The following is a 57671-nucleotide window of genomic DNA, read 5'->3' as shown; positions in this document are numbered from 1 at the left end:
ACTAAAAACCAAATCCGGACAAACTCACCACGGCCAGGACTTTCCATCCATGTCGCGCATCACTAATTTGTCCTCATCGACAGTGTCATCGAGAATGTAGGAGACAATACGCTCGGCGACATACTCCGGATCGAGGTCGGCGGCGTCGTTTTTGCTTCCTCCCATATAGGTGCGCATCCAACCCGGATGACAGAGCCGAAAGCGGAATCCTCGTGGACGAAGGTGGTTGAAGAGATTTTTGACAGCCATGTTAAGGGCGGCTTTTGACATCCCATAGCCAAACCATGAAGTCCGTTCGCTACGGCCAATGGATCCGGCTTCAGAGGATATGAAACAGAGTCGTTTACCCTTGCCCTTCCGCAGAAGAGGGAGGAGTCCCTCGACTACGCGAAGCGGCCCGAGGCTGTTGATATTGTACACTTCCATCATCTCGTCGTAGGCAAGGCCTTCCTCAATAGGCGTAAAATTGTCACGCTGGCCAATGCCCGCATTGTTAATCAGGAGGTCGAGCTCACGCGTGAGCGTTCCAACATGATGTGATGCACGACTAACGGAATCATCCGAGGCGACATCAAGCGGAACGATGAAAAGTTGCTGAGGAAAGCGTGATTGAAGCGCTTTCAATTCCGGCCAATCCTCCATGTACTGGCCGGCAAAGACGGTCCAGCCCTGTTGAAGGAGGTTTGCTGAAAGAGCCAGCCCCAATCCGCGGTCGGCTCCGGTAATGAAAGCCGAGGGACTCATCGTGAACCTCCCAGACGATCGATACACAGGGTCAACAACTGCTTAAAATGCGGTTGTCGCCAGACTGCGGGAAAGTGGCCTGGAGTGAGGACTCCCACCAATCCACTGCCTTCTTTGCGAAACCATCCGGCTGGCTGGCAACCATGATTAGACCGGCCTTCAAGGAATATCTCAAGCGACTCTTTTTCAACGGCCAGATCAATAAAGTAGTGCTCATCGTGGACTTCCATATCATCAATTCCAGCCCCTGTCAGGAAATCCCCGACAGTCGAGTACACAATTGGACAAGCCTCCGGGTGATGGCTGAATGACCCTCCAACCAATGAACGAAAGGCACGATTTTTCTCTTCTATGACAACACCGGAGTGAACCACGAGAAGCTTGCCGCCTGACCTGACAAACTCAACAAACCACTTTTCAAGCTCAGCGTCCATCCAGAGCCCTTCACCACATTCATTCCCTTCAATCTGCCCCTTGCAGAGAATAATGAGGTCTGCCATTGCCTTGCTCAAGGTGCCAGTCGAGGCAGCGGTGGCAAACTCAAGGACATGGCCGGCCCCTCGCAGGAATTGCAGCCCATCGGTTACAACGTTCCCAGGGTGGTATCGGTCGTCACAGAGAACACAAATCTTCATTATCTTATCATTCTTGGATCCACTTCAGAGCTGGTAGAATCAACCACGGTAAATGACCTTTCAACAACCTTTTTCCATCTTTGCCCCCCGCTGCAAGGATACAGGGCAGCTACGGGTGTACCGCCCAATTCCCGATCTGACCGTTTATCCAAAAATTCAACATCTTGGGAAAATTCCTCCGCCATCATCAGGCAAACTCGAGTACTTTCTCGTTTCACAAATAACAATAACCTTCATGGGGAATCACAATATGAAAAAACTACTCACACTCGCTGCAACCGGGCTAATCGGCTTTACATCCGTCAACGCTGAAGAGGGGGAACTTCTAAGCATTGCTGAAGTCGCTGCTTACACACCTGAATCATTCAGCACGCTCACCGCTGCTTTGGTCACCACAGATCTGGCCAAGACACTTAACAGCGAAGGCGCTTTCACAATATTCGCCCCGACAAACGCCGCCTTTGACACTGCCGCAAAAGCATTACTTGGCGATGAATCAGCCACAGGTCTTGACCTCCTCCTGGCACTCGACAAGGAGACGCTGGCAGAAATTCTCACGTACCACGTCCTGCCGGGAGCGCTCCTGTCAGATGATGTGCTTGCTTCAGACACCTTCACAACAGTCAACGGTGCTGACGTCAACCGCGTGGACACGACGATTGTGGGTGGACAGGGAAGCTCCGGCAATCTCGTTCTGGAATTGATCAACCTCGAAGCGGCCAATGGAATTATCCATGTCATCGACGGCGTCCTCCTGCCACCAATTGTCGAAGAGCCCGTTTCCATTCTCGAAACTGCCCTCAACACTCCTGCACTCAGCTCCCTCGTGGCAGCAGTGCAGAAAGCTAATCTCGGCTGGATCCTGGGTAGCGAGCGCTTCAACCTGACTGTATTTGCCCCCACCAACGATGCTTTCGATGCGGCCGCCCGCGCTGCCCTCGGAGATGAAAACGCTACGGGTGCTGATCTGGTCGAGGCGCTTCCAGCATGGAAGCTGCGCCGCATCCTCCTCAACCACATCCTCTTCGGTGACTTGGACTCTGGGGATGTATTGAGCAAGGACAGGTACTACACGCTCATCTGGAGCAAGCTGACCCGCGAAGACCTGACTCTTTTCTCCCGCAATGGACAAGGAACGTTGATTCCCGAGCTGATCGACATTGAGGCCACCAACGGCATCGTGCATGTCATCGACGGCGTCCTCCTGCCATAACGCGATAACATTATTTCTACCTTAACAAGCCAGCCTGAGCAAATGCTCGGGCTGGCTTTTTTTATATCAATCCATCTCCACCACGACCTTGATGCCCTGCTGTTGCAGATTTACATCAAAGGCGGTCTGTATTTGATCCAGAGGAAAGCGATGCGTAATCAAATCTGTTACGGGCAGGCCGATTCCTTCTGCTCGTCTAAGAAAGTGATAAGCATAGGGATACTCAAAACTGTTGTAGACCCAACTGCCCGTTACGGTTATCTCCTTGCGCGTGATATCCTGATGCGGATTCATCGTGCAATTTCCCCCATCAACGAAGTGCCCTACCTCGACAATTCCTCCCCCGCGACGGATGCATTTAAACAAACCTGCAAATGCTTCTGGAAAACCCGTTGCCTGGAAACCAAAATGAGCGCCTATTCCCTTGGTAAGCGAATACACCTTGGAGGCCAAATCATCAATTCCATTAAAATCCTTGAAGTTCAGCTGAACATCGGCCCCAAGGGAAGCGGCCATTGAAAGGCGTGAATTGTTCCCATCAATCGCAATGATATTGTTAATACCATGGGTTCGCAGGACGGCTATCATAAGCAATCCGATCGGACCACATCCTTGGACCACTACTCTCGAACGGAAATTCAAATTCACCCCACACGTCTTCGCCCTCTCAAGGGCATGACAAACGACGGCAGCCGGTTCAATCAACACCCGCAGGTCCGTGCTCATATCGTTCACCACAAAAAAAGAGGATCCCGGACGAATGATAAGGTACTCTCCAAAATATCCATTAAAGTGGTATTCTGGTTCGTCTGGAAGAAGCCCATACACCCTCAAATCATCACACAGGTTTGCCTTGTGCGGATTGTATTTTGCAATGAGGCAATTCTCACTGGTCTCAAAGATGCTTGTCACGATGCGATCACCGGGAAGAACCGGTTTACCAACACCATCCATCTTAACATCCCTGCCCACTTCAAGCACGATGCCTGTCCCCTCATGACCCAGCACGACCGGGGCGAGCGCAAATGGATCACTCTTGTAACAATGAATGTCTGTTCCACAAATCCCGCACGCTTCCACCTTGACCAGAATTTCGTCCGACCGGATTCCTCTTAATGGAAATTCCTGCAATTTGAGCTTTTCGGGGGCAACAAGAACCGCCGCTCGTCCGGACTCCGCAAATGGCTTTGCCTCAGCGGAAAGGGATCGCGATACGACTTCGTGGACAATTTTCTCTATCTTATTACTACTGAGAGGCATCAGCTGAATATCCTGGCTTCGATAAGTCTTGGCAGTTGTGCGCGGATTTCCTCCACCGAGTCGATGGCATCCATTGCCTTTAGCTGGTAAGCGGCATTGCCAATAATGGCCGCCTCTGTCGGATAAGCATGAACCGCCCGCCCCGAGCGCTCGGAAATGGCCTTGCACAGGATTGCATTCTTTGCCCCGCCACCGATAACAAGGATTTTTCCAAAAGTCCTTCCAAGAGAGCTTTCAAAGTCATCCATTGAGTCGGCTATACTCTGGGCGATGGACTCAGCAGCCAGCTTTAGATAGCCCGGTAGTGTTTGTGGTTTATCATGACCATAGGCATTCAATTGCGAGTCGATCGCCTCTTTCATATCCTTTGGATTGAAAAGTGCCTCGTCCGCTGTATCGATGACATAATCCTGTCGCGGAATTTTCGATACAGCTTCATCCAGTTGCATCCATTCCTCAGCGCTGGATGGTTTTGCCTGGAAACTTTCGAGAAGTTTCTCCACCAGCCACAGGCCAAGGAGGATTTTGGTCGGCCTGAAGTTGCCGTTTCCGCAACGCTCATGCGAAATTCCTTGTGCCAATCCCTTTTCAATCGGAAACGGTGTGTCCGAGAAACACCCCGCAAGGCACCATGTCCCCGTACTGACAATGAAATCATCTTCGGTCGCACCCGGAGCACCTTCAAACGCACAGGATGTATCATGTCCCGGGACAAGGGATACCGTCAGCCCGGATAGGCCGCGTTCACCGACCACATTTCCAAGGCGTTTACCAGCTTTCACAGGGCCGAAGAACCAGGAATCCGGAATGCCCAACTCCTGCATGAGGTCGGTATCGAAACGCCCTGAATCCAGGGACAGAAGCTGGGAAGTACTGGCTATGGAGACTTCATTGAGCATGGATCCACTCAGCAGGTAATTGAAATAATCCGGCAGAAAAAGGCATCGTTTCACGGAGTCCTTTAATGACGGCATCGCTTGCAAGGTTTCCATTAATTGGAATGAGCTATTGTAGAGGACAATTGGAATGCCGGTCTTCTCGTACAATCTTCGGGCCTGCTCGGAATCCGATTTTGGCAAAAGCGGCCGTGTCCGTTCATCCCGGTATGAGTAAACAGGGTGTGCAAGGCGCCCATCCTCGAGCAGAAGGGCATGATCCACCCCCCAGAAATCGACACCACAGGAGGCAAGTGTGGATGCCTCGCGTCGTGCAGCCTGTATCCCCTTGACGATCTCCCGGAATAGCACCCCGGGTTGCCAGTAATAATTTTGCCCGAGCTTTTCAAAGCCGTGGGTAAAACGATGGCTCTCGGTCAGGTCGATACGGCTTCCATCCCAGCGAACACGAAATACGCGCCCACTGGTGGCGCCCATGTCGACAGCGGCAACAGTGATCGGGCTGGTTGTCATGGCGCTTTAAATTGAAAGACCTAATTGTCCAAAGGCAACGCTTCGTTCCTCGACCAATTCTGCGTTGGAGGCGGCAATCTTCTCCCTTGCATAATCATTCAGCTTGATTCCCTCGACAACACGCCAGTTGCCAACGGCATCCACGCGAATGGGCATCGAGGTGATGATCCCTTCGGGAACTCCGTATTCGCCACTGGAGATGACGCAAACACTGTGATAGCCACCACGGGTCGGCTTGATCAGGTCGCTGACCGTATCAACAACTGCGTTGGCGGCCGAGGCAGCGGAAGATGCTCCACGCGCCTTGATGATGGCGGCCCCGCGGGTTCCCACGGTTGGCACGAAAGTTTCCTTCAGCCAGCTTTCATCCGCAATCACCTTGGCGGCGCTTTGCCGGTTGATCTTGGCGTTATAGAAATCCGGGAACATCGACGGGCTGTGATTACCCCAGACGCATAGCTCGGTCACATCCTTGACCTTCACGCCAGCTTTCAGGGCCAATTGTGTCTTGGCGCGGTTCTCATCAAGTCGGGTCATCGCAAAAAACTGTTTGTCCGGAATATCGGGGGCACTCCGCATCGCAATCAGGCAATTGGTATTGCAGGGATTGCCAACGACCAACACGCGGCAGCTCCGCTTGGCGTGGTCATTGATCGCCTTCCCCTGGCCGACAAAAATCTTGCCGTTAATGCCGAGCAAGTCTGCCCGTTCCATTCCCGCCTTGCGGGGCACGGAACCCACCAGCAAGGCCCAGTCGCAATCCTTGAAGCCAACATTGAGGTCGGAGGTCTGGACGATCTCCTCAAGGAGGGGGAAGGCACAGTCATCAAGCTCCATGGCAACACCGGCAAGGGCTGCCATCGCCGGCTCGATTTCAATCAGGTTAAGGGCTACCGGTTGATCCGGGCCAAACATCTGGCCGGAGGCAATCCGGAACAAGAGGGCATATCCGATGTTACCGGCTGCTCCAGTAACGGCTACACGTATCGGGTCTTTCTTCATTGGAATGGATGTTGGAGATTACTTGCTGAGTTCTTTGACGATCATGTCGGTGATCTGCTTTACCAGTGCTTCATCGATATCACCGGTATTGGCATCCGGCAATTGGCAACCACAGGAGGTCGGCTGTGGTGACGTATGGATAGTGTAAGCATCCGCGTCACAAAGCTCACACTCCTTGAGCTCTTCCAGGCGATGATCGGGCATGCCAAGGTTCTTCCGGATGTTGATCAATTCCTTGAGCTTGTCCGTTCCGTACTGCTTGGGTCCGCCAATCTGCATGGACACCGTGACCGTCTGGCAAAAGGCATCCGTGTTTTCCATCTTCCAGTAGGCATCCTCGACATCCTTGCCCCAGCAAATGACACCGTGGTTCTGCATCAGGATGGACTGATGCTTCTTGGCCAACTGGCCGACCTCTTGTGCATTTTCGGGAGTCCCGGGAGTCTGGTAGCTCGCCAGTCCGATTTCCCCGAGAAATACCTCAGGTTCCGGAATCAAACAGGACGGAGGCGTCACTCCGGCCACCGCGAAAGCGGTCGCATAGACCGGATGCGCATGCACACAGGATTTCGCCTTGGGTTCATTCTTCATGATGCCCAAGTGAGTGTTGACTTCGGAGGTCCGAGGACGCGTGCCGGCCACTTGGTTTCCGTCCAAGTCAACCATGCAAATGTCGTCAGGCGTCATGAAGCCCTTGGAAATCAAGGTCGGTGTACAAAGGACCAGGTTATCGCCGACACGGACAGTGATGTTGCCACCATTGCCATCGACATAGCCCTTGTCCCAGATGCGCTTGCCGATATGGCAGATGCGTTCCTTCAAGACCTGGATCTCCGGTGAATAAAAGAATTTTTCCAGCTCGGCAGCTGTTTTCGGATCACCACCCGGCTTCCAGTTGTACTCGGCATCAGGGAGCACCGGCGTGTGAATCTTCACGGATGAGCCCGTCGCAACGCCCGCAGTCGCTGTTGGAGCTGCCGTTCCGGGTTTTACCTTGTGCTTTCGCAGGATGTCGCGCGCCATGGGAGTGAACTTGGCATCACTCGGGAGCGTTTTCAGGCAGGTGCCGCTGGCGATCATCTTCTCCAGGTCTTTCGCTGTATAGAATTTGCTCATAAATTATAATTCAGGTGTTTCAAAAGTGTAGGCATCGAGGAGGGCCACATTGATGGCATCCAGGGGAATCGGGAAATCAAATGGTTGGGTCGCTTCCGCACCTTCGACATAGATGATCGGATCGCCCTCGCCTGCCCCGAGATTGTCATAAACCACCGGTGTCCAGCCCTCGCCAACCCCGTCGGGATTCTTCCCGGACAGTTCATCAGGTCCCATCGGGCCAATGACCAACCAGCGGGCGCCACGGAATTGCGGTGCCGCATGGCTCAGGGTAACTCTTCCTATGACGCGTCCCGGTTTCATGTCAGTCGATCAGGCCGATAACCTGGTTTCGAATAGGTGAAGTCTTGTCATGGACGGTCCCTTGCGACCACTGCCCATCTGTCGTGATAAATACCTTTGTGTGCCGGCCTGCCCCAATAGGGTCCAAAGCGGCAATCGGCAGTCCAGTGGCTACCCCGTCTTCATCCACCGGCGTGCACAGGACAATCTTCTGTCCCTTCAGGCTGGGATGGGCGATGGAGGCCGTGGCATGGCCATCTACTCGGGCAAGGATCATGATAAAAGTTAAATGATATTCAGTTGATCGACGAGGGTACAGCGCCGGAACCGGGTGAAGGTACGGGGAGTCGTGATGCCTTCTCCGGTTGTTGTCGCGATGGAAAAACTGATATAGCCTTCGCCGCCGAGGCCGAGTCCGGCAACGCAGGGGCCATTCTTGACAAAGATAGTGGTGTCCATCTCACGACCCATCTGGGTCATGCGGCTGACATTCATCGTGTGCACCATCGCCGAATGCTTGTAGCCGTGCTCCGAAGCCTTGGCCATGCGCACTGCATCATCAAAGGTGGAAGAGCGGACTATGGGCAACAAAGGCATCATTTGCTCCTCAATGACGAACAGGTCGTCGTCGGCTGTTTCGGCAATGAGCATCTCCGTCTTCGGATCAACCTTGAGTCCGGCTATGGCGGCGAGCTTGGCCGCATCCGCACCGACATAGGCCCGGTTGAGGACTGCATGCGAGCACCCCCCGCCTCCGTCCTTCACGTCGAAGACTTCCTTCTTGATGGCTTCCAGTTGAGCCTTTGTCAAAAGGACGGCACCAGCCCGCTTCATGGAATCCATGAATGGCTTGTAGCTGTTACCCACTACAAAAACCTGCTTTTCACCGATGCACAAAAGGTTGTTGTCGTAGCCGCCGCCAATGATGATGTCCTTGGCGACTTTATCAAAATCCAGGGCACTGCAGTCATCGACAACGACCGGCGGATTCCCCGGGCCCGCGCAGATTGCGCGTTTGCCGGTCTTCATGGCGGCATCCACAACTGCCGGTCCACCCGTGATGCACAACATGTTGACATCCTCAGAGGCGCACAGCTCGTTGAACGACTCCAGCGACGGTTTCTCAACCGTACAGACAAGATTCTCGATGCCCAGCTCCGCCTTGATGGCTTCGTTGAATTCATCAATCGCCACGGCGGCGCAAGCGGCCCCGCCCGGGTGCGGGTTGACGACCACGGCATTACCGGCGGCAACCATATTCACGATATTGCCGGCAATGGTCGGAATCGAATGCGTAACGGGCGAGATCGCGCCGATGACGCCCCAAGGAGCGGACTCGTCCATCGTGATCCCGGCGTCACCACTCATTCCATGAGGAACAAGGTATTCCGTCCCGAGTACATTCCTGATCCCCTGCAGCTTTTCAATCTTGTGCTCGAGGCGGCCGATTTTCGTTTCCTCAAATTCGATGGTCCCCCAGCGCACGGCGTTTTCGGCGCACATCCGCTTGACGATCTCGACAACCTTTGCACGCCCGGCCCAACCGGTTTTCTTGAGCTGCTCAAAACCACCACGAGCCGCACGGCCTGCAGATGCGGCATCATCAAAGACACCGTGCCGGCCGGGTTTCGATTGTATTGACGGTGTCACCACTGCTGCACGGCTTGACTGGAGTTTTGAAAGGACTTCCGTCACCACACTGCGTAAGGCTGCTTCGTCTATCTGGCTCATGATTAATTCCCTTAAGGATTAGCTGTTTTTGGCCTCGTAGGTTTTCTTGCCGAGGATGCTGACCGTATCGACAATACCGACAATGGCGGCGTCCACCGGCATGGATTTCAAACCGTCGGCCTGACGAGCTGAACTGCCTTGGGCGAACATGACCAATTCCCCCTCGCCCGAACCCAACGTATCAATCGCCACGATGGTGTTGCTACCGGGTTTGAATTGGCTTGGGTTTTCCGGGTCCGCCAACATGGGTCGGACCATGAGAAGCTTCCGCCCCGTCATGCTGTCGTCCTTCTTCGTCGAAACGACTGAACCTATGACTTTCCCGAGGTACATCGGTCCTACTTCTTGGGTTTCTTGGTCGTCGGAACAACCGTCGTGATGTCATCATGCGGACGTGCAATGACGTGCGCACTGACGACTTCGCCGAAACTTCCGGCGGCTTCCGCCCCCGCTTCAATGGCTGCCTTGACGGCTGCCACGTCGCCGGTGATGGTCGCACTGACAAGAGCGCTTCCGATCCCCTTCATCGGGCCGGTCAGCTCCACATTCGCTGCCTTGAGCATCGCGTCGGTCCCCTGGACCAGCGCGGTGAGTCCTTTAGTCTCTAATATTCCAATTGCTTGATTTGCCATGATATTTTTTGTGTTAAATGTTGTTTTGTAGTGTTATTGTTAATACGTCAGGATTGAATAAAGCGGCAGACTTCCCTTGCCACGACCAACTCCTCGTTGGCCGGAATGACAAGCACCTTGATGGCAGAGTCCGGAGCGCTGATGATGCCTTCCATACCGCGGACAGTCTTCTGGTTTGCTTCCGGGTCGATACGGATCCCGAGATCCTCGAGTCCGGCGCAGACGCTTTCCCTAATATCGGGATTGTTTTCCCCGATCCCCGCCGTGAATGCGATGACCTCAGCTCCGCCCATCTTGAAGAAAAAAGAGCCTGCCCAATGGCGGATGCTGTCGACCATTACGTCCACAGCCAGGTTCGCCTCCTGATGTTCATCATCGGCGGCGGCCAGAATGTCGCGCAGGTCGTTGCTCACCCCGGAAAGGCCAAGAAGTCCACTGTCCTTCGTGAGTTGCTCTTCAGCTTCCTGGACTGACAACCCCAGCATCTTGCAGACGTAGGGAATGGCCATTGAGTCGAGGTCCCCCACCCGGTTGTTCTGGGGAAGGCCACTCTGCGGGCTGAATCCCATGCTCGTTCCGATGGCCACTCCGTTGCAGATTCCTGTCACCGAGCTGCTTCCACCAAGGTGGCATGAAATGACCCGCACAGGCGCACCAGAGAAAGCCGTCGGTCCGTCCTGATACAGGCGCCGTGCCCGTTCCGCGATATCCTCGCGGCCCAGAAGCTCGGCAGTCCGTTCAGCAATGAACTTGTGGCTCGCACCATGAAACCCGTACCGGCGGATGCCGAGGGCCCGCCATGCCGGCGGAATGGCGTAAGTGGTCGAGGCGGCGGTCGCCCATTGATAGAAAGCCGTTTCAAAAAGGGCCACCCGCGGTAAGTCAGGAAGCATCCGCTGAAAGCAGCGAATGCCTTCTGCATAAGCGGGATTGTGTGCCGGAGCCACTTCCTTGAAGCCTTCGAGGGCATCGAGGACTTGATCGTCCGCCTTCACGCATCCGCTTACATCCTTGCCGAGAACGGTCTTGAAGCCAACAGCATCAAGATCCTGGCCGGATTCGATAATCTTGTCACCGATCAAGGTCTCCAGCATCTCCTCGATGCAGGGAGTATACTCAGTCACCCGTTCAAATCCGCCCTGGGCAAGCAGTTCCGCATCGGAACCACTCATCTCATAGAGCCGGTACTTGAACGAGGTCGAGCCGAGATTGGCGACGAGAATCTTCATCCTAGCCAATCCAGGTACCGAGCTTGCTCAGGTCGTCATGGGGACGCGGAATCACCTGCACAGCGACGATTTCGCCGATCTGTCCAGCTGCATCAGCTCCCGCCTCGACGCCTGCCTTTACTGCGGCAACGTCACCGGTGAAAAATCCGGTTACGAGGCCACTGCCGATCTTTTCCCATCCGGTCATGCTGACATCCGCTGCTTTCAAAGCGGCATCGCTGGCTTCCATGAGGCTAACCAGTCCTTTGCATTCGATGAGTCCAATTGCTTGTTTTGCCATAATTTTGTTCTCCCTGTTCAGGTTGTTTAGAAGTGTTTCAGCAGGTCCTCGTGAGGACGTGCAATGACGTGGGAACCGACGAGCTCACCAACACGGTTGGCGGCTTCTGCTCCAGCCTCGACAGCTGCCTTGACGCTACCGACATCGCCCTTGACGAAGACGGTCAGCATTCCAGCACCGATTGAGACTCGCTTAACAAGGCTGACATTTGCCGCCTTAACCATGGCATCACTGGCTTCAATGGATCCAGCAAGCCCCTTTGTTTCGATCAATCCGATGGATTCGTTCATTGTATTATCTGGGTTCTTGATTGTTGTTAATTTGTAGAAATTAGCGGACCAGCTCACAGGGGACATCCGGACCGAAGCCACAGCTGTTCCCCTCATCCGTATCGATGTGTACCTCCAGCTTGAAGGAAGGATCCACTCGCACGAAAATGCGGTCGAAGGTCACGCCAAGCGCCCCCCCGATTTTCAGTTTCATGAAAGACTTGTTCTCCACCCCGTAAAAGGCCGCGTCCTCAGGCGCCATGTGGACGTGGGGAGCAGCACGGATGACGCCCTCCTGCATCTTGAGAAACCCAGCCGGGCCCATCAGCATGCATCCGGGTGTTCCCTTGATGTCACCGGAGTTGCGGGTAGGAATGTCAAAGCCGAGCGAAATGGCATCGGTATAAGCCAGCTCCACCTGGTTGAAATCACGGCAGGGACCAAGGATGCGCAGATTCGAAATGACACGGCTGCGGGGTCCGATAAGGGTCACGGATTCCTCGGCTGCGTATTGCCCTTCCTGATACAACCACTTCTTCGGGGTCAACTGGTGTCCTTTGCCAAACAGGGTTTCCACCGCAGACTGGCTGAGGTGGCAATGCCGGGCGCTGATGTTCACCACCAGGGGATTCGGGCCGGAGATTCTTGACCGGCCCATGCCCCCTACTTGACGGCGCAAACTGTCCCGGACAAGCTGCTCAATATGAGCTCGGTTCATAGAAATACTATTTGTGGAAGACATTGGGGTATTCTGTGTATTTCCCGTATTTCCTCTATAAATCCCAATTAAGTCAACAAATATCTTGCAAATTCCCAACCAAACCCAAAATTAACCAACAATGTTAGCCGTTGAGCGCCAACAAAAGATTCTCGCCCTGCTCGAAGAGCGGGGAACCGTCCGGACCATCGACCTTGCTGAAGAATTTGCCGTAACGGATGAAACCATCCGGCGGGACCTTCAAAGCATGGACGAAAGTGGTCAACTGACCCGCACCCATGGCGGAGCGACCAGCCTGAGTGGACGCCCCAAGCTTCAGTCGTTCACCGAACGCCGCTCCCTGAATGTGGATAAGAAGAAGGCCATTGCTCAGGTCCTGATTGATCAAATCCAACCCGGTCGGACCTATGCTTTCGATAGCAGCACAACCGCCTTTGCTCTTGTCTCAATACTGCCGGATCTGCCCTACCGCATTGTCACCAACGCCTACGCGGTCATCGACCACATGGTCCGGCTGGAAAATGTGGAGCTGGTTTCCACAGGCGGGCGCTATGACCAGAAGACACAGACCTTCATCGGGGGAGACAGTCAGCAAGCTCTTCGCCGTTACCAGATCCACACGGCCTTCATTTCCTGTATCGGATTGGATGCCCAACGCGGAGCCAGCGAGGGATTTGAACAGCAGGCCCTCTTCAAGGAGAACCTTGTCCAGATTGCCGAGCAAGTTGTCCTGCTCGTGGATTCAACAAAACTGGACAAGCAATCGGAGTATTTTTTCGCAGAAATAAAAAACCTCTCCATGATCGTCACCGACAGCGGCGCGTCACCCGAATTTGTGAAACAGCTCCACGACAAAGGCTGCACGGTCAGGATCGCCGAATAATTTCAACCCACTCATGAGCCTCCTCCATACGCCCCCAAACCGACCAGCCGGAAAATCCATCCAGCTGATGACAACCTGCCTGTGCGACGCCTTTTATGCGGATGTTGCGCGCGCCACAGTGGAAATACTGGAATACCTTGGATGCGACATCGAGTTACCCGACGGCCAGACTTGCTGCGGCCAGCCCGCTTTCAATGGCGGTGACTGGAAGTCTTCCCGCAAAGTGGTCCGCCATACCGCGAAGGTCTTTGCGGGGGACAAGCCGATCATTGTCCCCTCTGGTTCCTGTGCGGCCATGATCTTCCATGGCGCCCCGCTGGCCTTTGAGAAGGAATCCGACATTGAAGAGATTCAGGCACTGGCCGCCCGCACATGGGAACTCACGGACTACATCGTAAACGGGCTGGGCATCAAGGAATGGCCGGGAAAGTATGAGGGCCTCATCACCGTTCACCGGAGCTGTCACTTGCGGGGATCGAATAGCGGGGATGCCATCACGACCTTGATGGAATCCATCGATGGCCTGGAACTGGGAGCCATGGACGAAAAGGAACAGTGCTGCGGGTTTGGTGGAACTTTTGCCGTTTCCTTTCCCAATATCTCGAAAAAAATGGGCGACCTCAAAGTCGAAAACCTGACCGCCTGCAAGCCAGACGCCATCGCCGCCGCCGACATGGGTTGCATGATGCACTTTGGCGGCATGATGGACAAGCAGGGCAACAAGACAAACCGGCTCCACGTGGCCCAGATCCTTCGTAATTCACTTCAAAATGCCGGATTGCTATGAAATCCCTGCAGAAAATCGATATTGTCGCCCGCGACCTCAGCGACGAGGTCCAGAAGTCGACCTACCTGTCCTCGAAAGCGAAGACTGAAAAACGGATGGCCATCCTCCAGAAGGATTTTCCGGAGGCCAACAGGTTGCGGGAGATCGCCGGGGAGATCAAGCAGCACACGCTGGAGCATCTCGATCAATACCTCGCCCAGGCCGAGGCCAGCCTCAAGGCCAATGGTGCCCATGTGCATTTTGCCAATGATGCTGAGAGCGCCAATGCAACGATCCTGAAGATCATGCAGGAAAATGGCGCCAAGCGGATGGTCAAAAGCAAGAGCATGGTCACCGAGGAGATCCATCTGCTCCCCTATCTGGAGAAACACGGCATGGAGGTTGTCGAGACCGACCTGGGGGAGTTTATCATCCAGATTGATGATGACCACCCGTCGCACATCGTCACTCCGATCATCCACAAGAACCGGAAAGACATCGCGAAGAGCTTTGAACGCGAGGGCCTCGGGGATTACAATGATGACCCCGAAACCATCACCCGCCGCGCACGGGCGTTCCTTCGCCAGAAATACCTCGATGCGGATGTTGGCCTGACCGGCGGTAATTTTGTATCGGCAGAATCAGGACGCGTTTCTCTTGTCACCAACGAGGGGAACGCCCGATTTTCAGTTGCCGCCAACCGGATTCACATCGCCGTTGTCGGTATCGAAAAAATCATACCGAAGGATCGCGACTTTTCCCTTTTCCTGAATCTCATCGCCCGTTCCGCCACCGGCCAGCAACTCACCGTCTACAACCAGTTCATCAATGGCCCCCGGAGCCCCGGGCAACCGCATGGTCCGGAACAGATGCATGTGGTCTTTCTCGATAACCGGCGCACGGAAGTTCTGGCCAGTGAATGCCGCGAGATCCTGCGCTGCATCCGGTGCGGGGCCTGCCTCAATGTCTGCCCGATTTTCCGACAGGCGGGCGGCCACGCCTACCGCAGCGTTTATCCGGGACCCGTGGGCGCGGTACTCAGTCCCCTACTCGCCGGAAACCGCTTCCCGGAGCTGGCCGACCTGCCCAAAGCCTCCAGCCTTTGCGGGGCTTGTAATGAAGTCTGCCCGGTCAACATTCCCATCCCGGACTTGCTTCTGCGCCTGCGTGACAAGGCCAAGCGGGAAAAGGCAACCGATGCCATGAAGGGCACGCCGTCCCTCGGACTCTGGGCGACCCTTTGCTCACAACCGGCCATGTGGAAGACCGCCCTCTCCATGGGCCACACCATGAATTATATTCCAACCGAGCTGATTCCCCACCCGTCCGCCCGCGCGTGGCAGCATAACCGGAAATTGCCCAAGTTCCAGGGCGGCGAATTCCGCAAGTGGTTCCGCAACCGTCCCCCATCTTCAAAATAAATCCTATTATGAGCAACGACCGGGATAGCATATTCTCCGAGATCAAGAAGGCTTTGGATCCATTGCCTGAGCGTACACCATATCCGCAGTGGGATGATTCCATGACGGTCTGTCATGCCCATCCGGAATTCAACAGCGCCAAGGAGCTCTTCGCGCACAAGTTGGCGGAGGCCAGCGGACGGTATTTTGATTCCGTACAAATATTGGCCCAATTTCTTCGTGAAGAGGGAAACACCTTTGGCTATTGCGATCCCGAATTGGCCAGCCTCTTTGAGGGACTGGACGGCATTTCCTTCGAGACCGAATACGATTTGGCCAAAGTGGATACGTATCAGTTTGGCATTACCACAGGGAGCACTGGGATCGCCGAGAGCGGCACCATCATGCTCAAGGACGGTGAAACATCAGCCCGGCTGGGTGCACTTGCTCCATGGGTGCATGTGGCAGTCATCCGGCAGGAGGACATCGTGCCGACCATCGGTGACGCCATCAGCCGCTTCGGCGATGATCCCTCGGTAATTTTCTGTACCGGCCCGTCCAAAACGGCCGATGTCGAGGGCATCCTAATCCAGGGGGTCCATGGCCCCGGCGTGCAAGTGGCCCTGGTGGTCTGATTTTGCGTGACGGATGATAACAATATATCCTAAAAGACCAAAGACATGAGCAATTTAAAATTTACCGACTACAACATTCTGGCAAGAGAAGACAGTTCCACTTCCTATGTTGTTGTGGGAATGCAAAGGACATTCCAACACATTAGCGAATGGGAGGAATTCGAACAAAGATTCGATTCGTTGGACCATGTCGTCAATGTGATCATGGAAACCATGGAAGATAACCGGGTTCCAAAAATTCATAGCACTTTGCTCGCTTATTCTAAAAACGAAGAGAAGCTTGAGAATTCAGGCAGAGGCCGGGTTGATCAGAAACAAGTGAGTAAGGAAGTTGTCGAGCACTTGCCGGAGAAACTCAGAGCTGGCACTTTCTATAGATTTCCCGGCTCCAATGTGACCACTGTTACGGAGAACGGAACGTTGGTCGGGTATCGAACAATTGAACGGGAGTTTCCATATCTTGCTTCCGTCCTGAACCAAGCCGTATCTGCAAGAAAAAGGGGAGAGGCATTTGATGCCGTTCAGCATAAATTCATGAAGGATGCCTTGCCTCCGATATCTTTTTAATTGTCGACAATGCCCATACTCTCCGGGGCGATAATACGGACAAAAAACACTTCCAAAACTGTCACGGGCCTTATCACAACCGCACGCTGCGCACGTCGCTGGGGCTGATCCCCTTGAACTTCTTGAAGACACGGGAGAAGTGAAAGGGATCCTCAAAGCCGATGGTCTCAGCTGCCTTCTGGACACTCATGTTGCCCTGGCGCAGCAGGTCGAGGGCGTATTCCATTTTCCTCTGCAGGAGGAAATTGTACGGAGTGACATGGTAGTAGCGCTTGAAGAGCCGCGAAATGTAGGAGGGATCCAGGTCCACCCCGGCTGCGATATCATCAATCCGCTTCAATTCGAGGTAGTTGTCGCTGATGTAGTCCTTGACCCGTTTGAAGACGGGCCAGGCCCGCTCCCTTGTGTGCTGCTCGAGGATTTCACTGCGGGCACATTTCAGAAGGAGAATGTCGAGGTAGGAACAGCAAATGCGGAAGGAGTCCTCGGTGCCAAGACAGGCTTCCAGAAAAAGGCTATCGATGATGTTCCCCACCTGTTCTCCTCCACGGTTCGCGCCGATGAAGTAACGGTTGATATTGTAGAGTTTCTCAGGGGATCCCTGTGAACTGCGAAAGGCGATGAAATGCTTCACCAAGGGCCGCTCGGGATTGTTCACTAAATGACATGGTACGCCCGGCCCGTACCAGTAAAGACAACCCTTGCGAAGGGTGTGTGGCTGGCCATCGAGCGTGAGAGACCCCTCCCCCGAGACAACATACTCCAGGAGGAATACGGGGAAGCCCTTTCGGTCGATCCGGTAGTCTTTGTCACAATGTTCGAGGCCTCCAAAGACAATCTCCACCGGGGCAGGCGAATGCTTCTGCATCCCGCCGAAGGAATAATACCGGGTGTCGTAGACCTGCTCGGACAGCTCAATAAACGGTTCTTTGGATTGAATCTCCATTTTGGTCAGGATTATCCATGCAGGGAAATCATCCTTCATTCAATGAGAAAGTGGAATCTGCTAGAATCGCCGGCTATGAAAAACCCCATTTTAGAAAATCTCCCCAAAGTGGGCATCCGCCCGACCATCGACGGCCGCCTTGGTGGCGTGCGCGAATCCCTCGAAAAGCAGACCATGGATCAGGCCAAGCGTGTGGCGGCCTTGATCCGTAAGCATTTGAAATACCCCAACGGTAAAGCGGTCCAATGTGTCATTGCCGACACCTGCATTGGCGGAGTGACCGAGGCCAATGCCTGCGCGGAAAAGTTCCGTGTGGAAAATGTGGGTGTCTCGCTGACCGTGACTCCCTGCTGGTGCTATGGCTCGGAAACCATGGACATGGACCGTCACCTTCCCAAGGCCATCTGGGGCTTTAACGGGACGGAGCGTCCGGGAGCCGTCTATCTTGCGGCCTCGCTTGCCGGACACACCCAGAAGGGCCTGCCGGCATTTGGCATTTACGGGAAGGATGTCCAGGAAGCGGGCGACAAGACCATCCCGGCCGACGTCGAGGAGAAGATTCTTAATTTCATCCGTTGCGGGCTGGCCGTCTCCACCATGCGTGGCAAGGCCTACCTCTCCATGGGCGGCACGTCCATGGGCATTGCCGGATCCATGGTCGATTACAATTTCTGGGAGAAATGGCTCGGGATGCGCGTCGAGGACATCGACATGAGCGAGCTCATCGGGCGCATGGACAAAGGGATCTTCGACCAGAAGGAATTCAAGAAAGCCCTTGCCTGGGTGAAGAAGAACTGCCCGGAAGGGAAGGACTACAACCCCGACACGCATCTGCGTTCGCGGGAAACCCTCGATGCGGAATGGGAAACCAACGTCAAGATGGCGCTCATTGCCCGGGACCTCATGGTCGGCAATCCCAAGTTGGCGGAGATGGGCTTTGGTGAACAAGCCCTCGGTCACCAAGCCATCGCTGCCGGCTTCCAGGGCCAGCGCCAATGGACGGATTACTTTCCAAACGGGGACTTCATGGAGGCCATCCTTAACACATCCTTCGACTGGAACGGGAAGCGGGCGCCTTACATTGTCGCCACCGAAAACGACGCTCTCAATGGAGCCACCATGTTGTTCGGCTACCTGCTCTCCAACTCCGCCCAGATCTTTGCCGACCTGCGCACCTACTGGAGCCCTGACGCGGTCAAGCAGGCCAGCGGACACAAGCTCAAGGGAGAGGCCAAGGATGGGATCCTTCACCTGATCAATTCCGGCCCAGCTGCATTGGACGGCACCGGCGAACAATCGGTTGATGGCAAACCGGCCATGAAACCGTTCTGGGAAATCACCAGGGAGGAAGTCGACGCTTGCCTGAAGGCGACCACATGGCACCCGTCGATGACCGAGTACTTTCCCGGTGGCGGCATGAGTACGCGCTACAAGACAAAGGGCGGCATGCCCGCCACCATGACCCGGATCAACCTCATCGATGGCCTTGGCCCGGCCCTGCAGATAGCCGAGGGCTACACGGTTGAGTTGCCAGAGGATGTTCACGATGCCTTGGACCAGCGGACCAATCCAACCTGGCCGACAACATGGTTTGCCCCGATTCTTACCGGACAGGGCGCCTTCCGCTCGACCTATGAGGTCATGAACAATTGGGGCGCGAACCACTGCGTGATGTCCTGCGGACACATTGGCGACCGCTTCATCACTTTGGCTTCCATGCTGCGGATTCCGGTCTACATGCACAACGTGGGTGAAGAGCGAATCATGCGTCCAAGTTCCTGGCGGGCTTTTGGCACTGCCGGCCTCGAGGGCGCGGACTTCCGCGCTTGCCAGACGTACGGGCCTCTTTACAAATAGGCTCACAAGCGAATGACAGCACACTCCTCACCCTCCACCGACAGTTCCCCTAAAGTTGTCAGCGCAAAATTCCTCTACCCATTCATCCTCGTTACGAGCTTGTTTGCCCTGTGGGGATTTGCCAACGACATCACTAACCCCCTCGTCCGCGCCTTCAAGGAAATCTTCCTGATCAGCAACGCCCAGAGTAGCCTGGTTCAGTGGGCTTTCTATGGTGGTTATGCCACGATGGCCATTCCCGCGGCACTGGTCATCCGCAAGTTGTCCTTCAAGTCGGGAATCATCATCGGGCTCACCCTGTATGCCATCGGTGCGCTCCTGACCATTCCCGCCGCCTCGATGATGTCCTTCAACATCTTCCTGGTTGGCTTTTATGTTTTGACCTTCGGGTTGGCCTTCCTTGAGACCAGCGCCAATCCGTATATCCTCTCCATGGGATCACCGGAAACGGCTACCCGCCGCCTCAACCTTGCCCAGGCCTTCAACCCGATTGGCTCATTGACCGGCATGGCCGTGGCCAGCTTCTTCATTCTCCCCAGCCTGCAGGTGGCCGAGTTTCGCCAGGCCCAGTGGGATGCCCATCCGGAGTATTCAGACATGATGCCGAGCCAGGTGGACGGTCTCATCACGACCGCGCTTGAGACCTTCAAGGCGACGCAACAGGAAGAGCACCTTGCCATGGTGGCACACGATCTGGATGTAGTGAAAATTCCCTACGTCGTCATTGCCTTGATTGTCATCGGGGTGCTGGCCCTGTTTGCCGTTTCCAGGATGCCGGATACCGGGCATGAAGAGGAAAAGATCAAACTGGGTTCATTGATACGCCACCTCTTTGGCAGCTTTCATTATGTCGGGGGCGTAGTTGCCCAGGCATTCTATGTCGGTGCCCAGATCATGTGCTGGACCTTCATCATCCACTACGGGATGACCCTGATCGGCCTGTCAGCGGCGCAGGCCCAGAACTACAACATCCTCGCCATGGGGATTTTTCTGAGCTCACGCTTTATCTGCACCTTCTTCCTGAAGTACATTAATCCGGGATTGCTCCTGGGCATCCTCGCCATCGCGGGTTGCGGGTTGACCCTTGGCGCGATCTTCATCCAGGGGATGGCAGGCCTTTACTGCCTCATCGGGGTCTCCGCCTGTATGTCGCTCATGTTCCCGACAATCTACGGGATCGCCCTCCATGGCCTGACCCCGAACGATGCCAAGCTGGGGTCAGCCGGCCTCATCTTTGCCATCGTTGGTGGCGCTTTCATGCCGCGCATGCAGGGTGCGATGATCGACGGTGACGGGATGACCCTCTTCGGGCAAACTCTGGAGTCGGTCAGGATTTCCTTCTTCCTTCCAGCCGCCTGTTTTGTCGTGGTCGCCATCTACGGTTTCCTGTCCAATACAATTGACCGCAAGGAACGCACCAGCCAAGGATAAGCACAACCCACACGCTCATGCTTAAAGGAATCTCACCCTTGATCAGTCCAGAACTGCTGGCCGTCATGGCCCGCATGGGGCACGGTGACGAGCTCATCCTTGCCGATGCTCATTTCCCCGGGGAGACATTCAATAAGCAGGTCATTCGCGCGGATGGGCTTCGTATTCCGGATTTGCTCGAAGCGATCCTCCCCCTTTTCGAACTGGATGCCTACGTGGACCATCCCCTGGTCATGATGGCAGCTGTCGATGGGGATCAATTGGATCCTGCGGTCGAGGCCGCCTATCTCGAAAAAATTCAGCTCACCAATCCGAAGGTCCCCGCTATCCAGCGGGTCGACCGCTTCGACTTCTATGACCGGGCCAAGTCGGCCTTTGCCGTCGTCATGACGGGTGAAACGGCCAAGTACGGCAACATCCTCCTTAAAAAGGGTGTCACGCCCTGCTGAAGGGCGCGTAGCTGAATTCCGTGGGCGGGATTGCTCTTCGCCATGTCAAGTGTGCCAGGCTGCAGCGCCTCTGCCATGGTTTCCGGATCCTAGAAAAGCGAATATCAGGGAGGCGATGGCCAGTCCAACAAGGCGCCCAAAGGAGAAAGAGGAGGTGGTTTTTTTCATGGGGCCTATTCGGGGAATACTTTCAGGATGTGCCGCTGAAACAGGTTGTGATGCACCCGCCGATTGATGATGCCGGCGTTCTCGTCCAGCAGGCTGTAGTAGCCGTCGCCCGCTTTGCTGGCAAGCTTGAAGGCGACATGGAAAAACTGCCGCAGGCTGGAGTTGAACAGCGGGTTTTCCTGATCGTGTTCCACCATGGCGACAAGGTCCTCGCTCTTCCAGCCCCTCGCGACTTTCACGGATGGTAACTGGCTCCGATCAATGTACAACACCGTCGAATACGGGGCTGTCAGGGCGTCATAATGGTCCAGCGCATCGATGTAGAGTTCCTTGACGAAGTCAAATCCGGCACCTCCAGCCTCGGCCAGCCCGATCACTTCCTCCAGCCAGGTTGTCCCTGCTGTCTTCATGTGCAGGCCGGCATTGTGCTTTGTCACTATGTCCTTGATAATTGGATACAGACTGAACTTGTCGCTTCCTGAATGGACGCTCAGCTTCAAAGAGGAGGGAAGACCAAAGTTTTTTATGGCATATGCCAAGACAAGGACATCCGACTCGAACTCCACCGTGAACTGCTCCAGGTCGCCGACATAGTCCACTCCCTTGTTGAAACGGCCGGTGAACTTCGGGGCAATGGTCTGCGCGGGGATATTTTCCAAAGCCAGCAGGCGGAGAATGCCCAGCAGTTCCTTGGGGCCCTGGGGAGTTTCGGTCTCGTCCATCGAAATCTCCACCGCAAAGTCCCCATCCGGGCGGGCGGCGGCAATCTTTTCATACAGGGCCTTTGCCGCCTCGATGGCCGCGCCATATGCCTCCAACAAGGCGGAAGCACTTTCCGGATCAAAGGAGACCGTCTCCATGCCCTCCACGGAGACCGACCCAAGTGCTTCAAGGGTCTGCCGGTAGCGGTCGGCGTTGTCCACGCTCCTCGGCGGCTTGCCGAGGCTGTCGGCGATATCGAGGGTGAAGAAGTCACTACAAGCGATAAAGTCGTCCACGGTCTCGATCGTGATATGATCAGCATCAACGAAGTACGGCCCGTCGTAATCGAGTGCCCTTACTGCTGCGTCCGCCTCATTACGAAGGCTCTGCGGCTCCGTTCCGATGAGGGTATGCTCACGCTTGCTCTTGTTCCACACCGGGGCCACGTCCATGCCCAGTGCCCGTGCGTCCAGAACAGACCGCAGCTGCGCTTCTCCCTGACGGCCAAATCGGTCGCCCATGCCAAAGGTGAATCTCGGTAATTGCTTCATTTGTCTTGGATGTAAATTTCTCAAGCAGGGCCGCAGCCTAGCACCTTTACCTGGATACTACACTATGCATAAATTTATAATTTCTTGCACATTCCGATAACTCACCCAACCCTTGTCCAGCAACCCGATGTCGCGCCAAAGAAAAGTCCTGATGCTGCAAGGGAGCTACAATCCCTCCATCCACAAGGGAATTGCCCAGGCGGCGAGGGCGTTCAATTGGCACCTTGACATCAGTTTGATGAGGTCATCACGCCTGCCCAAGCATTGGGAAGGCGACGGTATCATCTGCAATCTGAATCAGGAGGAACGCTTCGCGAACTTCATCCGGCGCAATCCCCTCCCCTGTGTCGACACATCGATCTGGCGCAGCGACCTCAAGATGCCGCGGGTCTCCACCAGCAATAGCCGTATCGGACAGCTGGCTGCCCGTCACTTCATCGAGCAGGGGCACCGCAATTTTGCCTGGTATGCCTTTCACAAGACCCCATGGGGGGAACTTCGCTTCGAGGCCTTCCGGGAAGTCCTGGGGCAAAGCGGATTGGAGGCTGTACGCCTCGACAGGGGCTTGACCCAGAACACGGAACATATCCGCCGGCAGCTGCGCCAACTCCCCCGCCCAACCGCCATCTTCACGCAGAACGACTTTGATGCAGCCTGGCTGCTGAACCGCTGCCTTGACGAAGGTTGGCAGGTCCCGGATGACTTCGCCATTCTCGGGGTCGATAACAACCCACTCATCTGCCAACTGCAGCCGATTCCACTCTCCAGCGTCAGCAAGGATTCCGCCATTATCGGTTATTCCGGATGCCGCCTGCTGCAGCGCCTCATGGAGGGCAAACCCGTCTCCAACAAAATCCACTACATTGAACCGGAAAGGGTTATAGTCCGAGCCAGTACAGAAACCTTGGCTATCGCCGATCCTCTCGTGCGCAAAGCGATGCAATACATGAACGACAACCTGCGTCACAGTTTCGGGGTTGAGCAGCTTGCCGCCCATTGTGGAACCCATCGCCTCCAACTGGAAAAGCAGTTCAAGAATGCCTTGCGGACCACTGCGCACCAGAAGTTGATTGAACTGCGTATCAAGAAGGCCGAATCCCTCCTCCTGACAACCCGCGACAGCGTCGAGCAGATCGCCAACCTGACCGGGTTTTGTCACGCCCCCCACCTGACCCGTGTCTTCAAGAACCACTTTGGCCTGCCGCCACACAAATATCGTCGAGCCCATGCCACACCAGTGCAGGCTTTTTTTTAAGTAGGCAGATCCGGTCGGGATTGAACCAACCTCCTCAACAAGGCCATAGCGGCAAGATCACTAGGGGCGGATAAGGTTTCCGCCCAGTCCGGCGAGTCATGGGGCCTGCCCTCACAGGGGTTTTGGAATAAAAATTCGCGAAATTGATATTCCCCAGTACCGTCCCTAATGAATCTTACTGGAAAACAAACTATGGAATCATCTCCCTGTCGCATTCTCTTTAAGCTCGTACTTCTGGTGTATATCGCCAGCGCCACGCCCGCAAGGGCGGATCTCGATATCGGAGGCATCCTGAGGATCGAGAGCCCCATCACCTTGGTGGATACAGGCACCCAGGAAGTCGGGGCGGCCGCGGGAATGACCGTATTCATCGGGGAAGGCGATGCGATTCTGCCCGACAGCAGCATCAACCCGCTCGCGAGGGGATTGCTCATCACGGATGCAGTCGTGGGTGTCGTGAAAGTAGGATCCGATTACGCAGTCGTGGCAACGGGCTCAGGATCGATAATTGGCGCAAGCGGGGTGGTCCTTTCGGGGCCCATCCAGGCACGGGTCAACATGCTTCAGACGGCGGTGAGTAAAATCATTTCCGTGGAAGGAAGTGTTCCCCCAGACTTCATCAATCTTGACTTTGATCCCTCTGAAGTGGCCTCGCCCTCAGGCGATCCATTCCAGGAAATCCTCGGCAACAGCGTGGGGATCGGTGTGATCGGCCAGACCATCTTTGGCGATCTTAGCGTGCGCAAACTTTCCCTGAACCGGAACAGCACGATTGAGGGGGCCCTGAACTTTGGAATCTTCAATGCAATCACGAACTTGGGGAATGAGGTCACCGATATTGTCACCCTGAGCGATGTTTCCGGTGACCTACTCATCATGTCGGACGGTACAGCAGGAGTGCTTGCCGGCCTGTTCTCTTCACCCGCTCTCTCGAGCGCGGGTGACTTCTTCCTGCAGGTCAATACAACCAGTCAACAGGTGAATCAGGATTATGAAATTGATGGGGAACTACGGACGGTTGTCGCCGAGGCCGGTCCAAGCGTTTCGGTCATCAGCCAGGGGGCCTTCCTCAATATCGCGGGTCAAAACTTGGCTGGTGATTTCAAATTCCAGCAGGATCCAAGCGGTAATGTCGTTGGCCAGGCGTCTTCGGTCATCAGCATTCTCGGTGACGGTATAACCGAGCTTCTTACACTGTTCGACGGCAGTGGGATCATGCTTTTGACCCCGGACGGGACAGGGGTTGATATAGAGGGGCCGGTGGCGTTTGCAGATTCAGGGATTTCCGCATCCAGTAATTTTCACCTGCTGATCAACAGTACGGGATCCGAGATCGACCAAACGATCAATATCGGCGGAATCAGTCAGCAATTATCTCTCAGCGCGGGCATCGTGTTGATGCAAGCCTCTAATGCACAGCTCGCGGTCCTCGATTCCCAGCTTGTCGGGGATTTCCAGTTTTTGCAGATAATAAGTGGACAACTCCAAGGCCTTCTGGCCAACGGAGCGCTGTTGCTCAATGACGGAACGGGCACCGCGCTGACCGTCGCGAGCGGATCTGGTTTGGTCTTCATGAACAGCTCGGGAACAGGAATGCAGTTTGTCGGCGATGTTTCTATTAACGATCCGGAAGTTTCCACCTCCGAATCCTTTCTCGTTTCAGTGAACACGGGCACATCGTCGATTAATGAAACCCTGTCTATTTCCGGTGAGCTCATTCTGCTGGATCTTCCCGCCGGGCCGTATTTGCGGGTTGAAGGCATCGATAGTTCACTCGTCATTTCCGGACAGACACTGACAGGTAATTTTTTGTTTGAGCAGCAGACCGGTGCCCCTGTTCTGGTCATTGTAACGAACGGATCTTACGCGCAAGGGGGCAGTGTCATCAGCCTATCAAATGCCGAGGGCCCACTGCTCTTGTTCAGTAATGGAATTGCCGGAGAGCTGAGTGGATTAACCAGCCTGTCAGTGCCAGGTATGACAGTCGGTTCTAATTTTATCTTTCAGGTCAACACAACAGGCCAGGCCGTGGACGAAATCGTGGATCTGGGATTCTCCACAATCGCCATTTCCCTTCCTGCCGGTCCGTTCATCCGGTTGATTGGCGTGGATGCATTGGTCTCAATTGCCGGCCTGGACTTGGCCGGGAATTTTATTTTCGAGCAGGTTTCCGAACTACTGGTTAATCTGAGCGCTTCCTCCGTCTCCTTCAGCATGGGCGGTGGCGTGTTGACGGCCTCTGATTGCATCGGGCTGCTTGAAATTGATTCAACCGGAGCAGCCGGGGCCTTGGCATTACCCTTCACGATACTCAACGCCCCGAGTATCAGCCTTTCGGGAACTGCCGAGCTTGCCCTCTTTAATACCCGCCCCACAGCGGTCAACGGGGACTTTGACCTGGGCGGAACAATAGTGAGCCTTTTTCTTCCGAGCGGTTCCTACTCCAGAATCCCCTATCCCGGAGCCATTGTTTCACTGAATCGACTCATTGTCGGGGGTCTGCCGGCAACCATTGTCGGGGATTTGTTTTTCGAGCCGTTCGGCGGACTTGCCCGACTTCGAATTGAAAACGGGAATAGTTCCACCAGCAGCCCGTCCTTGTCATTGGACACCGGCGGCGGGGACATCCTGTTGACTGAGGGAGGGCTTCAAGTGGTGCTTCCCGAGCCAATCATCGATTACGGAATCAGCCTGAACGAATCAGTGACTGTAACCGGCGGAGACTTTGCCACCAGTTCCCCAGTATCGCTCCGCATTCATCCGGGTGCGCTCCAAACCGGTGATATCACGCTGATCGATTTCTCTCTCGCGACAAGTTCCGTCAATGCCGCGGACTTTGGCGTCTCCCCCGCCCTTCCAAGCGGATTCAACCTCACGGTGAGCGGCGGTGAGCTACTGCTCTCCAGTGCGGTCAAGCCCGATGCGGACGACGATGGATTGAGCGATGCATGGGAGAGCACCTACGGACCGGATGACACAAGCCTTTCCCCAACGGACAACAGTGACGGCGACGACCTGGACGCGCTTGCTGAATTTGCCCTTGGGCTGAATCCGACCATCAGTGATTCTCCCGAGTTGATCCCTTCCTTCACGATGCTTGGCGGACAGGAATACCTGAGCCTTACCTATCCTCGAAACGTCGATGCGATTGGCCTTGTTGGTATTTTCACCGAGCGCTCAACCGATTTGGGCAACACCGATCCATGGTCGATTGATGACACGGTATTTGAGAGCAGCACCTCCAGCGAGGTAACGGATCGCTCCATCTTCCCACTTGTCAGCGATAGCAAGGAATTCCTGAGGTTGAGATTTTTAAAGCCCTGATTCAGCGGGCATCACCAGCTCTTCCCAGCGGGCCCGATCCCAGACTGGCGGAGGTGGCAGATCCTTCGCAAATTCCATATAGGCCTTTGTCAAACGAGCGGCGATGTCAGGAAATTCCTCGTAGAGATTATTCTGTTCAAGCGGATCGTCCTTTATGTTGAACAAGCCGTAGGCGGCATCTTCCCCGTCGGGCAGACTCCGCATGAGCCCGGGGACGAGCTTTCCGACATACCGGAGCACCCAGTCCCCTTCGACAATGACCCACGAGCCGGGCGAGAGATCGCGGCGTTGCTCGGCATTGCCAATTACATCATGACTGGAGTAGCCCCATGCCGCAGCGTGGATGCCGGTAAAGTAAAGGCGCTCATGTAGCGGTGTTTTGAGATCCTTCAACAACGGCAGGAGACTGGTACCGTCGATATCTCCGGGAACCGGAACCCCGATGGCGTCCAACGCGGTTGGCAGGACATCCATCACCGAGACGGCTTGGGTGACATGATGGGCACCCTTGATTTTATCAGGCCAGACCATGAGCATTGGAACGCGGATGCCGCCAAGGAACATCTGCCCCTTGTGACCGCGATGCGGACCATTGCCAGGGATCAGACTGAGGTCACCGTCACCCACGTTACAGGTGGCACCATTGTCGGCCGTGAAGAAGAGGATGGTGTTTTCCCATTCCCCACGCCCCTTGAGCATTTCCGAAATCCGTTGGATCGACCGGTCGACCGCGTAGATGTGGGAATAGAAACGGTCCACCAGTGCGGATCCGGTATCAAACCGGCTGGCATACGTTTCCGGCGCATCAACATCGAGCGGTTTGTGCGCGGTGTGTAGCGCCAACTCCACCATAAACGGCTCGCCGGCGTCCAGGGATCCCTTCATGAAGGCGATTGCCTTGTCGGTAAACAGGTCCGTGTTGTACTGGTTCTGCTTACCCGTGAATTCCCGGTCTTCCCAGATAAGTCTGGAACCGTAGAAGGGGCATTCCCACAGATTGTAGAAATAGGCGTAATCAAAGCCGTGGTTGAGTGGATGGTCCTGTTCGCGCGCCGATCCCATGTATCCACTTTCCAATACATCCTGATAGCTTCCCCCTGCGGCAAGGACTTTCTCGCGCAGGCTTTCCACGTGCCTGCCAAGGTGCCACTTGCCAATCATCCCCGTCCGGTACCCGCTTCCCTTGAACAACCCGACAAGGCTCTTTCCCTCGGGCAGCCCCAATTCATTCACATCAATGTTCCGGTAACCACCAAACCGGATCGGATTAATCCCCGTGACAAGTCCCTGCCGGGCCGGCGAACAAAGGTTGCTTGCCGAAAAGGCCCGCGTGAAGACCAACCCGTTTTCGCTCAGGCTGTCCATGAAGGGCATCGCACGACGGGAGGCCTCAAGGGCCACTTGTGGGTCATAGGCCGCATCCCCGAGGGTTTCCGTGAAGGCGAGCAATCCGGGGTCCACATTCTCCAGCTCAAGCTGCCGCGCCACCGGGGCAAATTGTCCAAGCCCGTAATCGTCCATCAGGACAACTACAACATTCGGCTGCCGGGATTCTCCCATCAGGGATGTCAGAAGAAGGCATGTGCAAATCAGGATAAGGGGGGTTTTCATTCCAATCATCTCCATTTTTCCAGCAGAAACACGCTTTCACTGCAAATTTTAGTGGTCAGCATTCACCGAAGCGGCAGAAAGCTCCGGTCGGCCTTTTCGGGGTACCGGATCCTGAAAAAGATGGGCAGTGCCGAATCCCAGGTCATGGACCAGTTGGTCGCCAGTTCCGGGATTGTCTCGAGCAGGCTCCAGGAACCCTGAAGGTCTGTGGATGTGTCAATATCGTAGGCGGCAAAGTCCGTCAGGTTTTCCGCTGAAAACAACAAGTTTGGTTCGACCTTGAGCCTGGCCGCGGGCACGGGGACCGGGATTGGAGTCTTCGTGGCTTCGTCGCTGAAATCAGCGGAGGGGGTTGACCGAGGACTGTAGGAATTGTTGTGGGCGTTATACCATGCGTTCATGGCATCGATGCGTGCCTTGTGGGGATGGCTTTCGGGAATGTCCCCGAAGCTCGAAAAGCCTTCGATCAAATTGTCGGACTGGTCCAGGTCAGTTGCCAGGTCGTACAGTTCAATCGGACTCGTCCGCTTTAAAAACCATTTTCCTTCCGCATCGTTCATGCGGACCGCCCGCTGGTTATTGTTATGGAAGAAATAATGATGAATCGTGCGAACGGGTGCCTCCAGATCGGGTTGCCCGGAAAAGACCAAGGGGAGCAAGCTCGCTGAATCGTAATTCTGGTCATCCGGCAATGCACCGCCCGTCAGGTCAACCATACTCGCCACCCAATCGATCACCGACACCAATTGATCAGAGGATTTCCCCGGAGGAATAACAGATCCCGGTTCTGTTCCATCGCCCCACTTCCAGATGAAGGGCACGCGATGTCCCCCTTCGTAAACGGATCCCTTGTTCCCGCGAAAAGGCCCGTTCGGCCATTGGCCGGCGTCAACCATGCCATCACCCCCATTGCCGTTGATGCCCGGATAGCCGCCATTGTCGCTGGAGACAATGATGAGGGTGTTGTCCGCAATGCCAAGAGCTTCCAGCTTGTCAAGCAGACGTCCCAGCTGCTGGTCGAGGTCGTAAATAAAATCTGCCCGGGAACCGAGGCCGGTCGCTCCTGCAGCCTCGATGCCGCTGCTCGATGGCGTGTGGGGAACATGGATGGCCGGGGCGGCATAGTACACCAGGAAGGGTTTATCCACATGGTTGGCCTCATGGTCAGCGATGAACTCTGCTGCGAAGTGGCTCAGGATCACACCGTGTTCGCTTGTATCAAATTCAGAATCGCCGTAGCCGTCCTGAATCATCTCCCCGTTGCCGACCAGGTCCCCGTCAAGAAAGTGCTGGAGGATTGAATATCCTGAAACATCCACACCGTCGATATCATAAGCGAAAGAGCTGATTGGACGGTACAAGTCATTCTCAAAGTAGGCATAGACGGGGCCCTGGATACCGTCGGGAGTCGCAAAGGTGTAATCAAATCCGTGGTCAAGGAGCCCGTTGCGGAACTGCCGCGTGTAATCGATTTGGTCAAGGTCGGCGTTTGAGGGCCGGATAATGGCTCCAGCGGAATCAAAGAAGTCCCCGCCGAAGTGCATCTTCCCGAAGAAGGCCGTCCGGTAACCAGCCTCTTGCAAGATCGTCCCAACCGTCCTGTGCGGATTGTCGATGCGGTCGTCCACCGCATCTCCGTAATGAAAGGCCGTGTTGCTGTCACGATCCCAGGTTCCCCACGGACGGGAGCGGTGCGTGTAGTTACCGGTCATTACACAAAAGCGGTTGGGTGCGCAAAGGGCAGCCGGTAACTGGGCATCGGTAAAGATCATCCCCTCGTCGCACAATCGATTCATGTTCGGTGTTGGGACCGGTGCCACAGAGGGCTGGTTCACCCCGTCCGCATAGTGCTCATGATACCGGCCCACATCCGCCCAGCCAATATCATCGGCAAAAAAGAAAATGACATTCGGCAGCGACTCCCCCGCCCGGTCGGCGACAATGGCATTGGTTAATCCCAACAGGCCACATAACAGGCAGACCAGTTGTTGTAATCTACCATCTCGGGGGAACTTGGAATACGACCGAAGCATGCCGGCATCATTTCCATCAATCAGCCAAGGAACAAGCTGAAAACAGGGGCAGGAAACTCTAACAACTACCACCTCCGCGTCATCCTGTTGCGCAGGAGCTTCACAGGGCACGGTTGCTCAGTGTGGATGATCCTTTAAACAACAGGCCGGAGGCCTATTACACATCATGACCCATCAAAATAATACGCACTCCCCACTTTTTGTTGTAGACCCACTTTTTGTTGTAGACCCGGATGGCTTGCCATCCGAAGCTCCGGGCGAAGCGAGGAGCGAAGGATGGTGGAGCCGATCGGGATCGAACCGACGACCTCCACAATGCCATTGTGGCGCTCTCCCAATTGAGCTACGGCCCCATCAAAGAAGAAAACAGCAAAGAGGGGCGGGAAGTGGCGTCAACAGCAAATTTAATAAACAAACTGGCAGCTTAGATGAGTCGGGCCTTCAGGCCCGGTTCCACTTGCTTGACCGGGCCTGAAGGCCCGACTCATTGGAGCAGTTCCTACTCCGACCTGAAGACCAGTGAGAAAGTATAGTCCCGGTTGCCCGGGGGCGGGCCGGGAGAGCGTGCGGTCTGGAGGGTGCGGAGGACGGAACGGTCAAAAGCCGCGTTGCCGGAGGACCGATGGATCTGGGCACTGGAAAGCAAACCGCCTGCCGTGATTGTGAAGTAAGCTTCCGCCTCAAGGTTGGAGCCAGAGGGCTCAAAGGCCTGCTGGATGCGTTGGCGGAGGGCGGAAAGATAGCGCTGCAGGGCATCGGAGCTCTCGATCTGGCTCAGGTCAACGCCTTGGATTTTAATGGGCGAAAGCTGCTTCTCGAGCCGCGCCCGGACATCGGTCTCAATTTCCGGCACGTTGCGGACGGGTTTCGGTTTGGGCTTCTGAACACGCTGAACACGTTCCGGCAGGTCGCGGTTCTTGGCCCAGTCCTCGTAGGAAAGTTTTTTGACCGGCTCCGGCTCGGGCTCAGGCTCGGGTTCGGGCTCAGGCAGATCCGGCACCTCGGGAACCGGCTTGATCGGATCGGGCTGATCGACCTTCAGTGGCTCGAGGGGGACATCGGGGAGATCATCCATGGGCGCCTCATTGACCTGCGGGGACGCGGCCGCGACCAGCTCGAAGACGACAGGCTCCGGCTTCTTCATCCAGGATTCGATAAAGATAAACAAAAAGGCGGCCCCGACCAAGGCAACATGCACCATGACCGAGATGACCATTGATTGCTTGGTCTGTCGTTCCATCAGCGGGCGCGTGTCTCGAGGCTGATCTTGCTCAGGCCAGCCCCCTTGACCAGATCCAGCAAGTCGACAACCCGCTGGTAGGGCAGACCGGCATCCGCACGGATCTGCACGACCGGAGGCTCATCCGTGTCCGCGACAAGAACGAGACGTGACTGCATTTCGTTGTCCCCGACTGCCTGATCACCCCAGAAAAACTGTCCCTGCGGATCGATGGACAACATCAGTGGCTCTATTGGCTCACTGGGTTGCGGGCGGGCGGATTCCGTCGGGACGCGGATATCGATTGTCTGCTGAAGCAGGGGCGCCGTGATCATGAAGATGATCAACAAGGCAAAAGCGAGGTCGATCAACGGGGTCACGTTGAGCTCCGACATGGCCTCGAGCGGCTTGCGGCGATGAAATTTACGGGCCATCCAGATCAGTCGCTTGATTCAATTTCAATGCGGTCCGCCAGCAGGCTGGCAAAATTTTCCAGATCGGTAATGAGCAGCTTCACCTGCGTCAGGAGATAATTATAGCCAAATACCGAGGGAATCGCGACGAGCAGGCCCATGACAGTCGTCAAAAGAGCACCGGAAACCCCCGGGGCGAGCGTAGCGATACTGGCACCCTCCGAGCCAGCGATGGCACCAAAAGCGTCCATTACCCCCCAGACTGTTCCGAGAAGTCCGAGGAACGGAGCACCCGAAACAATGGAACCGAGCAGGGTCATGCGGCTTTCATAGCGCAACTGTGACCAAGCCACGGCCCGCTGCAGGGAATTCTCCACATGGGCGATCGCGTTGCGGCTCTTGGCGCTCGTGTGATAGGCCTTCAACCCTTCGCGCCCCAGGTGTGCATACGGTCCTTTGGCCTCTGGCAGTTTGGGATCAATGGTGAGGATACGCTCGGTGGCATCCAGTCGCATTTGGAAGCCGCGGTTCTGGTCACGAAACTTGGCCAGCTCCATATATTTGCCAACCATGACCGTCCAGGCCACCATGCTGAAGACACCCAGCAGCATGACAATCGCCTTCCCGGCGAGGTTGGCTTGTGCGAAGGCCTGAATCATGCCCAGATTGGGCGACTCGACCAGCGGCGTGAAAACATCAAAGATAAACATCGGTAGGGAAATCATTTGAAGCAGTCCGAGGGGCCGCAATTGAAAAGTCCCCCTCACCCGCATTTTTCTCGACAAGGCCAGTGGCGATGCGGTCCAATGGTCCTTTTCCAAAATAGAGATTATTCCACGAATGAATGCCAAGAATATCCTGAACGAGCTGTCTGAAAAGATGGCCACTGCCTCCACAAAATCGGCTATCGTCGGCCTGGACGGATTTGTCGACAAGATCATCAAGCCGGTCGACAGCCGCTTCGGACAGGGTGCCGATTTTGAGCCGATCCCGACCATTGAAGCGTTCGGGCAACGCATCATCGATGCCGCTGGAGAGTCGGCCAATATCGAGCTGTACGAGGAATATGAAAAGCTTGGTGGTAACGGTCCCATCATGGCCAATGCGCTTGTTGCCGATGGCTTGAAGGTCCAATACATCGGTGCCCTTGGCCAGCCAATGGAAGCGGTCTTCGAGGAATTTGCCAAAAATACAAACGCCGTCAGCATCTGTGCTCCCGGCATTACGCACGCTCTCGAGTTTACCGACGGGAAGATCATGCTTGGATCGATGAAGGGCCTCGATGACCTTACCTTGGACCGTATTCTTGAAGTGATGGGAGAAGGGGCTTTCATCGACGCTGTAAACCGCGCCGATCTCATCGCCCTCGTCAACTGGACCATGATCCCCAACATGACCGCCATTTTCGAGGGCCTCCTCACTCGCGTCCTGCCAAACCTTGGCCCGAAGGAATCCGGCCGCTGGTTTTACTTTGACCTGGCCGATCCGGCCAAACGCTCCCGTGGTGATTTGAAGGAAGTGCTCAATGTCATTTCAAAGTTCCGCTCGCACGGCTCAGTCACCCTCGGCCTGAATCTCTCCGAAGCAAAGCAGGTATGCGATGTCTTCGAACTCGGCAGCGTCGAGGAGGAGGCGGACTCGCTCAAGTCCGGCGCCACCCGGATTCGCAACGCCCTCAACCTTCCCTGCGTGGTCATTCATCCACGGTCGGGGGCCGCCTGCGCCACGCGGGATGGTGCATGGTATGTCGAGGGGCCCTTCTGCAAGTCCCCAAAAATTTCCACGGGGGCCGGAGACCATTTTAATTCGGGATTTGCCGCGGCCGAGGTCATTGGCCTTTCGCCTGAGGCCTGCCTGATGGTCGCCGTGGCCACCAGCGGTCAGTATGTCCGCACAGGCCGCAGCCCCTCACTGAGGGAAACCGCTCGCTTCATCGAAAGCTGGACCTCCGGCTCATTATCTGATTAATTAAAAGCATGACAGAGAACGACGACACACGGGGATTTCTCATCTCATTTGAAGGATCCGAGGGCAGCGGAAAGTCCACCCAGATCAGCCGCATTGCCGACCGTTTTGAAGATGCCGGATATGAGGTTATTGTGACTCGCGAACCGGGTGGAACACCGATCGGTGAAGAGATCCGGCACACGCTCATGCACGCAGCCGAGGGGCATAACATGATGCCCGAAACGGAGCTGCTACTCTTTGCCGCGAGTCGCGCCCAGCTGGTGCGCGAAGTCATTCTCCCCGCCGTGGAAGCCGGCAAGATCGTCCTTTGTGACCGATTCATGGATTCGACAACGGTCTATCAGGGGGTTGCCCGCAATATCCAGTCGGAGCCGGTCCATATGATCAACACCTTTGCCGTTGGGGAAACCAAGCCAGATGTCACCGTGGTCATTGACCTTGATGCGGAAGTCGGCCTGCAGCGGGTGAAGCACCGGGCCAACGACTTGCCCGACCGGATGGAAAAGGAGAACATTGAGTTTTACCAGAAGGTGCGCAACGGGTACCTCATGCTGGCCAAGGCCATGCCGGAACGCTTTATCGTTGTTGATGGCGAATTGCATCGGGATGAGCTGGAAAACGCCATCTGGAAGCAACTCCGCCAGCGCGTCATCTAACATGTCGGGCCTGAGCCAGCTACCAGCTGAAATCCGCGCCCTCCGGCCGGTCAAGACCCTCGAGGCCAATTTCGAAAAGGGCCGGTTGGCTCACGCAATTCTCCTCAAGGGAGATGATCTGGTGCTGCTTGAAAGCGTGGCCCAAGCACTTGCCGGAACCATTTTGAAAGCAAAGGGCAAGACGGACTCGCACGCCGACTACTTCACGCTGCGCCCGTCGAAAAAATCCCGCCGGATCATTGTCGGGGAACGTGGCAAGGACGAGCCCAACACAATGCGGCATCTCATCCGCCAACTGAACCAGACCTCCAACCAGGGCGGCTACAAGGTGGCGGTGGTATACGAAGCTGACCGCTTGAATCCACAGGCCGCCAACGCATTTCTGAAAACGCTGGAAGAACCTCCGCCGCAAACCTTGATCCTCCTGCTGAGCACCCGGCCCTATGATATCATCGAGACCATTCGCTCACGGTCATTCCAATTTAAGATTCCCAGCCAGTTAAGCCGCAAACGGGACGAAGACTGGACCCAGTGGATTTCCGATTACGGCAACTGGATTAAATGGCTCCATGCCGATTCCGCCTCCGCCCGCGCCGAGCCCGACCGGGCAATCCTGCAAGCGTATGGCCTGCTCTCGCGCTTTGTCGACAAGGTGGAGGCAAGCTCTGAAGCCTCATGGAAGGAGCAGGCCGATTCCATCCCTGAACACCTATCGGATGAAGAGCTGGATGCCATGAAAGTGGGTCTGCAAAAAGGCATTCGCGACAAGCTTCTTATCGACATTGAAGAAGCGACACGCCTTGCGGCCATCGAGCTGAGCCACGAAGTCCCCTTCCCTGCCGACGCATTGACCCAGGCCATTGCCGCCTTGGAATCCTGCATGGGCCTGCTCGCCCTCAACATGAAGGACGATGCCGCCCTTGAGGGATTCTTCCTCCGTTCCCTGAAAATCTGGACGGTCTAGAACACCGCAAGAAAGCCGCCATGAGTCGGGCCTTCAGGCCCGGTTACGCCTCCTGTCAACCTTCAGGCCCGGTTACCGGTCCAACCGGACCCAATGTTCAATCAAGTCCTCGACAGCCTTCACCGGAGGCACTTCCCCCCGTGCCACGGCAGCCGACAAATCCTGTAGCCGTCCGTGCATGACCGTGTTTGCGAGAAAGCGTTGCCGCAGAGCCTCGTTCAAGAGCTCGTGCATCCAGTCAAGGTTCTGGGTTTGTCGTCGTTTTTCAAATACACCATTCGCCTGGACAGTCTCCTTGAAGAGTTGAATTTTCTCCCACAGCTCGGGAATCCCCTCTTTGGTAAGCGCTGATGCCATGTAGGCTTTTGTCTTCCAACCTTCCGTGCATGGGTGCAGGAAACTGAGGACGCGGTTGTATTCCGCCTTCGCCATGCGCGCCTTGCGGACGTTGTCGCCGTCGGCCTTGTTCACGACAATGGCGTCGGCCAATTCGATAACGCCCTTCTTGATGCCCTGCAGCTCATCCCCCGCGCCGGAAATCATGACAAGCAGGAAGAAGTCGACCATCGATCGCACGGTGACTTCGCTCTGACCGACCCCGACCGTCTCCAGAAGAATGACATCAAACCCGAAGGCCTCACACAGAAGCAGCGTCTCGCGCGTCTTTCGGGCCACCCCGCCAAGGCAACCACCCGTCGGGGACGGACGCACAAAGGCGGACTTGTGGCCCAGAAGCTTTTCCATCCGTGTCTTGTCACCGAGAATGCTTCCCTTGGTGACCGAACTGGACGGATCCACCGCAAGGACCGCGACTTTAAACCCTTTCTCGCACAGCATGGCACCAAGGGTATCAATCATCGTGGACTTGCCTGCGCCGGGCACGCCCGTGATGCCGACCCGAAGCGACTTGCCGGTTTCCGGCATCAAGCGGTCGAGCAATTCCTGCGCGAGGGCCTGATGGGCGGGCGCATTGCTTTCGACCAGCGTTATGGCGCGGGCCAGAAGCGTCCGGTCACCTGAACGGATCCCGATTTCAAGCTCATCTACCGATAACTGCCGGCGCTTCGCAGGTGGCTTGGAGGAAATACTCGGAAGACTGCCGGGCATGCCGTCATGACCTCCCTCAACACCTTTCATGACGTTCGAAGCAAACCCCTCGCCACCTTCGGCAGGTGCCCACTCGGGTCGCTTTCGTTCATCACTTTCTGTCATCAGAAACCAAACCCCTGCCCCTATTCAACCTGCCCTTCCAGCAGGCTCAGGAGCTTGCGGGCAGACTCGGTGATAATTGTCCCCGGGCCAAAGATCGCCGAGGCGCCTTTGGCGTAGAGATCATCATAATCCTGTGCGGGGATAACGCCCCCAGCCACGACAAGAATATCCTCTCGTCCATGGGAAGCCAGTGCAGCCACCAGCTTGGGCAAAAGTGTCTTGTGGCCAGCCGCCAGTGAGCTCATCGCCACGATGTGGACGTCATTCTCAACGGCTTGGGCTGCTGTTTCCTCCGGTGTTTGGAACAAAGCCCCGATATCCACGTCGAATCCGAGGTCGGCATAAGCGGTTGCCACGACCTTGGCTCCCCGGTCGTGCCCGTCCTGCCCCATCTTCGCAACCATGATACGTGGGCGACGGCCTTCCTTTTCAGCAAAGGCGTCGGCACGTGCGCGGATCTTCTCCACCTCGTCCTTGTCACCGTATTCACTACTGTACACACCACTAATCGAACGAATTACAGCCTGATGGCGACCATAGACTTTCTCAAGGGCGTCAGAAATTTCCCCAAGGGAGGCCCGGGCCTGCGTTGCCTCAATGGCCACTTGGAGCAGATTCTCGTCCGTCTCCCCGGCTGCAGCCTTGGTCAGGCGCTCAAGCGTCTGGCGACAAGCCGATTCATCCCGCTCTTCACGGAGCTTGGCCAGCCGCTTTAATTGCGACTCGCGAACAGCTGTGTTGTCGACATCAAGAATCTCAAGCGGGTCCTCTTTCTCGAGGCGGTACTTGTTCACCCCGACAATGGTTTCACGGCCGCTGTCAATGCGTGCCTGGCGCCGGGCCGCCGCTTCCTCAATACGCATTTTCGGAAGCCCTGTCTCAATGGCCTTGGCCATTCCACCGAGCTCCTCGACTTCCTGTATGTGAGCCCACGCGCGTTCCTTCAGGGCATGCGTGAGCGCTTCGACATAATAACTGCCACCCCACGGATCAATGACTTTGCAAATCCCCGTTTCGTCCTGCAGGAAGAGCTGCGTGTTACGCGCAATCCTGGCAGAGAAATCGGTCGGCAAGGCGATCGCCTCATCCAAGGCGTTGGTGTGCAAGCTCTGGGTGTGTCCCATTGCGGCCGCCATGGCCTCGACGCATGTCCGTGTGACGTTGTTGTACGGGTCCTGCTCAGTGAGGCTCCATCCACTGGTCTGCGAGTGCGTCCGCAGGGCCAACGACTTCGGGTTCCTGGGATTGAATTGGTTCACCAACTTGGACCAGATGAGGCGCGCCGCGCGCATCTTGGCCACTTCCATGAAGTAGTTCTTCCCTTGTGCCCAGAAAAAGCTCAAGCGTGGGGCGAAGGCATCAATGTCAATGCCGGCGTCAATGCCCGTGCGCAGATACTCCAGGCCGTCGGCAAGGGTGTAGGCCATCTCAAGGTCGGCAGTCGCTCCCGCTTCCTGCATGTGATAACCGGAAATGGAGATCGAGTTGAACTTGGGCATCTTCTGGGAAGTGAACTCAAAGATGTCCGCAATGATTTTCATGCTCGGAATGGGCGGATAGATGTAGGTGTTCCGCACCATGTATTCCTTGAGAATGTCATTCTGGATCGTTCCCGCTAGCTCCTCCAGCTTCGCACCCTGCTCGAGCGCGGCCACAATGTAAAAGGCCATGATCGGCAGAACGGCGCCGTTCATCGTCATGGAAACGGAGACCTTGTTCAGTGGAATGCGGTCAAACAGGACCTGCATGTCCAGTATCGAATCAATCGCTACACCGGCTTTCCCGACGTCCCCGACAACACGCTCATGGTCGCTGTCGTATCCGCGGTGGGTTGCAAGGTCAAATGCCACGGAGAGCCCCGTCTGCCCGGCGGCAAGATTCCGGCGATAAAAGGCGTTGGATTCCTCAGCCGTGGAAAACCCCGCATACTGACGAACCGTCCATGGGCGGAAGACATACATGGTGGCGTAAGGCCCGCGCAGGAACGGGGCCACGCCCGCCTGGTAGTCAAGGTGTTCCATGCCGGCAAGGTCTTCCTTGCTGTACAATGGCTTCACCGGGATTTGTTCCATGGTGTCCCAGACATGATCCTCGGCGCGTTTGCCGGTCTTCTTCTCAAGGGCCGCTTTCCAGTCTGCGTACCCCTTACCGCTGCTGTCCGCTCGGTAGTCTAACTTTGTAAAATCGGGTGTTGTCGTCATTTTTTGGTGACAGTTGATGGTTGAAATTCCTTAAAGGCTCGCTCCCATTGATTCGAGAAGCGCACGATTGAAACTGTAGTTATTTACGCGGATGTTCACGAAGTCGTCCACTCCGGCGGCCCGCCACTTTTCCTCGTTGTCACCAGGCGCCCCGGCAACCAGAATCTTTATCCCGGCGTCCAGTTCACTAATGGCTGCAGCGAGAGCTTCCACCGTGGTGGAATAGGTCTCATCGTCTGAAGTGATGATTGCCGCCTTGGCCCCGCTTTCCTTGAGCGCGGCAACCGCCGTGTCAATGTCCGCGTAATCGTCCTCGTTGAGCAACTCAAACCCAGCCACCTGAAAGAAGGAGCTGGTCCAGTCTGCCCGGATACGGTAACGCCGGGAAGGTCCCATGTTCAATTGATGGATGCGGGCTGGACGACCAGCCTCTGCCAGCTCGCGCGCGGCGAGCCGGAGATTCTCATACTCCTCCGCGGCCCGCTTGAACCCGATCGGGTTGGCCTTGATATCGGATTGGCCTAACTCCAGGGCGGCCATCAGCTCCTGCACGGTTGCCCCGGCACGGGCAGCCTCGACCAGTGACTCTATCCGGGAGCCGGATTTGCCACAATTTGCAAGGGCTTCCTGAACGGCCTTGTCGTCACGGCTGGACTTCCAGGTATCAACTGTCGCGATTCTTTCGATACGGACTGCCTCGTAATCAATTTCCCTGCCACCGAGCAACTTCTCACTCGCATTGGGATAGGAATTGGTCCCGACGATGACATCCTTGCGACGCTGGATATTCTTGATCTTGGCCGCGTAGACCTGGGCAACATCTTCCTGCAAGGTGCCACTTTCCAAGGCGGCGAGAATTCCCCCAGCGGCTTCGATTGCCTGGAATTGTTTCCATGCGGCAGCGGCCATCTCGTCCGTGATGGTCTCCACGGCGTAGGATCCACCAGCTGGATCAATCACATTGGTCAAACCACACTCCTCTGCGAGGATCGCGTGCGTGTTGCGGGCAATGCGCCGGGAAAACCCGTCGCTTTCCCGGATAATCTCGTCAAAGGGAGCGACGTGCAGGCTGTCACATCCACCCACTACAGCGGAGAATGCCTCCGTCGTCGTGCGCAGCATGTTCACATATGGATCAAAGCGGGTCTTGTTCCACAAGCCGGTGCGGGCGTGCAAGTGCACCTTGCGCTCCGCTTCCGACACTCCATAAGCCTCCAGAATCCGTGTCCAGAGAAGCCGCAGGGCACGCAACTTGCCAATCTCGATAAAGTAATTCCCACCGATGGAGACGGATAACCGCATCCTCGGAACCACCAGCTCAGCCGGGACTCCCCGTTGCGCGAGCTCCTTGAGGCAATTGGCACCAGCCGCAAGGACGGCGGCCAATTCCTGAGCGGAGCTGGCCCCGCCATTATGAAAGGCATGGCCCTGGATATCGAGAATCTGCAACTGCGGCAGCCTCTTCGCCGCGGCCTGTATCAACTCGGCCATGACATCAAAAACTTTTTCCTTTTCACCGGGAAGGGCACCCGTTTCGGCCAACCAGGCCGCCGGATCCATTCCGAGGCAACCGCGGACTTCTTCAGGATTTGTTCCCGATTCGCGAACCCACTCGTCAAGCAGTGCGTAGATCGCCGGTGCAGCCGCACCACTCTGCAGGTTGAGGGAGATCATTTCCGGATGAATCCCTTCCAGAAGCACTTTCAAATCCCCGAGCGCGGAGAGCGATACCCCGCAGACACCGACAGAAGAGGTTTCTGCGGACGCATCCTGCCCTTCGCGTGTCGGACGGTCGAACCAGACGTTCAACTCGTTCTGCCCATTCTCCAGCTCGTGCCGGGCAATCGTGTTCAATTCCTTGGCCGTCGGCGCGGAAAGTTCCTGCGAAATCAGCCACCCGGCATCCACATAGCCTTCCAGCCGGCTGCCTCGGACCTGGCTGCCCGTTCCGGGTGTGTCTCCCAGATGCGGGAAATCAGCCATCGTTTCCCGCATGTAGATCGGTTGAAGGTCAAACCCTTCATACGTCGGCGTGATCAGCGTTTTTTCGAAAGGCCGCCCCTTTAACAGTTTGACAGCCGCTTCCTTCCATTCCTCGTAGGTCTGCGAAGGAAACTCGCTCAGAAGACGGGTTGTCTTGTCGGATTCCATTTTACCAGTTGCGTTGAGTTATATTTTGAATTGTGAAGTATTAATGTGGTTGGCTATTAAGGCGACTTCCAACGGTTTTAAAGGGCAAATTGATTAATTTATCTAATACTACAAGAAATTTCGTTAAGTTTTGTTAATTTTATACTTGTCCCAATCGAGAAGAATCAGATAGAAAATAAAGACAATCAATAAACAAGAAAATGATACAACAAATCGACCATATTGGCATAGCGGTTAAATCCCTTGAAGAGGGCGTCAGTTACTACGAAAAGACCCTCGGGCTGAAATGTGAAAGCATCGAGGAAGTGGCCTCCCAAAAGGTGAAGACAGCCTTCTTCCATGTCGGGGAAGTGCATATTGAGTTACTGGAAGCGACCGATCCGGAGAGTCCGATCGCCAAATTCCTGGAAAAGAACGGGGAAGGCGTGCATCACATTGCTTTTCGCACGGACAACATCACGGAACAGCTGGGATCAGCGGCCGCTGCAGGTGCCCGTTTAATCCATGAAGTGCCTTTTGAGGGGGCAGCGAACAAATTGGTAGCATTCCTGCATCCAAAATCGACGCACGGCGTCCTGACTGAATTCTGCGCCAACAAGGAATAATCACTTTATCTGAAGGAAATCGATAAGATGCCCATTGACCCACAATTACTGAAAGACCTGCACAAGCGCCGGGAAACCGCGCTCCTCGGAGGCGGCGAAGAAAAAATGGCCAAGCGGAAGGAAAAAGGCCTTCTGCCCGCGCGAGAACGGCTCCTGGAACTGTTTGACGAGGATACCTTCCAGGAATTTGGCATGCACGCCAAGCATTCCTGCAAGAGCTTCGGAATGGAAAAGAAAAAGATGCCCGGCGACGGTGTGGTCACGGGAACGGGTTATGTCGACGGACGTCCGGTTGCCGCGTACGCACACGACTTCACGGTTGGTGGCGGGGCGCTTGGCCGGATCCATGCCAAGAAAGTCTGCGACCTGATTGATTACGCGATCAAGGCGGGAATTCCCGTGGTCGGGGTGAATGACTCTGGCGGGGCCCGCATCCAGGAAGGGGTGGATTCACTTTCCGGATATGGCGAAATCTTCTACCGCAATGTCCAGTGTTCCGGGCTTATTCCGCAGATTGCGATCATTGCCGGCCCCTGTGCCGGTGGGGCAGCATACTCCCCCGCCCTGATGGATTTCCTCATCATGACCCGCAAGAACGCCAACATGTTCATCTGCGGGCCTCAGGTGATTGAGGCGGCCACCGGCGAAAAGGCTGAGCTGGCACAATTTGCCACGGCCGACGCCCACGCCAGCGTGAGCGGTAATATTCATCTCATTGCCGAGGACGATGCCCATGCGATTGAGCTTGCGCAAACCCTCCTCTCCTATCTCCCGGCCAACAATATTGACGATGCGCCTCACCACTTGCGGGAAACCATGAGTCTGGACCCGATCAAGCGCTTCAATGACCTTGTGCCGGCTGATCCAAAGAGCCCCTTTGATGTGCACGAAGTCATCGATGTACTGGCCGATGAGGAGACCTTCTTTGAAATCATGCCTGATTTCGCCAAGAATCTCGTCACGGGGTTTGCCCGCATTGACGGGGCCGTCGTGGGGATCGTGGCCAATCAACCCAATGTCAAGGCAGGCTGCCTCGATATCGATGCCTCCGACAAGGGCGCACGGTTTGTCCGCGTCTGTAACATCTATTCAATTCCCATTGTCACGCTGGTCGATGTGCCCGGATTTTTCCCGGGTCTTGAACAGGAACGCCGGGGAATCATCCGCCACGGGGCCAAGATGCTCTTCGCCTACGCCTCGGCAACAGTCCCGAAGATCACCGTGATCATGCGGAAGGCTTACGGCGGGGCTTACCTGGCCATGTGTAGTGCCGACTTGGGCGCGGATCTGGTCTTTGCCTGGCCCACGGCGGAAATCGCCGTCATGGGGGCCGAAGGAGCGGTGAACATTGTCTTCGGCAAGGAACTCAAGGCCTCCGACAACCCGGCCGCCAAGCGGGCTGAGCTGATTGATTCCTACCGGGATGAATTTGCTTCACCTTACCAGGCGGCTGCCAACGCTTTTATCACGGATGTGATTGAGCCGGCGCAAACGCGGTCCTGTGTCTCACTTGGTTTACACAGCCTGCTTTCCAAGCGCGAAACCCGGCCACCGAAGAAACACGGAAATATTCCGCTTTAATTTAAGAAACGCATCCGTATAAGGAAACGCATGCCAATTGCAGCAACCCATCCCTTCATCAGTTCGCTTGAGCACATTCTCGGCTTTTTGGTCGTCCTGATTGCCCTCATGCTTCTGTGGGGCCTCACCGTCCTGCTCGGAGTGATCTTCAAACGGAGTCCGCAACCGGATCCAGTCTCGATTTCCGGACCGGCCGAAGAAATCGATGAAGAGGAGGTAGCGGCAATCGCAGCAGTGGTGTCATGCCTGATGGGACGCCGATCACGGATCGTTTCCATTCGCTCAGCGGCCACCAAGGATTGGAACCGCGAGGGGCGCCGGGAACACTTTGCATCACATAAAATCCGCTAAAATTTTAGAACCACCTTTTCGAAGTATGAAGAAACAATTCCGCATAACGCTTAACGGCAAAGTTTTTGACGTCGTCGCCGAGGTAATGGGCGATGATTCCGCCCCGCCAAGGGAATCCGGCGGGGGCCGCCGGCCTGCGCGATCAGCCGGTGCCGCGGCAGTTGCCGCCCCCGTGGCAAAGGCAGCAGCTCCCGCAGCCGCTGCTGGAGGAGGTGTTCCCAGCCCGCTCGCCGGCAAGGTCGTTTCGATTGATGTCTCCGTCGGCGACGAAGTTGCCGCAGGCCAGCAGATTGCCACCCTTGAGGCCATGAAGATGAACACGGTTGTCTCGGCCCCGGTCGCCGGATCCGTGAAGTCCATTGAAGTCGCCGCAGGTGAACCGGTCGAGGAAGGCCAGTCGCTCCTCACAATCGAATAACCCCAAACTACTTTATCATGGATTCCATCAACGACGTCCTCCAATCCACAGGCTTTGCCCAGCTGCATTGGCAGATGGTCGTGATGTGGGTCATCATAGGCGTGCTCATCTACCTTGCCGTAGTGAAGCAATTCGAGCCACTCCTCCTGGTTCCGATCAGCCTGGGTGCACTTCTCGCCAACCTGCCCATTCATGATGTCATCCTACAGGCTCCGGAGATTCAGTACACCCTGTCGGAGAGCGGTGAAATCAGCCGTACGCTGATCTCCCCCGGCGGGCTTTTCTATTATATCCAGCAAGGGGTCTCGCTCGAGATATTCCCTCCGCTCATCTTCATGGGCGTTGGTGCCCTGACGGACTTCGGGCCGTTGATCGCCAATCCGCGGACCCTGCTTCTGGGAGCCGCCGCACAATTCGGCATATTTGCGACCTTTTTCGCAGCTGTCGGTAGCGGGGCCTTCACTTTGGAACAAGCGGCCGCGATCGGAATTATTGGGGGCGCGGATGGGCCCACCTCGATCTTTGTCGCCAACAAGCTTGCCCCGGAATTACTGGGGGCAATTGCCGTGGCAGCCTATTCCTACATGGCCCTGGTGCCCGTCATCCAGCCACCCGTCATGCGCTTCCTGACCAATGAAAAGGAGCGCAAGATCCGTATGCAATCCCTGCGGAAGGTCTCCAAGACCGAAAAGATGATTTTCGCGATTGTCGTCATGGCATTTTGCCTGCTTGTGGTTCCAGCGGCCGCTCCGCTCATTTCCATGCTCTTCATCGGGAATTTCATCCGTGAAAACGGCGTCACTGAGCGGCTCGTACGAGCGGCCCAGAATGAGATCATTAATGTGGTGACCATTTTCCTCGGACTGACGGTTGGCCTGAAAATGGGCTGGGACAAGTTTCTCGACCCGAAGACGCTGGGTATTCTCGCCCTTGGCATTGTGGCCTTCGTCATTGCCACCGGCAGCGGTGTGATCATGGCCAAGTTGATGAATCTCTTCAGCAAGAACAAGATCAACCCCCTGATTGGTTCAGCCGGCGTCAGTGCGGTCCCGATGGCGGCTCGAGTCAGCCAGGTTGAGGGCCAAAAGGCCGATCCGGACAATTTCCTTCTGATGCACGCCATGGGGCCGAACGTCGCAGGTGTGCTCGGCAGTGCGCTGGCAGCCGGGTATTTCATCGCCATTCTGGGCGGTTGAGGAATTCCTCTGGAAGGCTGAAGTTGCGGTTGCTAATAATTCGCCTTTACTGCTAAGGTGATCGACATGTTCCGGCGTTTTTTCATCTGGCGCGCCGAAAAGCGCATGGGTCGGTCCCACTATAAGTTTGACCGACGCCAATATCGGGGCGTCTTCAAACCCGGATTTTTCGCGCATTTATCGCAAACAAACTTCTGGCAAACAGACAACGATCCCTTTCTCCGATCTAAGAGACGGAAGAAGCGGTGGATCCTGTTTTTCAGCTTTGTGGTGATCATTGCCCTCGCATGGGTAGTCGTGGAAAGCAGCCGCGCACTGAGTCTCTTTTAGAAGTCTCAAGACGGGTTGCCTGTTAGCTTGACTCCACTGGCGCATTGCCCATCTTCGCCGCTTTCAAAAGCCTCTGAAATCAGGAGGCATCCGTAGCAAAATGGCCACCGAACTGAAAGACACTCTCAATCTCCCAAAGACCCAATTCCCGATGCGGGGAAATCTCGCCGCACGTGAACCGGAGTTATTTTCCTCATGGGACGGGGATGACCTGTACGGAAAAATTCTTGAGCACCGGGCCAGTGGACCAACCTTCATTCTCCACGATGGCCCACCCTACGCCAACGGCGATATCCACATGGGCCACGCCCTGAACAAGATCCTCAAGGATTTTGTCATCCGCTACAAAAGCATGCGGGGATTCAAGGCCCCCTACGTTCCCGGTTGGGATTGCCATGGGCTTCCCATCGAGCAGCAGATCCTGAAGCAAATCGGCGACAAGATCCATGATATGGATCCCCAGGAACTGCGCCAGCTCTGCCATAAGTACGCCTTGGGCTGGATTGACAAGCAGCGCACCCAATTCAAGCGCCTCGGTATCCTTGGAGACTGGGACACGCCGTATGCGACAGTGACCCACATGTACGAGGGCGGCATCTTGAAAGTGCTTCTCGCATTGGTGGAGAAAAACCTGATCCGGAAGGGACACAAAGCGGTTCATTGGGACCCTATCTTCCGGACTGCCCTCGCAGAGGCCGAGATTGAATACCATACGCATAAATCCCCATCGATTTATGTAGCGATGCCGTTGCTCAATCCGGAAACGATTGCCCCGGTTGCCAACCTGAAGGAGGTTTCTCTTGTCATCTGGACAACCACCCCATGGACCATGCCGGCAAATTTGGGCGTTTGTCTGCATCCGGAATTTGACTATGTGGCTGTCAAGGTTTCCTCGGGAGCGCATTACGTGGTCGCAAAGGAGCTTTTGGAATCCTTCAAGGCCGATACGGGCTTGGAGGAGGCGGAGGTCGTTGCGACCTTCAAGGCGACTGACTTCGATCGCGCCAAAGCCGCCCATCCGATATTTGAGGAGGCCGAGAGCCTCGTCATGCTTGGCGAGCATGTCACCCTTGAGCAGGGAACCGGCTGTGTGCACACGGCTCCGGGACACGGTGCTGATGACTTTATTATCGGTAAGGCGTACGGCCTCCCGGTCTTCTGTCCGGTTGACGACAAGGGATGCTACACCGAGGAATTCCCCGAAATGGAAGGGATCTTTGTTTTTGACGCTAATCCGAAGGTCGTCGAATTGCTTGACCAGAGGGGCCTCCTCCTCGGCCACAAGACGGTCGAGCATGAATACCCCTACAGCTGGAGAAGCAAGCACCCCATCATTTTCCGGGCAACGGAGCAGTGGTTCATGGAGCTGGCCGATGGCGGCGTGCGCGAAAAGGCCCTCGAGCTGATTAATAATGACGTGGAATGGATTCCCGGTTGGGGCCGGGAACGAATCCGTGGCATGGTTGAACGCCGCCCGGAATGGTGTATCAGCCGTCAGCGCCACTGGGGTGTCCCGATCCCCTCCATCCGCGACCTGAAGACAGGTGAATCTGTCCTCAATGCGGATGTTATCCGGAATTTCATCGAGCTTGTCTCGAAAAAGGGCACCGATGCCTGGTATACCGAACCGCTCGGTCACTTTCTTCCACCCGAGATGAAGGAGGAAGACTACGAGAAGGAATTTGATATTCTCGACGTCTGGTTCGATTCGGGCGCATCACATGTCGCTGTCCTTGAAGAAGACGAGCGGCTGCATGCACCGGCTGATCTATACCTCGAAGGTAGCGACCAGCACCGTGGATGGTTTCAACATGCCCTGTTGACCTCTGTCGGCGCCCGCGACTGCGCCCCCTTCAAGAGTGTCCTGACACACGGCTTTGTCCTCGATGGAGAAGGCAAGGCGATGTCCAAGTCCCAGGGAAATGTCATCTCCCCGCTCGAATTGATCAAAACTTTCGGCTCGGACATTCTGCGACTCTGGGTAGCGAGCATTGATTATCGCAACGATGTGGCGATCTCGCCCGAAATCATCAAGATTACTGCGGATACCTATCGCACCATCCGCAATACAATCCGGTTCCAACTGGGCAACTTGTGCGACTTCAAGGCCGACGAACATCTTCTTGCCCCGGAGGATTTGACGCCGCTCGACCAATGGGCCCTGAACGAACTCGCAGTTCTTGCTGATTCCGTTACGGAGGCCTACGAAAAGTACGAGTTCCATCGCGTCTACCAGCTGCTCAATCGCTTCTACACGGTGACCTTGTCCGCGCGATACCACGATTTCCTGAAAGACCGGCTCTACACCTTCCGCACAGACTGCCACGAGCGAAGGTCAGCCCAGACAGTCATCTACCACCACATCCAGACCCTCAACCGCCTCTGGGCGCCTATCCTGGTCTTCACCTGCGATGAAGCCCTCAACGCGGGCCTGAAGAAGGACAATGGGCTTGATTCCATCCATATGGAGGACTGGCCCAGCGTTCCCGGTACATGGAGAATGGAGAAAACGGCCAGCGAAGTGGAGCAACTTCTGGAAATCAGGGATGCGGTAAACGAAAAGCTGGAAGCCTTGAGGTCCGCCAAGAAGATTGGAAAATCCGTGGAAGCGGCCCTCACCCTTTCCGTGAAACCGGATTCTGAACTGGCTCGCGTGCTGGAAAATTACAGCGAGCAACTTGCGGAACTTTACATTGTTTCCACAGTCAAAGTCATCCCGGATGAAAATTCCGACCCAGTTTCCATTGACGTCAGCGTGGCTGATGGTGAACGTTGCCCGCGCTGTTGGAGAACGGTCACTGAGCAGCAAACAACCTCCTTCGGAGCTGTCTGCCCGCGCTGTGCCGATGCCCTCACCCCATTTGTTGAACAAGCATAACCTTTAATCGATATGCCCAGTAAGAAATCTGCGACTAAGAAGTCTGCGGTCAAAAAATCCGCTAAAAAGAAGACAACCGTCAAAAAGAAGACGGCCAGTAAAAGTGCCCCGAAAAAGACGGCAGCCAAGAAGGTGGCCCCCAAGAAAGTAGCGAAAAAGGCGGCCAAGAAGGCAGCCCCCAAAAAGGCGGCAACCAAAAAGACCGCGAAAAAGGCGGCTCCTAAGAAGGCGGCCAAAGAAAAAGTCCCGGCCAAGAAGAAGCGACCCTCGGTGAAGGATTTCATCAAGCATCCTTCTCACACACCGGCTATTTTCAAACCGCCATCGAAGCGCTTGAGCCGCATCATTTTCACAATGGAGGACGTGCGGGAAGTTCTCAAGAAGCGGGCGGAAGAGGAAAAGCTGGAAAAGGAAGAGAAGAAGAAACTCAAGACGGCGACCAAGAAGGTGGCAAAGAAGGCCGAGACGGTCGACTTGAAAAAGGTGACTCCCCCGAAGAAGAGCCACCACCACGCAGCTTCACTGGATGATATCCTCGGCTTGAATACAAGTACGCAGGGACCGGTTGCCAAGACCGGCACCGTACCGCGCAAATTCCAGAAATATTTTAAACTGCTCGTTGAGTTACGTGACGAAGTCCGTGAGGAACTGAACCTTCATTCCAGCGATACATTGAAACGTTCACAGAAGGAGGACTCCGGTGACATTTCCACTTCAGTCGACGCCGGAACGGATAATTTCGATCGCGACTTTGCCCTCAGCCTGCTTTCGGCCGAACAGGAGGCACTGAATGAAATCGAAGATGCCATCCAGAGGATTTACAAGGGCACCTACGGGAAATGTGAAGTAACCGGTGAGCCCATCAAGCCTGAGCGGCTTGAGGCTGTTCCCTTCACTCGCTTTTCGGTCGAAGGCCAAAAGGAATTTGAGCAAAATACCCGCAAAAAGGTGAGTCAAGCCGGGGCATTCCTGAACGAACCTTCCGGCGAAAAGATCACCTTTGGCGATGACGACGGGGACAACTGATCAGGGCGCCCCCAGCGCCTCCCCGAAGTCTGCTTCCGGTTACTGCCGGTTTTGGATCATCCTGAGCCTGATCCTATTCATGGACCAGTTGTCCAAGTGGATCATCGTTGACTATTCCGGGCTGACAATGGGCCTCTACCCACCATTTGGCGGGGTGGAAATTATCCCGGGTTTTTTCAACATCGTGTACTCAATCAACTACGGGGCGGCTTGGGGCATGCTTGAAGGGTTTGCCTGGTTGCTCATCCTGCTCGCCATCCTGGTCCTCGTCCTGATCGCTTTGTTCCGCGACCATCTGGAACTGGCCATGCGAGCCCAACAGTGGTGCTTCGGCCTTATATCGGGAGGCATCATCGGGAACACGATCGATCGCCTTTTCAGGGGCCATGTCGTCGACTTCCTCGACTTCCATCTGCCCTTTTATCGATGGCCCACCTTTAATGTCGCCGACTCGGCAATCGTCATTGGAACCTTCTGGTATATCTATCTTCAATTCCGTTCCCCAACGGCTAATAAAATTGATTAAATTTTAATGGTCGCATAAATGTTTCCTCGAATGGGATCTCGAATATCTCCGCAGAAAATCATTTACTTCAGTCTGGCCTTTGTGGCCGGAACGGTTGGGTTTGCACAGGAGGAAATAGAGACTGCATCCGGGGCGGATTCAATTCGCGAGAATTTGCTTTTGGTTGAGGACCTCCGCAAGGAAGGGGCATATGAAAAGGGTTTGGCCGTTGCCCAGGATGCCCTGAGAAATGCCGAGAACCTCGGAGAAGACGAACTGATCACAGAAGCGCTCTTTCAACTGAGCCTGATTCATTACTTTAAGGAGTCCTTTGAGGAGGCCAGGGTCTATATGGAAATCGGGCTGACCCACTCCCGCCTGCATGATTTGACGAAAATGGAGGGCGACTTTCTCAATGCACAAGGCGTCCTCGAGTGGAAGCAGGGAAATCTCTTTGAGGCGACCGCCAAACTCAAGGAAGCACTCGCCATCAAGAAGGAAGCCGGCCAATTGGTCAGTATGGCCAGCATTTCCAATAACATCGGGATCATCTTGTATTCCCTCAAGCAATACGAGGATGCCGTCGAGAGCTACAAGCAGGGGCTTGAATACCTCGGGGACCATGACAACCGCAGGATGTTAGCCTCCCTTCACAGTAACATGGGTGAATCCCTGATCCCCCTTGGAAAGTTCGATGAGGCGGAATACCACCTGCAGAAGTCGCTGGAGATCGAATTGGAAGAGAATGACCCCCTGGACTTGGCCTACACTTATTTCAATCTGGGAGAGCTTCGATCAGGACAGGGCCGGTCCAAGGAGGCAGTGGAGCTCTACAAAACCGCCCTTGAAGTCCAGTTGAAGCTGCAAAACACTTGGGCCGCCGCGCTGACACGGCTCAAATTGTCGCAGGAATATTTGGCTCAGGAAGACATTCCGCAAGCCATTGATGCCCTCATCGAGGGCTATGAAGAAGTGAAGGAGCTGAATGCCCTGCCATTGCTAAGGGATTACGCGGAACAATTTTCAATCCTCTATGACAAATCGGGCCTGTCCGGAAAATCCCAGTATTACGCGGATCTGCACCAGTGGTTTAAGCAGCGTCTGGAATCAGTCGACATCGGGACACGCATGTCCAACTTGCCTGACCCGGCCGCTATGGTAAGCACATTGCCCCTTCCCCCGTCACCTGACTTTTCCAAGATCAGAATTGCCACGCTGGGCCTGCTGGCGGTTTTAATCCTCTTCCTGTTGGTTGAGAATTTCCGCCTCCGCAAGGAGATGAAGGAAAAGTAGAGAACCTCAGTCTTTCAGGCTCGGGATATCCAGATCCGGATCAACATCCGCCTCGTAATCAACCCCGGAAAGACCGAACCCGAACAACTTCAGGAAATTTTCCTGATAGCCGGAAAAGTCCGTCTTCTCGTCAATTGTCTCGGTATTGACCACTGGCCAGAGGGCTTTGACCTGCTCCTGGATCTCGGGTTTCATTTCCCAGTCATCCATCCGGACACGTCCTTCTTCATCAAAGACAAGCGCACTGCCATCATACATCCGCGTCCGGAACAAGCGGTCAATCTGCTGAATGCAATCCTCATGAAGCCCGGCCTTCTTCATCACTTTGAAGAGAATTGAGATGTACAGGGGGACAACGGGGATGGCACTGCTGGCCTGGGTAACAACTGCCTTGTTGACAGAAATAAAAGCCGCCCCCCGCTTGATTTTAAGCAGGGCATCAATGCGCTCGGCCGTCTCCCGCAAATGCTTCTTGGCCTGTCCGATCGTGCCATTGTGATAAACCGGCCAGGTAACTTCCGGACCGACATAGTCATAGGCGACAGAATGGCATCCCTCAGCCAGGCAACCTGCTGCCTCGAGCTGCTCCATCCAGCGTTCCCAGTCCTCACCGCCCATGACCTTGACCGTTGAGTGAATCTCTTCCTCGTTAGCGGGCTCAATGGTGATCGGGGAAATCGTCTTCCGGTCCGTATCGAGGTTGTTGGCAGTAAATGGCTGACCAATTGGCTTCAGGGTGCTCCTGTAAGTTTGCCCATCGGCTGGATCCGTCCGCCTTGGTGAAGCAAGGCTGTAGACAACAAGATCGACCGATCCCATTTCCTTTTTAATCAGCTCGATGGCCTGCGTCTTCAGTTCATCCGAGAAGGCGTCCCCATTGATCGATCCGGCATACAAGCCCTCCTTGGCCGCTGCTATCTCGACTGCGGCAGAGTTATACCATCCGGCAGAGGCGGGTTTTCCATTTCCAGGCGGGCGCTCAAAGAAGATCCCAAGCGTGTTGGCGCCAGATCCGAAGGCCGCAGCCACCCGGGAAGCCAAGCCGTAACCTGTGGAGGCGCCGATTATGAGGACATTTTTCGGTCCATCCTTGATCGGGCCATTGGACCGCACGTGTTTAATCTGTTCCTCAACATGTTTCGCGCAGCCATCTGGATGAGCCGTGATGCATACAAATCCCCGGATTTTTGGTTTTATGATCATAGGTATAATTTTTGCCTGACGGTAAATCCCCACCAAGGTGGCGCAATGCCAAAATTCGAACCGGGGCAGTGCTCGACTGGCTGGGAACTGGGAGGGCCCTTTTCTCCTTTAAGTCCTTCCGAGGATTCCCCATCCTGCCCCTATGAGCTCATCGACAAATTCAAAGCACAGCCTGACCATACAAATCCTCGCTGGAATGGGAATTGGCGTCGTTGTCGGGCTTTTGTGCAGCCTGATCGTGAACAGGACGGGAGGGTTTGTCGGTGATTTTACAAGCGACTACCTTGTGGAGGGGCTCTTCAACCTGCTTGGGCAGGCCTTTCTGGCGCTCCTGCGCGTGCTGGTTGTGCCACTCGTCTTCGTCTCCCTGGTCTGTGGAACCGCTGCCCTTGATGATGTGCGCAAGCTGGGAAGGATCGGGGTCCGAACGGTCGGCCTTTACCTGATGACAACCGCCATTGCCATCACCCTTGCGCTGATTGCCGCCATTATCGTGGGTCCCGGGAAGGGCTTCGGGCTGGCCACGGATGTCTCCTTTGAAGCGGCAACCCCGCCCTCGCTGGTCGATGTCCTGATTGGGATCTTTCCAAAGAACGTGATCGCCGCGATGTCGCAGGGCAATATGCTCCAGATTATTGTCTTTGCGGTCCTTTTTGGACTGGCCCTGACCCTTTCGGGTAAGCCCGGAAAGCGCTTGCTGGCCATTTTCGAGGACATGAACGAAGTCATCATGACACTGGTCTGGATTGTCATGAAACTGGCTCCCTACGGCGTTTTCGCCCTGATTGCCCGGACCTTCGCGACACAGGGATTCGATGCCTTTGGCCCGCTGATCAAGTATTTCGTCCTCGTTCTGGGTGTGCTCTTCCTGCACGCGCTGGTCACCTATCCGCTTTTGTTGAAGGGGTTCTCGGGACTTAATCCCGGACCGTTCCTCAAAAAACTCCGGGAGGTGCAGATTTTCGCCTTCTCCACCGCCAGTTCCAACGCAACCATCCCGATCACCCTGAAGACAGTTGAGGAAAAGCTGGGCGTGAAGAACAGCGTGGCCTCCTTCACCGTCCCCTTGGGCGCGACCATCAACATGGACGGTACCGCGATCATGCAGGGAGTCGCGACCGTTTTTATCGCCCAGGCATACTCGATGGGCCTTGGGGTGACCGACTACCTGATGGTGATCATGACAGCGACCCTTGCCTCCATCGGCACGGCTGGTGTTCCCGGGGTCGGGCTCATCATGCTCAGTATGGTGCTGACCCAGGTCGGCCTTCCCGTGGAAGGAATTGGCTTGATCATCGGAATTGACCGCCTTCTCGACATGGTCCGGACCGCTGTCAACGTGACTGGCGACAGTACCGTTTCCTGTATAGTCGCCAAGGGCGAAGGTGAGCTGGATGAGCGGGTGTACAATGACAAGGAAAGCGTCCAGGAGACATAAGCCGATTCCATTGTTGAATCGCTCATTCCGGTTTAGTCCTCCATGTCATTTGCATCCCTGAGTCCTTTGGCATAGCCTTCTTCAATATGTCCTTCTCCCTGAAGTCTGATTTCAAACCAACCGGTGACCAGCCCCGGGCCATTGCCCAGTTGGTGGATTCAATCCGTTCAGGCAACAAGTGCCAGACCCTGCTTGGGGTAACCGGATCAGGGAAGACCTTCACGATGGCCAACGTGATTCAGGAACTGCAGCGCCCCACCCTGATCCTTTCCCACAACAAGACACTTGCCGCGCAGCTCTACAGCGAATTCAAGAGCTTCTTTCCGGACAATGCCGTCGAGTACTTTGTCAGCTACTACGACTATTATCAGCCGGAGGCCTACATTCCGGCCACCGATACCTTCATCGAAAAGGATTCCTCCATTAATGAGGAAATCGAGCGCTTGCGGATCGCCGCGACCAGTTCGCTAATCTCACGGTCTGACGTGATTGTCGTGGCCTCTGTCTCCTGTATCTACGGGCTTGGATCACCGGAGGATTTCAAGGCCATGATGATTCCCATCGAGACGGGTAAGGAAATTGGACGGGATACCTTTCTTCACCGCCTCGTGGACAACCTCTACGAGCGCAATGACATCCAGTTCAAGCAAGGCTGTTTTCGCGTCCGTGGGGAAACCGTGGATGTCTTTCCGGCCTACATGGAAACGGCCATCCGGATTGAGTTTTGGGGAGATGAAGTTGAACGGATTCGGGCTCTTGATCCATTGACGGGTGAGACCGGGGACGCTTTTGACCAATTCCACCTCTATCCGGCCAATCAGTTCATCACACCACGGGATAAGGTGGATCGCGCAGTTAAGAATATCCGTACCGAGCTGGAGTCGCGCGTTGGGGAGTTTGAGCAGACGCAGCGCCTGATTGAAGCGCAGCGGATCCGCATGCGCACCGAGTACGATATCGAGATGCTCCAGGAAATGGGCTTCTGCCAAGGCATAGAAAATTACTCAAGGCACTTGTCCGGACGGAAGTCCGGGGAACGCCCCTTTTGCCTGATCGATTTCTTTCCGGAGGACTTTCTGACGATTATCGACGAGAGCCATGTCACGGTGCCCCAGATCGGTGGCATGTACAAAGGCGACCGCTCCCGCAAGGAGCGGCTGGTTGAATATGGATTCCGCCTGCCCAGCGCATTGGATAACCGGCCGTTACAGATTGATGAGTTTCGCCAGATCACAGGACAAACCCTCCTTGTTTCCGCCACGCCCTCACCTGATAATATTGCCCAATCCGCCGTTGTTGCCGAGCAGATCATCCGCCCGACAGGTCTGCTCGATCCCATTCCGGATCTGCGCCCGTCAACCGGGCAGGTGGAAGACCTGATCAGCGAGACCCTCAAGGCTGTCGAAGCAGGCGAGCGGGTCCTTGTCACAACCCTCACCAAGCGCATGTCTGAAGACTTGAGCACCTTCCTTCGCGAACGGAAGATTCGCGTGGAATACCTGCACAGCGATATCGATGCAATTGAGCGTGTGGAGATCCTCCGAAATCTCCGTGCCGGGGAATTTGACGTCCTCGTTGGCGTCAATCTCCTACGCGAGGGACTCGACCTTCCCGAGGTTGCCCTGGTTGCCATCCTCGACGCTGACAAGGAGGGCTTCCTGCGCAGCGCGACCAGTCTCATCCAGACAGCCGGCCGGGCAGCCCGTCATGAAAAGGGACGGGTCCTCCTCTATGCGGATGTCATGACGGATTCGTTGAAGAAAGCAATTGCCGTAACCGAGGAACGCCGTGCCAAACAGCTCGCCCACAACCAGGAGCATGGGATCACCCCGAAAAGTGTCAGGCGGGCAATCCAGAAAAGCCTTCACTACGGCAAGAAGGAAGCGGCTGATCCGGTCTCCGTGGCGGAAGCGCATGGCGATGAGAATGTCGCTGCGGTCATTGCGGAGCTTGAAGAGGAAATGCTGGCCGCCGCCAACGATCTCAAGTTTGAGCAGGCGGCTATCCTCCGTGACCAGATTGAAGCACTGCGCAACCCCGGAAGCTTTGAGCCAAAGCGCAAGGGTAAGCGCTACAAGCAACGCCGACGGTAGTAACAGGACCGATGTGTTACAGGCCTCTAGTGTTACAGGCCTCTGGCCTGTATTCTCCAACAACAGGCCGGAGGCCTGTGACACACTCAGCCGAAGCGCTGGTGCATGGCGCGAACCGGGAAATTGCGGCCCGGACAGACCGTGTGGTTCCGGTCAATCTCCTTGTGCACGGCAAAGGTGTAGTTATTTTTCAGCACATTACCACCAAGGTGATCGACAAGTGCACGGAAGGAGGCGAGCTGTTTCCTTGAAGGATGTGTCTCTTCAAAATTTCCAACCATGCAAATCCCGATTCCACGCAGGTTCACTTCGTGCTTGCGGACGTGACCGCCCTGTAATTGCTCCTTCCAACGCGGACCCACCTCGATTTCGCCATCGCCGGAATTAATCCCGTTACCGATGACAAAGTGATAAGCCAGCCCGTTTTGCATCCCGCGGCGGCGGTGGTTGCGGTCGTAGATCTCCGCGTTGCCGTACTTGGTCGCGCTGTGGTGACCCACAATGTACTTCCAGCGGGACCGGTCGACCCGGACGCCTGCGAGAAGGGCCGCAATATCCATATGATTGCCCGAAGGCTCCGGAATCTTCAGGGCCTGCCCGATCTTGATCATATCCGACTTCAATGCGTTGACCCGCTTCAAATCACGAACCGTCACCCCGTAGCGCACAGCAAGAGCGCTGAGAGTATCACCCTTCCGGACAATGTGTACGTTGGCACTGGCCGCCCAGAGGGAGCCTAATCCAGCGGGCAAAATCAAAGCCCCCAAGCCAACAATAAATTTACGACGGTCCATACAGAAACGGTATTGTGGAAGACGGTAGCAGATTGCCTTAAGCGGGGTCACGAAGAAAATGCGGTCCCCTTGAGTCGG

At 55.5% G+C, this 57671-nt stretch carries 52 protein-coding genes and 1 tRNA gene; 25 read left to right on the top strand and 28 right to left on the bottom strand.

Features of this window, described 5'->3' with window-relative positions; genetic code table 11:
- Nucleotides 1-24 precede the first annotated feature (24 nt).
- A complete protein-coding gene (locus G0Q06_RS10405) occupies nt 25-744 on the bottom strand; it encodes an SDR family oxidoreductase (RefSeq protein WP_163965468.1) in 720 nt (239 codons plus the stop codon).
- Nucleotides 741-1379: a ThuA domain-containing protein gene (locus G0Q06_RS10400; protein ID WP_163965465.1), complete on the bottom strand. Its 639-nt coding sequence runs from the start codon at nt 1377-1379 to the stop codon at nt 741-743. The genes G0Q06_RS10405 and G0Q06_RS10400 overlap by 4 nt, the downstream gene beginning before the upstream one ends.
- Nucleotides 1380-1629: 250 nt before the next feature.
- Between G0Q06_RS10400 and G0Q06_RS10395 the strand changes: the two genes are divergently transcribed.
- Nucleotides 1630-2592: a fasciclin domain-containing protein gene (locus G0Q06_RS10395; RefSeq protein WP_163965463.1), complete on the top strand. Its 963-nt coding sequence runs from the start codon at nt 1630-1632 to the stop codon at nt 2590-2592.
- Between the two features lie 66 nt (nt 2593-2658).
- On the opposite strand, the gene G0Q06_RS10390 is transcribed toward G0Q06_RS10395, so the two are convergent.
- From G0Q06_RS10390 to G0Q06_RS10330, 13 genes are read right to left on the bottom strand one after another with little or no spacing between them, the layout of a single operon-like run.
- A complete protein-coding gene (locus G0Q06_RS10390; RefSeq protein ID WP_163965461.1) occupies nt 2659-3852 on the bottom strand; it encodes a zinc-dependent alcohol dehydrogenase in 1194 nt (397 codons plus the stop codon).
- Nucleotides 3852-5261, bottom strand: a complete 1410-nt coding sequence (locus G0Q06_RS10385; RefSeq protein ID WP_163965458.1) for a rhamnulokinase — start codon at nt 5259-5261, stop codon at nt 3852-3854. The genes G0Q06_RS10390 and G0Q06_RS10385 overlap by 1 nt, the downstream gene beginning before the upstream one ends.
- Before the next feature lie 6 nt (nt 5262-5267).
- Nucleotides 5268-6263 carry a malate dehydrogenase gene (locus G0Q06_RS10380; RefSeq protein ID WP_163965456.1) on the bottom strand — a complete coding sequence of 332 codons (996 nt, stop codon included), beginning with the start codon at nt 6261-6263 and terminating at the stop codon, nt 5268-5270.
- A gap of 18 nt (nt 6264-6281) precedes the next feature.
- Nucleotides 6282-7379 carry a class II aldolase/adducin family protein gene (locus G0Q06_RS10375; protein WP_163965453.1) on the bottom strand — a complete coding sequence of 366 codons (1098 nt, stop codon included), beginning with the start codon at nt 7377-7379 and terminating at the stop codon, nt 6282-6284.
- A 3-nt stretch (nt 7380-7382) separates the two neighbouring features.
- Complete coding sequence (locus tag G0Q06_RS10370) at nt 7383-7682, bottom strand: EutN/CcmL family microcompartment protein (RefSeq protein ID WP_163965452.1); 300 nt, start codon at nt 7680-7682, stop codon at nt 7383-7385.
- A 1-nt stretch (nt 7683) separates the two neighbouring features.
- The gene (locus G0Q06_RS10365) at nt 7684-7938 is read right to left on the bottom strand and encodes a EutN/CcmL family microcompartment protein (RefSeq protein WP_163965449.1); all 255 of its coding nucleotides are present in this window, start codon (nt 7936-7938) and stop codon (nt 7684-7686) included.
- Between the two features lie 8 nt (nt 7939-7946).
- A complete protein-coding gene (locus G0Q06_RS10360; RefSeq protein WP_163965447.1) occupies nt 7947-9392 on the bottom strand; it encodes an aldehyde dehydrogenase in 1446 nt (481 codons plus the stop codon).
- 18 nt (nt 9393-9410) lie between these two features.
- Nucleotides 9411-9725 (bottom strand): EutN/CcmL family microcompartment protein, encoded by a 315-nt coding sequence (locus tag G0Q06_RS10355; RefSeq protein WP_163965445.1) that lies wholly within the window; start codon nt 9723-9725, stop codon nt 9411-9413.
- 5 nt (nt 9726-9730) lie between these two features.
- On the bottom strand, nt 9731-10024 hold the full coding sequence (locus tag G0Q06_RS10350) for a BMC domain-containing protein (RefSeq protein WP_163965443.1): 294 nt from the start codon (nt 10022-10024) through the stop codon (nt 9731-9733).
- A 47-nt stretch (nt 10025-10071) separates the two neighbouring features.
- Entirely contained in the window at nt 10072-11253 is a 1182-nt protein-coding gene (locus tag G0Q06_RS10345; protein ID WP_163965440.1) for an acetate/propionate family kinase, read from the bottom strand.
- Between the two features lies 1 nt (nt 11254).
- Nucleotides 11255-11533: a BMC domain-containing protein gene (locus G0Q06_RS10340; protein ID WP_163965437.1), complete on the bottom strand. Its 279-nt coding sequence runs from the start codon at nt 11531-11533 to the stop codon at nt 11255-11257.
- Between the two features lie 26 nt (nt 11534-11559).
- Nucleotides 11560-11823, bottom strand: coding sequence for a BMC domain-containing protein (locus G0Q06_RS10335; RefSeq protein ID WP_163965435.1), 264 nt, complete (start codon nt 11821-11823; stop codon nt 11560-11562).
- Nucleotides 11824-11863: 40 nt separating this feature from the next.
- Nucleotides 11864-12520, bottom strand: coding sequence for a PduL/EutD family phosphate acyltransferase (locus tag G0Q06_RS10330; protein WP_238710493.1), 657 nt, complete (start codon nt 12518-12520; stop codon nt 11864-11866).
- A gap of 121 nt (nt 12521-12641) precedes the next feature.
- Here G0Q06_RS10330 and G0Q06_RS10325 point away from each other — a divergent pair, with 121 nt between their 5' ends.
- Genes G0Q06_RS10325 through G0Q06_RS10305 form a run of 5 tightly spaced genes read left to right on the top strand, consistent with a single transcriptional unit; the run spans nt 12642 to nt 16771 of the window.
- Nucleotides 12642-13403: a DeoR/GlpR family DNA-binding transcription regulator gene (locus G0Q06_RS10325; protein WP_163965429.1), complete on the top strand. Its 762-nt coding sequence runs from the start codon at nt 12642-12644 to the stop codon at nt 13401-13403.
- Between the two features lie 13 nt (nt 13404-13416).
- Nucleotides 13417-14190: a (Fe-S)-binding protein gene (locus G0Q06_RS10320; RefSeq protein ID WP_163965426.1), complete on the top strand. Its 774-nt coding sequence runs from the start codon at nt 13417-13419 to the stop codon at nt 14188-14190.
- Nucleotides 14187-15590 carry a LutB/LldF family L-lactate oxidation iron-sulfur protein gene (locus G0Q06_RS10315; protein ID WP_163965423.1) on the top strand — a complete coding sequence of 468 codons (1404 nt, stop codon included), beginning with the start codon at nt 14187-14189 and terminating at the stop codon, nt 15588-15590. Before G0Q06_RS10320 ends, G0Q06_RS10315 begins: the two co-directional genes overlap by 4 nt.
- Nucleotides 15591-15598: 8 nt before the next feature.
- A complete protein-coding gene (locus tag G0Q06_RS10310) occupies nt 15599-16204 on the top strand; it encodes a LutC/YkgG family protein (RefSeq protein WP_163965421.1) in 606 nt (201 codons plus the stop codon).
- 45 nt (nt 16205-16249) lie between these two features.
- Nucleotides 16250-16771 (top strand): hypothetical protein, encoded by a 522-nt coding sequence (locus G0Q06_RS10305; protein WP_163965417.1) that lies wholly within the window; start codon nt 16250-16252, stop codon nt 16769-16771.
- Between the two features lie 73 nt (nt 16772-16844).
- Here G0Q06_RS10305 and G0Q06_RS10300 read toward each other — a convergent pair whose 3' ends face one another.
- The gene (locus tag G0Q06_RS10300) at nt 16845-17717 is read right to left on the bottom strand and encodes an AraC family transcriptional regulator (RefSeq protein WP_163965416.1); all 873 of its coding nucleotides are present in this window, start codon (nt 17715-17717) and stop codon (nt 16845-16847) included.
- A 75-nt stretch (nt 17718-17792) separates the two neighbouring features.
- Here G0Q06_RS10300 and G0Q06_RS10295 point away from each other — a divergent pair, with 75 nt between their 5' ends.
- Genes G0Q06_RS10295 through fucU form a run of 3 tightly spaced genes read left to right on the top strand, consistent with a single transcriptional unit; the run spans nt 17793 to nt 21454 of the window.
- Nucleotides 17793-19574 (top strand): L-fucose isomerase, encoded by a 1782-nt coding sequence (locus G0Q06_RS10295; RefSeq protein ID WP_163965414.1) that lies wholly within the window; start codon nt 17793-17795, stop codon nt 19572-19574.
- A 12-nt stretch (nt 19575-19586) separates the two neighbouring features.
- Nucleotides 19587-21005 carry an L-fucose:H+ symporter permease gene (gene fucP, locus G0Q06_RS10290; RefSeq protein ID WP_163965411.1) on the top strand — a complete coding sequence of 473 codons (1419 nt, stop codon included), beginning with the start codon at nt 19587-19589 and terminating at the stop codon, nt 21003-21005.
- Nucleotides 21006-21022: 17 nt separating this feature from the next.
- A complete protein-coding gene (gene fucU / locus G0Q06_RS10285) occupies nt 21023-21454 on the top strand; it encodes an L-fucose mutarotase (protein WP_163965409.1) in 432 nt (143 codons plus the stop codon).
- A gap of 173 nt (nt 21455-21627) precedes the next feature.
- Here fucU and G0Q06_RS10280 read toward each other — a convergent pair whose 3' ends face one another.
- Nucleotides 21628-22899 carry a tagaturonate epimerase family protein gene (locus tag G0Q06_RS10280; RefSeq protein ID WP_275106712.1) on the bottom strand — a complete coding sequence of 424 codons (1272 nt, stop codon included), beginning with the start codon at nt 22897-22899 and terminating at the stop codon, nt 21628-21630.
- Nucleotides 22900-23002: 103 nt separating this feature from the next.
- On the opposite strand from G0Q06_RS10280, the gene G0Q06_RS10275 reads away from it, so the two are divergent.
- Complete coding sequence (locus tag G0Q06_RS10275; RefSeq protein ID WP_163965404.1) at nt 23003-24130, top strand: AraC family transcriptional regulator; 1128 nt, start codon at nt 23003-23005, stop codon at nt 24128-24130.
- A 192-nt stretch (nt 24131-24322) separates the two neighbouring features.
- Nucleotides 24323-27454 carry a hypothetical protein gene (locus tag G0Q06_RS10270; RefSeq protein ID WP_163965401.1) on the top strand — a complete coding sequence of 1044 codons (3132 nt, stop codon included), beginning with the start codon at nt 24323-24325 and terminating at the stop codon, nt 27452-27454.
- Here G0Q06_RS10270 and G0Q06_RS10265 read toward each other — a convergent pair.
- The 6 genes from G0Q06_RS10265 to G0Q06_RS10240 form a co-directional block, all read right to left on the bottom strand.
- On the bottom strand, nt 27443-29065 hold the full coding sequence (locus G0Q06_RS10265) for a sulfatase family protein (RefSeq protein WP_163965399.1): 1623 nt from the start codon (nt 29063-29065) through the stop codon (nt 27443-27445). The genes G0Q06_RS10270 and G0Q06_RS10265 overlap by 12 nt on opposite strands.
- A 62-nt stretch (nt 29066-29127) precedes the next feature.
- Entirely contained in the window at nt 29128-31209 is a 2082-nt protein-coding gene (locus G0Q06_RS10260; protein ID WP_163965396.1) for a sulfatase-like hydrolase/transferase, read from the bottom strand.
- 166 nt (nt 31210-31375) lie between these two features.
- Nucleotides 31376-31451: transfer RNA gene (locus tag G0Q06_RS10255), tRNA-Ala, on the bottom strand.
- Between the two features lie 146 nt (nt 31452-31597).
- Nucleotides 31598-32338 (bottom strand): TonB family protein, encoded by a 741-nt coding sequence (locus tag G0Q06_RS10250; RefSeq protein ID WP_163965393.1) that lies wholly within the window; start codon nt 32336-32338, stop codon nt 31598-31600.
- Nucleotides 32338-32751: an ExbD/TolR family protein gene (locus G0Q06_RS10245; RefSeq protein WP_163965390.1), complete on the bottom strand. Its 414-nt coding sequence runs from the start codon at nt 32749-32751 to the stop codon at nt 32338-32340. The genes G0Q06_RS10250 and G0Q06_RS10245 overlap by 1 nt, the downstream gene beginning before the upstream one ends.
- Nucleotides 32752-32756: 5 nt before the next feature.
- Complete coding sequence (locus tag G0Q06_RS10240; protein ID WP_238710482.1) at nt 32757-33455, bottom strand: MotA/TolQ/ExbB proton channel family protein; 699 nt, start codon at nt 33453-33455, stop codon at nt 32757-32759.
- A gap of 115 nt (nt 33456-33570) precedes the next feature.
- Here G0Q06_RS10240 and G0Q06_RS10235 point away from each other — a divergent pair, with 115 nt between their 5' ends.
- Genes G0Q06_RS10235 through G0Q06_RS10225 form a run of 3 tightly spaced genes read left to right on the top strand, consistent with a single transcriptional unit; the run spans nt 33571 to nt 36318 of the window.
- Nucleotides 33571-34698, top strand: coding sequence for a PfkB family carbohydrate kinase (locus G0Q06_RS10235; RefSeq protein ID WP_163965387.1), 1128 nt, complete (start codon nt 33571-33573; stop codon nt 34696-34698).
- A gap of 8 nt (nt 34699-34706) precedes the next feature.
- The gene (gene tmk / locus G0Q06_RS10230; RefSeq protein WP_163965384.1) at nt 34707-35354 is read left to right on the top strand and encodes a dTMP kinase; all 648 of its coding nucleotides are present in this window, start codon (nt 34707-34709) and stop codon (nt 35352-35354) included.
- Nucleotides 35305-36318: a hypothetical protein gene (locus tag G0Q06_RS10225; protein WP_163965381.1), complete on the top strand. Its 1014-nt coding sequence runs from the start codon at nt 35305-35307 to the stop codon at nt 36316-36318. Before tmk ends, G0Q06_RS10225 begins: the two co-directional genes overlap by 50 nt.
- A 72-nt stretch (nt 36319-36390) precedes the next feature.
- On the opposite strand, the gene meaB is transcribed toward G0Q06_RS10225, so the two are convergent.
- The 3 genes from meaB to G0Q06_RS10210 are packed head-to-tail and all read right to left on the bottom strand — an operon-like array spanning nt 36391 to nt 41882.
- On the bottom strand, nt 36391-37530 hold the full coding sequence (gene meaB, locus G0Q06_RS10220) for a methylmalonyl Co-A mutase-associated GTPase MeaB (RefSeq protein WP_163965378.1): 1140 nt from the start codon (nt 37528-37530) through the stop codon (nt 36391-36393).
- Nucleotides 37531-37550: 20 nt separating this feature from the next.
- The gene (scpA, locus tag G0Q06_RS10215; protein WP_163965375.1) at nt 37551-39731 is read right to left on the bottom strand and encodes a methylmalonyl-CoA mutase; all 2181 of its coding nucleotides are present in this window, start codon (nt 39729-39731) and stop codon (nt 37551-37553) included.
- A gap of 30 nt (nt 39732-39761) precedes the next feature.
- Nucleotides 39762-41882 carry an acyl-CoA mutase large subunit family protein gene (locus G0Q06_RS10210; protein ID WP_163965372.1) on the bottom strand — a complete coding sequence of 707 codons (2121 nt, stop codon included), beginning with the start codon at nt 41880-41882 and terminating at the stop codon, nt 39762-39764.
- Nucleotides 41883-42082: 200 nt separating this feature from the next.
- Between G0Q06_RS10210 and mce the strand changes: the two genes are divergently transcribed.
- From mce to G0Q06_RS10165, 9 genes are all read left to right on the top strand, one after another.
- The gene (mce, locus tag G0Q06_RS10205) at nt 42083-42487 is read left to right on the top strand and encodes a methylmalonyl-CoA epimerase (RefSeq protein ID WP_163965370.1); all 405 of its coding nucleotides are present in this window, start codon (nt 42083-42085) and stop codon (nt 42485-42487) included.
- A 27-nt stretch (nt 42488-42514) separates the two neighbouring features.
- Nucleotides 42515-44068, top strand: a complete 1554-nt coding sequence (locus G0Q06_RS10200; protein ID WP_163965367.1) for an acyl-CoA carboxylase subunit beta — start codon at nt 42515-42517, stop codon at nt 44066-44068.
- 30 nt (nt 44069-44098) lie between these two features.
- A complete protein-coding gene (locus G0Q06_RS10195; RefSeq protein ID WP_163965364.1) occupies nt 44099-44419 on the top strand; it encodes an OadG family protein in 321 nt (106 codons plus the stop codon).
- A gap of 25 nt (nt 44420-44444) precedes the next feature.
- Nucleotides 44445-44837, top strand: a complete 393-nt coding sequence (locus G0Q06_RS10190) for an acyl-CoA carboxylase biotin carboxyl carrier protein subunit (RefSeq protein ID WP_163965361.1) — start codon at nt 44445-44447, stop codon at nt 44835-44837.
- A 17-nt stretch (nt 44838-44854) separates the two neighbouring features.
- Entirely contained in the window at nt 44855-46033 is a 1179-nt protein-coding gene (locus G0Q06_RS10185; protein ID WP_163965358.1) for a sodium ion-translocating decarboxylase subunit beta, read from the top strand.
- 430 nt (nt 46034-46463) lie between these two features.
- On the top strand, nt 46464-49241 hold the full coding sequence (ileS, locus tag G0Q06_RS10180) for an isoleucine--tRNA ligase (protein ID WP_163965355.1): 2778 nt from the start codon (nt 46464-46466) through the stop codon (nt 49239-49241).
- 12 nt (nt 49242-49253) lie between these two features.
- Nucleotides 49254-50267: a TraR/DksA family transcriptional regulator gene (locus G0Q06_RS10175; RefSeq protein WP_163965353.1), complete on the top strand. Its 1014-nt coding sequence runs from the start codon at nt 49254-49256 to the stop codon at nt 50265-50267.
- Complete coding sequence (gene lspA / locus G0Q06_RS10170) at nt 50248-50793, top strand: signal peptidase II (RefSeq protein WP_163965350.1); 546 nt, start codon at nt 50248-50250, stop codon at nt 50791-50793. Before G0Q06_RS10175 ends, lspA begins: the two co-directional genes overlap by 20 nt.
- 30 nt (nt 50794-50823) lie before the next feature.
- Nucleotides 50824-52065, top strand: a complete 1242-nt coding sequence (locus G0Q06_RS10165) for a tetratricopeptide repeat protein (RefSeq protein ID WP_163965347.1) — start codon at nt 50824-50826, stop codon at nt 52063-52065.
- 6 nt (nt 52066-52071) lie between these two features.
- Here G0Q06_RS10165 and fabV read toward each other — a convergent pair whose 3' ends face one another.
- Complete coding sequence (fabV, locus tag G0Q06_RS10160) at nt 52072-53268, bottom strand: enoyl-ACP reductase FabV (RefSeq protein ID WP_163965345.1); 1197 nt, start codon at nt 53266-53268, stop codon at nt 52072-52074.
- 142 nt (nt 53269-53410) lie between these two features.
- Between fabV and G0Q06_RS10155 the strand changes: the two genes are divergently transcribed.
- Both G0Q06_RS10155 and uvrB read left to right on the top strand, forming a co-directional pair.
- The gene (locus G0Q06_RS10155) at nt 53411-54706 is read left to right on the top strand and encodes a dicarboxylate/amino acid:cation symporter (RefSeq protein WP_163965343.1); all 1296 of its coding nucleotides are present in this window, start codon (nt 53411-53413) and stop codon (nt 54704-54706) included.
- A gap of 86 nt (nt 54707-54792) precedes the next feature.
- Nucleotides 54793-56799 carry an excinuclease ABC subunit UvrB gene (uvrB, locus tag G0Q06_RS10150; RefSeq protein WP_163965339.1) on the top strand — a complete coding sequence of 669 codons (2007 nt, stop codon included), beginning with the start codon at nt 54793-54795 and terminating at the stop codon, nt 56797-56799.
- An 86-nt stretch (nt 56800-56885) separates the two neighbouring features.
- Here the strand turns inward: uvrB and G0Q06_RS10145 are convergent.
- The coding region (locus G0Q06_RS10145; RefSeq protein WP_238710481.1) for a LysM peptidoglycan-binding domain-containing protein at nt 56886-57671 on the bottom strand (786 nt) is incomplete at its 5' end.

Origin of the sequence: Oceanipulchritudo coccoides (genome assembly GCF_010500615.1) — a bacterium.
Classification (GTDB): domain Bacteria; phylum Verrucomicrobiota; class Verrucomicrobiia; order Opitutales; family Oceanipulchritudinaceae; genus Oceanipulchritudo; species Oceanipulchritudo coccoides.
Note: the sequence above shows the minus strand (reverse complement) of the source record. Positions and strands in the feature narration are given on the sequence as shown.

Bases quoted from the DNA above. Each gene is read 5' to 3' on its own strand.
- G0Q06_RS10405 (WP_163965468.1), bottom strand. From the start codon at position 744: ATGAGTCCCTCGGCTTTCATTACCGGAGCCGACCGCGGATTGGGGCTG.
- G0Q06_RS10400 (WP_163965465.1), bottom strand. From the start codon at position 1,379: ATGAAGATTTGTGTTCTCTGTGACGACCGATACCACCCTGGGAACGTT.
- G0Q06_RS10395 (WP_163965463.1), top strand. From the start codon at position 1,630: ATGAAAAAACTACTCACACTCGCTGCAACCGGGCTAATCGGCTTTACA.
- G0Q06_RS10390 (WP_163965461.1), bottom strand. From the start codon at position 3,852: ATGCCTCTCAGTAGTAATAAGATAGAGAAAATTGTCCACGAAGTCGTA.
- G0Q06_RS10385 (WP_163965458.1), bottom strand. From the start codon at position 5,261: ATGACAACCAGCCCGATCACTGTTGCCGCTGTCGACATGGGCGCCACC.
- G0Q06_RS10380 (WP_163965456.1), bottom strand. From the start codon at position 6,263: ATGAAGAAAGACCCGATACGTGTAGCCGTTACTGGAGCAGCCGGTAAC.
- G0Q06_RS10375 (WP_163965453.1), bottom strand. From the start codon at position 7,379: ATGAGCAAATTCTATACAGCGAAAGACCTGGAGAAGATGATCGCCAGC.
- G0Q06_RS10370 (WP_163965452.1), bottom strand. From the start codon at position 7,682: ATGAAACCGGGACGCGTCATAGGAAGAGTTACCCTGAGCCATGCGGCA.
- G0Q06_RS10365 (WP_163965449.1), bottom strand. From the start codon at position 7,938: ATGATCCTTGCCCGAGTAGATGGCCATGCCACGGCCTCCATCGCCCAT.
- G0Q06_RS10360 (WP_163965447.1), bottom strand. From the start codon at position 9,392: ATGAGCCAGATAGACGAAGCAGCCTTACGCAGTGTGGTGACGGAAGTC.
- G0Q06_RS10355 (WP_163965445.1), bottom strand. From the start codon at position 9,725: ATGTACCTCGGGAAAGTCATAGGTTCAGTCGTTTCGACGAAGAAGGAC.
- G0Q06_RS10350 (WP_163965443.1), bottom strand. From the start codon at position 10,024: ATGGCAAATCAAGCAATTGGAATATTAGAGACTAAAGGACTCACCGCG.
- G0Q06_RS10345 (WP_163965440.1), bottom strand. From the start codon at position 11,253: ATGAAGATTCTCGTCGCCAATCTCGGCTCGACCTCGTTCAAGTACCGG.
- G0Q06_RS10340 (WP_163965437.1), bottom strand. From the start codon at position 11,533: ATGGCAAAACAAGCAATTGGACTCATCGAATGCAAAGGACTGGTTAGC.
- G0Q06_RS10335 (WP_163965435.1), bottom strand. From the start codon at position 11,823: ATGAACGAATCCATCGGATTGATCGAAACAAAGGGGCTTGCTGGATCC.
- G0Q06_RS10330 (WP_238710493.1), bottom strand. From the start codon at position 12,520: ATGAACCGAGCTCATATTGAGCAGCTTGTCCGGGACAGTTTGCGCCGT.
- G0Q06_RS10325 (WP_163965429.1), top strand. From the start codon at position 12,642: ATGTTAGCCGTTGAGCGCCAACAAAAGATTCTCGCCCTGCTCGAAGAG.
- G0Q06_RS10320 (WP_163965426.1), top strand. From the start codon at position 13,417: ATGAGCCTCCTCCATACGCCCCCAAACCGACCAGCCGGAAAATCCATC.
- G0Q06_RS10315 (WP_163965423.1), top strand. From the start codon at position 14,187: ATGAAATCCCTGCAGAAAATCGATATTGTCGCCCGCGACCTCAGCGAC.
- G0Q06_RS10310 (WP_163965421.1), top strand. From the start codon at position 15,599: ATGAGCAACGACCGGGATAGCATATTCTCCGAGATCAAGAAGGCTTTG.
- G0Q06_RS10305 (WP_163965417.1), top strand. From the start codon at position 16,250: ATGAGCAATTTAAAATTTACCGACTACAACATTCTGGCAAGAGAAGAC.
- G0Q06_RS10300 (WP_163965416.1), bottom strand. From the start codon at position 17,717: ATGGAGATTCAATCCAAAGAACCGTTTATTGAGCTGTCCGAGCAGGTC.
- G0Q06_RS10295 (WP_163965414.1), top strand. From the start codon at position 17,793: ATGAAAAACCCCATTTTAGAAAATCTCCCCAAAGTGGGCATCCGCCCG.
- fucP (WP_163965411.1), top strand. From the start codon at position 19,587: ATGACAGCACACTCCTCACCCTCCACCGACAGTTCCCCTAAAGTTGTC.
- fucU (WP_163965409.1), top strand. From the start codon at position 21,023: ATGCTTAAAGGAATCTCACCCTTGATCAGTCCAGAACTGCTGGCCGTC.
- G0Q06_RS10275 (WP_163965404.1), top strand. From the start codon at position 23,003: ATGTCGCGCCAAAGAAAAGTCCTGATGCTGCAAGGGAGCTACAATCCC.
- G0Q06_RS10270 (WP_163965401.1), top strand. From the start codon at position 24,323: ATGGAATCATCTCCCTGTCGCATTCTCTTTAAGCTCGTACTTCTGGTG.
- G0Q06_RS10265 (WP_163965399.1), bottom strand. From the start codon at position 29,065: ATGAAAACCCCCCTTATCCTGATTTGCACATGCCTTCTTCTGACATCC.
- G0Q06_RS10250 (WP_163965393.1), bottom strand. From the start codon at position 32,338: ATGGAACGACAGACCAAGCAATCAATGGTCATCTCGGTCATGGTGCAT.
- G0Q06_RS10245 (WP_163965390.1), bottom strand. From the start codon at position 32,751: ATGGCCCGTAAATTTCATCGCCGCAAGCCGCTCGAGGCCATGTCGGAG.
- G0Q06_RS10240 (WP_238710482.1), bottom strand. From the start codon at position 33,455: ATGATTTCCCTACCGATGTTTATCTTTGATGTTTTCACGCCGCTGGTC.
- G0Q06_RS10235 (WP_163965387.1), top strand. From the start codon at position 33,571: ATGAATGCCAAGAATATCCTGAACGAGCTGTCTGAAAAGATGGCCACT.
- tmk (WP_163965384.1), top strand. From the start codon at position 34,707: ATGACAGAGAACGACGACACACGGGGATTTCTCATCTCATTTGAAGGA.
- G0Q06_RS10225 (WP_163965381.1), top strand. From the start codon at position 35,305: ATGAGCTGGAAAACGCCATCTGGAAGCAACTCCGCCAGCGCGTCATCT.
- meaB (WP_163965378.1), bottom strand. From the start codon at position 37,530: ATGACAGAAAGTGATGAACGAAAGCGACCCGAGTGGGCACCTGCCGAA.
- scpA (WP_163965375.1), bottom strand. From the start codon at position 39,731: ATGACGACAACACCCGATTTTACAAAGTTAGACTACCGAGCGGACAGC.
- G0Q06_RS10210 (WP_163965372.1), bottom strand. From the start codon at position 41,882: ATGGAATCCGACAAGACAACCCGTCTTCTGAGCGAGTTTCCTTCGCAG.
- mce (WP_163965370.1), top strand. From the start codon at position 42,083: ATGATACAACAAATCGACCATATTGGCATAGCGGTTAAATCCCTTGAA.
- G0Q06_RS10200 (WP_163965367.1), top strand. From the start codon at position 42,515: ATGCCCATTGACCCACAATTACTGAAAGACCTGCACAAGCGCCGGGAA.
- G0Q06_RS10195 (WP_163965364.1), top strand. From the start codon at position 44,099: ATGCCAATTGCAGCAACCCATCCCTTCATCAGTTCGCTTGAGCACATT.
- G0Q06_RS10190 (WP_163965361.1), top strand. From the start codon at position 44,445: ATGAAGAAACAATTCCGCATAACGCTTAACGGCAAAGTTTTTGACGTC.
- G0Q06_RS10185 (WP_163965358.1), top strand. From the start codon at position 44,855: ATGGATTCCATCAACGACGTCCTCCAATCCACAGGCTTTGCCCAGCTG.
- ileS (WP_163965355.1), top strand. From the start codon at position 46,464: ATGGCCACCGAACTGAAAGACACTCTCAATCTCCCAAAGACCCAATTC.
- G0Q06_RS10175 (WP_163965353.1), top strand. From the start codon at position 49,254: ATGCCCAGTAAGAAATCTGCGACTAAGAAGTCTGCGGTCAAAAAATCC.
- lspA (WP_163965350.1), top strand. From the start codon at position 50,248: ATGACGACGGGGACAACTGATCAGGGCGCCCCCAGCGCCTCCCCGAAG.
- G0Q06_RS10165 (WP_163965347.1), top strand. From the start codon at position 50,824: ATGGGATCTCGAATATCTCCGCAGAAAATCATTTACTTCAGTCTGGCC.
- fabV (WP_163965345.1), bottom strand. From the start codon at position 53,268: ATGATCATAAAACCAAAAATCCGGGGATTTGTATGCATCACGGCTCAT.
- G0Q06_RS10155 (WP_163965343.1), top strand. From the start codon at position 53,411: ATGAGCTCATCGACAAATTCAAAGCACAGCCTGACCATACAAATCCTC.
- uvrB (WP_163965339.1), top strand. From the start codon at position 54,793: ATGTCCTTCTCCCTGAAGTCTGATTTCAAACCAACCGGTGACCAGCCC.